Origin of the sequence: Bacillus coahuilensis m4-4, from assembly GCF_000171615.1 — a bacterium.
Taxonomy (GTDB): Bacteria; Bacillota; Bacilli; order Bacillales; family Bacillaceae_K; genus Bacillus_T; species Bacillus_T coahuilensis.
On sequence record NZ_ABFU01000055.1, the window covers coordinates 1 to 46,314 of the forward strand.

The 46,314-nt window shown below is 37.6% G+C and carries 45 protein-coding genes and 9 pseudogenes; 24 read left to right on the plus strand and 30 right to left on the minus strand.

Going from position 1 to position 46,314, the window contains the following annotated elements; genetic code table 11:
- Positions 1 to 35 precede the first annotated feature (35 nt).
- The 4 genes and pseudogenes from M44_RS13900 to pruA all read right to left on the minus strand — a co-directional run bounded on the left by M44_RS13900 (position 36) and on the right by pruA (position 5,827).
- Complete coding sequence (locus tag M44_RS13900; protein WP_010174514.1) at positions 36 to 1,451, minus strand: aldehyde dehydrogenase; 1,416 nt, start codon at positions 1,449 to 1,451, stop codon at positions 36 to 38.
- A gap of 187 nt (positions 1,452 to 1,638) precedes the next feature.
- Positions 1,639 to 2,883 carry a Glu/Leu/Phe/Val family dehydrogenase gene (locus M44_RS13905; protein WP_010174515.1) on the minus strand — a complete coding sequence of 415 codons (1,245 nt, stop codon included), beginning with the start codon at positions 2,881 to 2,883 and terminating at the stop codon, positions 1,639 to 1,641.
- Positions 2,884 to 2,985: 102 nt separating this feature from the next.
- Positions 2,986 to 4,182, minus strand: coding sequence for an ornithine--oxo-acid transaminase (locus M44_RS13910; protein WP_010174516.1), 1,197 nt, complete (start codon positions 4,180 to 4,182; stop codon positions 2,986 to 2,988).
- A gap of 101 nt (positions 4,183 to 4,283) precedes the next feature.
- Positions 4,284 to 5,827, minus strand: a pseudogene (pruA, locus tag M44_RS23375) (L-glutamate gamma-semialdehyde dehydrogenase).
- A 159-nt stretch (positions 5,828 to 5,986) separates the two neighbouring features.
- On the opposite strand from pruA, the gene M44_RS13920 reads away from it, so the two are divergent.
- On the plus strand, positions 5,987 to 7,291 hold the full coding sequence (locus M44_RS13920; protein WP_010174519.1) for a sigma 54-interacting transcriptional regulator: 1,305 nt from the start codon (positions 5,987 to 5,989) through the stop codon (positions 7,289 to 7,291).
- A 126-nt stretch (positions 7,292 to 7,417) separates the two neighbouring features.
- On the opposite strand, the pseudogene yugI reads toward M44_RS13920, so the two are convergent.
- From yugI to M44_RS13935, 3 genes and pseudogenes are all read right to left on the minus strand, one after another.
- Positions 7,418 to 7,826 (minus strand): annotated as a pseudogene (gene yugI, locus M44_RS23380) (S1 domain-containing post-transcriptional regulator GSP13).
- 122 nt (positions 7,827 to 7,948) lie between these two features.
- Positions 7,949 to 9,022 carry a hypothetical protein gene (locus M44_RS13930; RefSeq protein WP_010174521.1) on the minus strand — a complete coding sequence of 358 codons (1,074 nt, stop codon included), beginning with the start codon at positions 9,020 to 9,022 and terminating at the stop codon, positions 7,949 to 7,951.
- A gap of 4 nt (positions 9,023 to 9,026) precedes the next feature.
- The gene (locus M44_RS13935; RefSeq protein ID WP_010174522.1) at positions 9,027 to 10,082 is read right to left on the minus strand and encodes a hypothetical protein; all 1,056 of its coding nucleotides are present in this window, start codon (positions 10,080 to 10,082) and stop codon (positions 9,027 to 9,029) included.
- Positions 10,083 to 10,269: 187 nt separating this feature from the next.
- Between M44_RS13935 and M44_RS13940 the strand changes: the two genes are divergently transcribed.
- A complete protein-coding gene (locus tag M44_RS13940) occupies positions 10,270 to 10,617 on the plus strand; it encodes a helix-turn-helix domain-containing protein (RefSeq protein ID WP_010174523.1) in 348 nt (115 codons plus the stop codon).
- Positions 10,618 to 10,686: 69 nt separating this feature from the next.
- Here M44_RS13940 and M44_RS23385 read toward each other — a convergent pair.
- Both M44_RS23385 and M44_RS13950 read right to left on the minus strand, forming a co-directional pair.
- Positions 10,687 to 11,768 (minus strand): annotated as a pseudogene (locus tag M44_RS23385) (aminotransferase).
- A 90-nt stretch (positions 11,769 to 11,858) separates the two neighbouring features.
- Entirely contained in the window at positions 11,859 to 12,359 is a 501-nt protein-coding gene (locus tag M44_RS13950; protein WP_010174525.1) for an Lrp/AsnC family transcriptional regulator, read from the minus strand.
- 181 nt (positions 12,360 to 12,540) lie between these two features.
- Here M44_RS13950 and M44_RS13955 point away from each other — a divergent pair, with 181 nt between their 5' ends.
- Positions 12,541 to 13,368, plus strand: coding sequence for an alpha/beta fold hydrolase (locus tag M44_RS13955; protein WP_010174526.1), 828 nt, complete (start codon positions 12,541 to 12,543; stop codon positions 13,366 to 13,368).
- 37 nt (positions 13,369 to 13,405) lie between these two features.
- Here the strand turns inward: M44_RS13955 and M44_RS13960 are convergent, their stop codons facing one another.
- Positions 13,406 to 13,666 (minus strand): DUF1871 family protein, encoded by a 261-nt coding sequence (locus M44_RS13960; RefSeq protein ID WP_010174527.1) that lies wholly within the window; start codon positions 13,664 to 13,666, stop codon positions 13,406 to 13,408.
- Positions 13,667 to 13,769: 103 nt separating this feature from the next.
- On the opposite strand from M44_RS13960, the gene M44_RS13965 reads away from it, so the two are divergent.
- On the plus strand, positions 13,770 to 14,942 hold the full coding sequence (locus tag M44_RS13965; protein WP_010174528.1) for a MalY/PatB family protein: 1,173 nt from the start codon (positions 13,770 to 13,772) through the stop codon (positions 14,940 to 14,942).
- Between the two features lie 28 nt (positions 14,943 to 14,970).
- On the opposite strand, the pseudogene M44_RS23390 reads toward M44_RS13965, so the two are convergent.
- The 3 genes and pseudogenes from M44_RS23390 to M44_RS13980 form a co-directional block, all read right to left on the minus strand.
- A pseudogene (locus M44_RS23390) lies at positions 14,971 to 15,542 on the minus strand (superoxide dismutase family protein).
- Positions 15,543 to 15,643: 101 nt separating this feature from the next.
- Positions 15,644 to 15,850, minus strand: coding sequence for a VPLPA-CTERM sorting domain-containing protein (locus M44_RS13975; protein WP_010174529.1), 207 nt, complete (start codon positions 15,848 to 15,850; stop codon positions 15,644 to 15,646).
- A gap of 104 nt (positions 15,851 to 15,954) precedes the next feature.
- Positions 15,955 to 16,545: a peptidylprolyl isomerase gene (locus M44_RS13980; RefSeq protein WP_029326894.1), complete on the minus strand. Its 591-nt coding sequence runs from the start codon at positions 16,543 to 16,545 to the stop codon at positions 15,955 to 15,957.
- A 208-nt stretch (positions 16,546 to 16,753) separates the two neighbouring features.
- Between M44_RS13980 and kapB the strand changes: the two are divergent.
- Positions 16,754 to 17,145, plus strand: a pseudogene (gene kapB, locus M44_RS23395) (kinase-associated lipoprotein KapB).
- A gap of 32 nt (positions 17,146 to 17,177) precedes the next feature.
- Here the strand turns inward: kapB and kapD are convergent.
- On the minus strand, positions 17,178 to 17,795 hold the full coding sequence (gene kapD / locus M44_RS13990) for a 3'-5' exonuclease KapD (RefSeq protein ID WP_010174531.1): 618 nt from the start codon (positions 17,793 to 17,795) through the stop codon (positions 17,178 to 17,180).
- 183 nt (positions 17,796 to 17,978) lie between these two features.
- Between kapD and M44_RS13995 the strand changes: the two genes are divergently transcribed.
- Positions 17,979 to 19,826, plus strand: coding sequence for a transglycosylase domain-containing protein (locus M44_RS13995; protein ID WP_010174532.1), 1,848 nt, complete (start codon positions 17,979 to 17,981; stop codon positions 19,824 to 19,826).
- Positions 19,827 to 19,881: 55 nt separating this feature from the next.
- Here the strand turns inward: M44_RS13995 and M44_RS14000 are convergent.
- Both M44_RS14000 and M44_RS14005 read right to left on the minus strand, forming a co-directional pair.
- A pseudogene (locus tag M44_RS14000) lies at positions 19,882 to 20,324 on the minus strand (DUF5366 family protein).
- A gap of 188 nt (positions 20,325 to 20,512) precedes the next feature.
- On the minus strand, positions 20,513 to 20,746 hold the full coding sequence (locus M44_RS14005; RefSeq protein WP_010174534.1) for a hypothetical protein: 234 nt from the start codon (positions 20,744 to 20,746) through the stop codon (positions 20,513 to 20,515).
- A 279-nt stretch (positions 20,747 to 21,025) separates the two neighbouring features.
- On the opposite strand from M44_RS14005, the gene M44_RS14010 reads away from it, so the two are divergent.
- The 7 genes from M44_RS14010 to mnhG are packed head-to-tail and all read left to right on the plus strand — an operon-like array spanning position 21,026 to position 26,779.
- Positions 21,026 to 23,422, plus strand: a complete 2,397-nt coding sequence (locus M44_RS14010) for a Na+/H+ antiporter subunit A (RefSeq protein ID WP_010174535.1) — start codon at positions 21,026 to 21,028, stop codon at positions 23,420 to 23,422.
- A gap of 5 nt (positions 23,423 to 23,427) precedes the next feature.
- Positions 23,428 to 23,850, plus strand: a complete 423-nt coding sequence (locus tag M44_RS14015; RefSeq protein ID WP_029326895.1) for a Na(+)/H(+) antiporter subunit B — start codon at positions 23,428 to 23,430, stop codon at positions 23,848 to 23,850.
- Positions 23,850 to 24,191 carry a Na(+)/H(+) antiporter subunit C gene (locus M44_RS14020; protein ID WP_010174537.1) on the plus strand — a complete coding sequence of 114 codons (342 nt, stop codon included), beginning with the start codon at positions 23,850 to 23,852 and terminating at the stop codon, positions 24,189 to 24,191. The genes M44_RS14015 and M44_RS14020 overlap by 1 nt, the downstream gene beginning before the upstream one ends.
- Positions 24,184 to 25,665 (plus strand): Na+/H+ antiporter subunit D, encoded by a 1,482-nt coding sequence (locus M44_RS14025; protein ID WP_010174538.1) that lies wholly within the window; start codon positions 24,184 to 24,186, stop codon positions 25,663 to 25,665. Before M44_RS14020 ends, M44_RS14025 begins: the two co-directional genes overlap by 8 nt.
- A 4-nt stretch (positions 25,666 to 25,669) precedes the next feature.
- Entirely contained in the window at positions 25,670 to 26,146 is a 477-nt protein-coding gene (locus M44_RS14030) for a Na+/H+ antiporter subunit E (protein WP_010174539.1), read from the plus strand.
- Entirely contained in the window at positions 26,146 to 26,430 is a 285-nt protein-coding gene (locus M44_RS14035) for a Na(+)/H(+) antiporter subunit F1 (RefSeq protein WP_010174540.1), read from the plus strand. Before M44_RS14030 ends, M44_RS14035 begins: the two co-directional genes overlap by 1 nt.
- Complete coding sequence (gene mnhG, locus M44_RS14040; protein WP_010174541.1) at positions 26,414 to 26,779, plus strand: monovalent cation/H(+) antiporter subunit G; 366 nt, start codon at positions 26,414 to 26,416, stop codon at positions 26,777 to 26,779. Before M44_RS14035 ends, mnhG begins: the two co-directional genes overlap by 17 nt.
- 39 nt (positions 26,780 to 26,818) lie before the next feature.
- Here mnhG and M44_RS14045 read toward each other — a convergent pair whose 3' ends face one another.
- Complete coding sequence (locus M44_RS14045) at positions 26,819 to 27,181, minus strand: DUF2188 domain-containing protein (protein WP_010174542.1); 363 nt, start codon at positions 27,179 to 27,181, stop codon at positions 26,819 to 26,821.
- Between the two features lie 49 nt (positions 27,182 to 27,230).
- Entirely contained in the window at positions 27,231 to 27,611 is a 381-nt protein-coding gene (locus tag M44_RS14050) for a PaaI family thioesterase (RefSeq protein WP_010174543.1), read from the minus strand.
- A 137-nt stretch (positions 27,612 to 27,748) separates the two neighbouring features.
- Here M44_RS14050 and M44_RS14055 point away from each other — a divergent pair, with 137 nt between their 5' ends.
- Entirely contained in the window at positions 27,749 to 28,138 is a 390-nt protein-coding gene (locus tag M44_RS14055; RefSeq protein WP_010174544.1) for a YuzC family spore coat inner layer protein, read from the plus strand.
- A 45-nt stretch (positions 28,139 to 28,183) separates the two neighbouring features.
- Here the strand turns inward: M44_RS14055 and M44_RS14060 are convergent, their stop codons facing one another.
- From M44_RS14060 to M44_RS14070, 3 genes are all read right to left on the minus strand, one after another.
- Positions 28,184 to 28,384 (minus strand): hypothetical protein, encoded by a 201-nt coding sequence (locus M44_RS14060; protein ID WP_010174545.1) that lies wholly within the window; start codon positions 28,382 to 28,384, stop codon positions 28,184 to 28,186.
- Positions 28,385 to 28,731: 347 nt separating this feature from the next.
- On the minus strand, positions 28,732 to 30,051 hold the full coding sequence (locus tag M44_RS14065; protein WP_010174546.1) for a Na+/H+ antiporter family protein: 1,320 nt from the start codon (positions 30,049 to 30,051) through the stop codon (positions 28,732 to 28,734).
- 188 nt (positions 30,052 to 30,239) lie between these two features.
- A complete protein-coding gene (locus M44_RS14070) occupies positions 30,240 to 31,739 on the minus strand; it encodes a leucyl aminopeptidase (RefSeq protein ID WP_010174547.1) in 1,500 nt (499 codons plus the stop codon).
- A gap of 161 nt (positions 31,740 to 31,900) precedes the next feature.
- On the opposite strand from M44_RS14070, the pseudogene M44_RS23400 reads away from it, so the two are divergent.
- Positions 31,901 to 32,379, plus strand: a pseudogene (locus tag M44_RS23400) (divergent PAP2 family protein).
- Between the two features lie 29 nt (positions 32,380 to 32,408).
- Positions 32,409 to 33,200, plus strand: coding sequence for a cobalamin-binding protein (locus M44_RS14080; protein WP_337444119.1), 792 nt, complete (start codon positions 32,409 to 32,411; stop codon positions 33,198 to 33,200).
- A gap of 50 nt (positions 33,201 to 33,250) precedes the next feature.
- Here M44_RS14080 and M44_RS14085 read toward each other — a convergent pair whose 3' ends face one another.
- The 4 genes from M44_RS14085 to M44_RS14100 all read right to left on the minus strand — a co-directional run bounded on the left by M44_RS14085 (position 33,251) and on the right by M44_RS14100 (position 35,295).
- On the minus strand, positions 33,251 to 33,949 hold the full coding sequence (locus M44_RS14085) for a 3D domain-containing protein (RefSeq protein ID WP_010174550.1): 699 nt from the start codon (positions 33,947 to 33,949) through the stop codon (positions 33,251 to 33,253).
- A gap of 200 nt (positions 33,950 to 34,149) precedes the next feature.
- Positions 34,150 to 34,467, minus strand: a complete 318-nt coding sequence (locus M44_RS14090) for a YuiB family protein (RefSeq protein WP_010174551.1) — start codon at positions 34,465 to 34,467, stop codon at positions 34,150 to 34,152.
- Between the two features lie 75 nt (positions 34,468 to 34,542).
- Positions 34,543 to 34,671 carry a YuiA family protein gene (locus M44_RS30000; RefSeq protein WP_010174552.1) on the minus strand — a complete coding sequence of 43 codons (129 nt, stop codon included), beginning with the start codon at positions 34,669 to 34,671 and terminating at the stop codon, positions 34,543 to 34,545.
- 150 nt (positions 34,672 to 34,821) lie between these two features.
- Complete coding sequence (locus tag M44_RS14100) at positions 34,822 to 35,295, minus strand: NUDIX domain-containing protein (protein WP_040365458.1); 474 nt, start codon at positions 35,293 to 35,295, stop codon at positions 34,822 to 34,824.
- Between the two features lie 324 nt (positions 35,296 to 35,619).
- Here M44_RS14100 and M44_RS23405 point away from each other — a divergent pair.
- Positions 35,620 to 36,401: pseudogene (locus M44_RS23405) on the plus strand (TerC family protein).
- 44 nt (positions 36,402 to 36,445) lie between these two features.
- Here the strand turns inward: M44_RS23405 and M44_RS14110 are convergent.
- Positions 36,446 to 37,666, minus strand: a complete 1,221-nt coding sequence (locus M44_RS14110; protein ID WP_010174556.1) for an NAD(P)/FAD-dependent oxidoreductase — start codon at positions 37,664 to 37,666, stop codon at positions 36,446 to 36,448.
- Positions 37,667 to 37,984: 318 nt separating this feature from the next.
- Here M44_RS14110 and M44_RS14115 point away from each other — a divergent pair, with 318 nt between their 5' ends.
- Entirely contained in the window at positions 37,985 to 38,983 is a 999-nt protein-coding gene (locus M44_RS14115; RefSeq protein ID WP_010174557.1) for an NAD(P)/FAD-dependent oxidoreductase, read from the plus strand.
- 237 nt (positions 38,984 to 39,220) lie between these two features.
- A complete protein-coding gene (locus M44_RS14120) occupies positions 39,221 to 39,886 on the plus strand; it encodes an SDR family oxidoreductase (RefSeq protein WP_010174558.1) in 666 nt (221 codons plus the stop codon).
- On the opposite strand, the gene M44_RS14125 is transcribed toward M44_RS14120, so the two are convergent.
- Complete coding sequence (locus M44_RS14125; RefSeq protein ID WP_010174559.1) at positions 39,877 to 40,296, minus strand: DUF4395 domain-containing protein; 420 nt, start codon at positions 40,294 to 40,296, stop codon at positions 39,877 to 39,879. The two genes, M44_RS14120 and M44_RS14125, sit on opposite strands and share 10 nt — an antisense overlap.
- Positions 40,297 to 40,425: 129 nt before the next feature.
- A complete protein-coding gene (locus tag M44_RS14130) occupies positions 40,426 to 40,788 on the minus strand; it encodes a HesB/IscA family protein (protein WP_010174560.1) in 363 nt (120 codons plus the stop codon).
- Positions 40,789 to 40,954: 166 nt separating this feature from the next.
- On the opposite strand from M44_RS14130, the gene M44_RS14135 reads away from it, so the two are divergent.
- A complete protein-coding gene (locus M44_RS14135; RefSeq protein ID WP_010174561.1) occupies positions 40,955 to 41,650 on the plus strand; it encodes a DUF2225 domain-containing protein in 696 nt (231 codons plus the stop codon).
- A gap of 47 nt (positions 41,651 to 41,697) precedes the next feature.
- Here M44_RS14135 and M44_RS14140 read toward each other — a convergent pair whose 3' ends face one another.
- Positions 41,698 to 41,934, minus strand: coding sequence for a YuzB family protein (locus tag M44_RS14140; protein ID WP_010174562.1), 237 nt, complete (start codon positions 41,932 to 41,934; stop codon positions 41,698 to 41,700).
- A 261-nt stretch (positions 41,935 to 42,195) separates the two neighbouring features.
- On the opposite strand from M44_RS14140, the gene M44_RS14145 reads away from it, so the two are divergent.
- The 3 genes from M44_RS14145 (at position 42,196) to M44_RS14155 (ending at position 45,519) form a co-directional block, all read left to right on the plus strand.
- On the plus strand, positions 42,196 to 43,263 hold the full coding sequence (locus tag M44_RS14145) for an NAD(P)/FAD-dependent oxidoreductase (protein WP_010174563.1): 1,068 nt from the start codon (positions 42,196 to 42,198) through the stop codon (positions 43,261 to 43,263).
- 142 nt (positions 43,264 to 43,405) lie between these two features.
- Entirely contained in the window at positions 43,406 to 44,233 is an 828-nt protein-coding gene (locus M44_RS14150) for an STAS domain-containing protein (protein ID WP_010174564.1), read from the plus strand.
- Positions 44,234 to 44,379: 146 nt separating this feature from the next.
- Entirely contained in the window at positions 44,380 to 45,519 is a 1,140-nt protein-coding gene (locus tag M44_RS14155) for an HD-GYP domain-containing protein (RefSeq protein WP_010174565.1), read from the plus strand.
- Between the two features lie 34 nt (positions 45,520 to 45,553).
- Here M44_RS14155 and M44_RS14160 read toward each other — a convergent pair whose 3' ends face one another.
- Entirely contained in the window at positions 45,554 to 45,874 is a 321-nt protein-coding gene (locus M44_RS14160) for a YuzD family protein (protein WP_010174566.1), read from the minus strand.
- Between the two features lie 190 nt (positions 45,875 to 46,064).
- Here M44_RS14160 and M44_RS23410 point away from each other — a divergent pair.
- A pseudogene (locus M44_RS23410) lies at positions 46,065 to 46,274 on the plus strand (NifU family protein); the annotation flags it as partial.
- Positions 46,275 to 46,314 lie beyond the last annotated feature (40 nt).

Consider the following 46,314-nt stretch of genomic DNA (forward strand, 5'->3'; position numbering starts at 1 on the left):
GCCTCAAAAAAATCGTCTCTTAACGACCTTTTGAGTCACCCTCTACTTGTTAACCTAAAAGTTTTTTTATTTATTTTAAATCCATTTTTAGCACTAGGGTATCTGAATGAAAAATCAAAGCGATTTGTTTGTTTTAACACACTTTTATAATGTGAAAAGGTTGAGAAGCTACTTTCCCCATGATAGCTACCAATTCCACTCTCGCCCACTCCTCCGAAAGGTAAGTATGGAGTGGCGATATGCATAATTGTGTCATTAATACATCCTCCACCATAGGAAATATTGCCAACGATATTTTCTTCAACCTGTTCAGATTGTGTAAATAAGTATAGTGCCAACGGCTTCGGACGACTATTAACATGTTCTATCACTTCATCTAATTCATCATAGTTTAAAACAGGGAAAATGGGTCCAAAAATTTCTTCTTGCATGACAGGAGTCTCCCTATTGGAAGGCACTAATAGGGTTGGTTCAATACGATGATTTGCTTTATCTGTTTTCCCACCAAAAATGATTTCTCCATTATCTAAGTATGAGGTTAAACGATTAAAGTGTTTCTCGTTTACAATTTTTCCATACTTCTCACTGTTTAAAGGATCTTGACCATAGAATTCTTCTACTACCCGGCTATATTCACCTAAGAACTCATCTTTAATACTGGAGTGGATAAATAAATAATCTGGAGCGATACATGTTTGCCCAGCATTGGTTAACTTTCCAAAGGCAACACGCTTGGCAGCTAGCTTCAAATCAGCATCCTTATGAACAATACATGGACTTTTCCCTCCTAGTTCTAGGGTGACAGGTGTTAAGTGCTTAGAAGCTGCTTCCATGACAATCTTTCCTACCGGAACACTACCAGTAAAGAAAATATAATCAAACGGCTCTTTTAGTAGGTGCTGATTCGTTTCTATACCACCTTCCATGACATACAGGTAGGCAGGGTCAAAATGATTATTAATCATTTCAGCCATCACATGTGAAACAGCCGGCGTTAATTCGGAGGGCTTAATAATAGCCGTATTTCCCGCTGCAATACTGCCAATTAATGGAGATACAGTTAATTGAAATGGATAATTCCACGGGGCAATGATTAATGTTACACCATAGGGCTCTGCAATTTTATACCCTCTTGACCCAAAGTGTGTAAAGGGGGTCTTTACTTTTTTTGGTTTTGCCCAATCCTTTAAATGCTGAAGTGTAAATTTTATTTCCTCATAGATAATTCCTATTTCGGTCAAATAACCTTCTTGATTAGATTTATGAAGGTCTTGTTTTAAAGCATCTAATAATTGCTGTTCATTACGTTTAATGAGTTCTTTTAGTTTTTCTAAAGTCTCTATTCTAGTTTCAATGGGCTTAGTTGAACCTGTTTGGAAATATTTCTTCTGTGTAAGACGTGCTTGTTCTACGAAATCATGAGATTTTTCTTCGATAATTAGTTGAGTCATTTCTCTTCACCCTTTTCCACATCTTTCTTTCTATTTTAACCTATTTCAAATAGTTAAACCTAAAATGATATAATGTTTAAACGTTTAAACATTTAGTTGGATTATAAAAAAGCATCAATTCCTTGTCAATGATCACAACTAAAAAAGCACTACTCTTTTTTTAAAGAATAGTGCTTAATTTGACTACTTACACCCAGCCTCTGAAGCGAGAAGCCTCAGACATTTTACGTGCGCCAACCATATAGGCTGCTAAACGCATATTTACTTGTCTGTTGACACTAGTGTCATACACATTTGCAAATGCTTCTACTAGTTTAGCTCGTAGCTTGTCATTGACTTCTTCTTCTGTCCAGTAATACCCTTGGTTATTTTGTACCCATTCAAAATAGGATACTGTAACTCCTCCGGCGCTTGCTAAAACATCTGGTACAAGAAGAATTCCACGTTCTGATAAGATTTTTGTTGCTTCTACTGTTGTTGGACCGTTTGCTGCCTCTACAACAATCGTCGCTTTAATATTGTGGGCATTTGCTGCTGTAATCTGGTTAGACACTGCTGCTGGAACTAGAATGTCACAGTCTAATTCTAATAATTCTTGGTTAGAAAGTGTATTTTCAAATAATGTAGTTACGGTTCCAAAACTATCACGGCGATCAAGGAGATAATCTATATCTAAACCATCTGGGTCATGAAGTGCTCCGTGAGCATCAGAAATGGCGATAACCTTCGCGCCAGCATCATGCATAAACTTCGCCAGGTAGCTTCCTGCGTTACCGAAACCTTGTACGACTACACGTGCTCCTTCAATTTGGATTCCTTTTCGTTTCGCCGCTTCTTCTATACAGATGGTAACTCCTTGGGCTGTCGCTTTTTCACGCCCTTGAGACCCTCCTAGTACAAGTGGTTTTCCTGTGATGAAGCCTGGTGAATCATTTTCACGTAGACGGCTGTATTCGTCCATCATCCATGCCATAATTTGTGAGTTTGTATAGACATCTGGAGCTGGGATATCTTTTGTTGGACCTACGATTTGACTGATTGCACGAACATAGCCTCTACTTAATCGTTCAAGTTCACCCATGCTCATTGTACGTGGGTCACAAATGATACCACCCTTACCTCCACCATAAGGAAGGTCGACAATTCCACATTTCAAGCTCATCCACATAGATAATGCTTTTACTTCCTCTTCATCTACTTCCGGATGGAAACGAACCCCACCTTTAGTAGGTCCAACAGAATCGTTGTGCTGAGCTCTGTATCCAGTGAATACTTTTATCTTACCGTCATCCATTCGAATTGGAATACGTACTGTAAGCATACGGATTGGTTCTTTTAGTAGTTCAAACATTTCTTCGCTATATCCTAGCTTCGTTAATGCATCTTGAATAACGTGCTGAGTTGAAGTAAAAAGATTTAAATTTTCTCCCATTGTAATTCGCCTCTTTATTTTGTGATCTTAAACGTTAAATATTGTAACATACAAGATTACTGAACGCTTGAAATATTTCACTCATTTTGCAAATTTTACGAACTACTTTGTTAATACTTTTTGGATTCGTTCAATAGCCCAATCTAATTCTTCTTTACTAATAATCAGTGGTGGCGCAAACCTAATAACCGTGTCATGAGTTTCTTTACATAACAAGCCTTCTTCTTTTAGCTTTTCGCAATATGGTCTGGCCGCTTCATGAAGCTCAACGCCAATAAATAAGCCACGGCCTCTAACTTCTTTAATTATAGGATTGTCTATTTCGTTCAACTTACTCATAAAGTATTCACCAAACTCTAAGGAGTGCGCTGCAAGCTCTTCGTCTACTAATACATCTAGTGATGCAATAGATACAGCACAAGCCATAGGATTTCCGCCGAATGTAGAACCATGTGAGCCGGGGTTGAAAACGCTAAGAACTTCTTTATCAGCTACTACACAAGAAATTGGAAATACTCCTCCACCAAGAGCTTTTCCAAGAATATACATGTCAGGATTGACATCTTCCCATTCACACGCAAACATTTTACCAGAACGAGCAAGACCTGCTTGGATCTCATCGGCAATAAATAAAACGTTATGCTTTTTGCAGAGCTCAAACGCCGCTTTTAAAAACCCTTTAGAAGGGATTACAATTCCGGCTTCTCCTTGGATAGGTTCGATAATAAAGGCAGCAGTATTGGGGGTTATCGCTGATTCTAATGCTTCTAGGTTTCCATAAGGGATTAGACTGATTCCTGGTAGCATAGGACCGAATCCGCGCTTATATTCTTCCTCAGACGATAACGATACGGCTGTCATCGTACGTCCATGGAAGTTTCCTTCGCAGCCAATAATCTCAGCACGATCTTTTTCCACACCTTTCACGTCATAGGCCCAGCGTCTTGCTGCTTTAATCGCTGTCTCAACTGCTTCTGCACCTGTGTTCATTGGAAGTGCCATATCCTTCCCGGTAATTTGGCAGATTTTCTCATACCAAGGAGCTAGCATATCGTTATGAAAAGCACGAGATGTTAAGGTTACACGATCTGCTTGATCCTTAAGCGCTTGAATAATTTTAGGATGACGATGCCCTTGGTTGACAGCTGAATACGCACTTAGCATATCCATGTACTTGTTTCCTTCAGGGTCTTTTACCCATACGCCTTCTGCTTCTGAAATAACAATTGGAAGAGGATGATAGTTATTTGCACCATACTTTTCGGTTTGTTCAATAATAGTTTGGGTTGATTTTGTCATAGTGGTTCCTCCCTTTCTTTTTCCTACTATAACCAAGCTAAACATGTGATGATTTTAAAAAAGAGTCTCTCTCATTTCCTGAGAGAGACTCTCACTAGACTTTACAGCATTTCAGACGTTGTTTTTGCCTGCATATGAAGCGTTAAGTAGTCTGGTCCACCCGCTTTAGAGTCTGTTCCGCTCATATTGAATCCACCGAATGGTTGATATCCAACAATGGCTCCAGTACATCCACGGTTAAAGTATAGGTTTCCAACATGGAAGTCCTCACGTGCTTGCTCAATATGGTCACGGTTGTTCGTGATAACAGCACCTGTTAAGCCATATTCAGTATTATTAGCAATTTGAATAGCCTCATTAAAATCTTTTGCTTTCGTAAATCCAACAACTGGGCCAAAGATTTCTTCTTGCATGATGCGAGCCGTTGGTGAAAGGTCAGCAACGATTGTTGGTTGAATAAAGAAGCCTTTACTTGAATCTCCTTCTCCTCCAGCCACTACTTTCCCTTCTTCTCTACCGATTTCAACATAGCTCATAATTTTGTCAAAAGCATTCTGGTCAATCACTGGACCCATGAAGTGTTTATTTGGAGTTGGGTCACCAACTGTTAGTTCTTTCGTTAACTCTACGACTCTATTTAATACTTGATCGTATACTTCTTCAAGTACGACTGCACGTGAACATGCAGAGCATTTTTGACCTGAGAATCCAAAGGCAGATGCCACAATAGATTGTGCAGCTAATTCAAGGTCTGCATCACTATCTACCACAATCGTGTCTTTACCACCCATTTCAGCAATCACACGTTTTAACCAGATTTGGCCTTCATTCACTTTAGACGCACGCTCATAAATACGCGTTCCTACATCACGAGATCCTGTAAAGGAGATGAATCGAGTCTTCGGATGATCCACTAAATAGTCTCCTACTTCTGCTCCACTTCCTGGAACAAAGTTTAATACTCCTTTAGGTAATCCCGCATCTTCCATCACTTCTACAAACTTTGCAGCCACTACTGGAGTTGTAGATGCTGGTTTTAAAAGAACGGTATTTCCTGTAACGATTGCTGCAACCGTAGTACCTGCCATAATAGCAAACGGGAAATTCCAAGGTGAAATAATGATCCCTACTCCTAGTGGAATATATCCGTATTGATTGTACTCACCAGGGCGACTCTCTACTTTGTGACCATCTTTTAACTGGAGCATTTGACGTGCATAGTATTCCAAGAAGTCGATCGCTTCTGCTGTATCAGCGTCTGCTTCTCTCCATGGTTTACCCGCTTCTTTTGTTAAGAGAGCAGAAAACTCAAATTTGCGACGTCGGATGATTGCAGCTGCACGGAAAAGAATGTCCGCACGTGCTTCAGGTTTATATTTTCTCCATGTTTGGAAAGTTTCATATGCATAGTTCATTGCTTTCTCAGCAAGTTCTTGATTGGCTTTCGATACTCGACCTATAACCTCTTCTTTATTTGAAGGGTTTGTGGAGACGATTTTATCTTCAGTTGTAATCTTTTCTCCACCAATTACGAGGGGATAATCTTGACCAAGGTAGCTATTTACAAGCTCTAATCCTTCTTCATAAGCTTTTTGTTTTCTTCCTTTGTAAAATCAGTAAATGGTTCGTGTTTATAAGGAATCATCTATTCTCCTCCTCAAAATTATGTGAGTATTTTCGGAATTGCAAAAATTGTTTGCACTAAGAAAACCTTTACATATATAATAATGCAAAAGAATATTGCGATTTTCAAGAGTTTTTGTCTGTGTCAGTGAATAATTTTTTGCAGCAAGGGGGAATTCCGTTGAATCAGCTCTCTCAAATCCATTTGTATCAACAAATTCTAGACAATATTAACGTCGGCGTTCATGCTATTGATTCTTACGGAAAAACCATTCTGTATAACCGTCGAATGGCGGAAATTGAAGGAATGATCCAGGCAGAAGTAGTGGACAAAGACATTACAGAAGTATTTTCTTTTCTCGATGAAAGCACGCTTCTAAAGGCCCTTCAAACAAAGGAAGCCATACTTCACTACAAACAAACGTATTTTAATTCAAAAGGATTAGAAATAACCACCATAAATTCAACATACCCAGTTGAGGAAGATGGAAAAGTGATTGGCGTAGTTGAGATTGCAACCGATGTGACTAAGCTTGAAAATCTTGTTCGAGATCAGTGGTTCAAAAAAGAAGAAGCTGCTATATCCTTTCATTCCATCATCGGAAAAAGTTTATCTCTTCAAAAAATGGTTGAATATAGTAAAAGTGCAACAAAGTACGGTTTCCCTATTCTTATCATTGGGGAAAGGGGCACTGGTAAAGAGCTATTAGCCCAAACCATTCATCAGCAGAGTAATCGTAAAAAAGCAGGGTTTATAAGGATTAACCCTTTGGATATCCCTACTTTCACATTAGAAGAAATCTTACAAGAAAACTCCTCTCCCCTTATAGATGAAGCAAACGGAGGGACGGTCCTAATTGAAAACATTCATATGCTCACAAATCCATTACAAGAAATTTTGCTACAAAACTTAAAGAATCCATCACTCAATATTCAATTTATTGCTACTTTAACAGAGGACCCCATTGAAATGATTGGAAAAGGTGCACTGAGAAAAGACCTTTATTATGAGCTCAGTAGATACTGTATTTTTCTTCCGTCATTACGTGAGAGAAAAATCGATTTTGAAGAACTGATTCCTTATTTTATACAAAAGAACAATCACCTGTTTGGAACTAGAGTTGGAGGAATAGATGAGGAGGTTCATGAAATTTTTTTAGGGTACGAATGGCCAGGAAATGTTCGCGAATTAGAACATACGTTAGAAGAGTGCTTTCATTATGTAGGAGATCAAACGACCATTACATTTGAGCACCTTCCGCTTCCTTTTCGAGAAAAAGTATCGACAGAGCCCTCTCAGCCTATTCCAGAACAAGAATCAGAACCACTACATCTAGATCAATATTTGGCTATAAAAGAAAAGCAATATATTAAACAGGGTCTTGTAAAAAACGAATATAATATCACAAAGACCGCTAAAGAGCTGGGGATGAGTAGACAAAATTTACAGTATCGAATGAAAAAACACCATATTGACCGAAGATAACAGAGGATATCTTAAAGATTGAGCTACGGGTATTGATTCTTACGTGGCACTGCATAGGACTCTGTGGAGAATGGTGTCCAAAAAAGAAAAAAAGGCGTCTCCAATGAGCCGCCTTTTACACCACAATTATTTTTTGATTAGATCGTTGTTTTTAGACTGTTCAATCCACTCTTCTAGCTTGTCTTTTAGAGTGTTGAAGCCAGATGGAGCTTCTTCTGCTGCTTTAATGCTGCTTTGTCCTTGACGACGACGTTGTTTCTTTTCTTCTTTTTTCTCTTCTGCTGCTGGAGCTTCTTCCGTAGCACGGATTGACAGGCTGATTTTTTTTACCTTCAGCTTCTACTGCTAATACCTTAACAGATACTTCATCTCCAATTTTTAAATGCTCATTTACATCTTTAACAAACCCGTGAGTAATTTCAGAGATATGGACAAGACCTTGAGTCTCTTCATCTAGTGCTACAAATGCACCGTATGGTTGAATTCCTGTAACTTTTCCAGTTACTACGTTACCTACTTCATATTTTGTTGACATGGGAACAACTCCTAGTATATATATTTACTTTGATCTGTATACGCAATAAAAAATTATATCACAAGTTCGCAAATAAAGCAAAGTAGAATTTATTACTAGTAGTTTATCCTTTAACTTTTATCTCACTCAACGTTTTGATCCTCATAAAATACATCCGGATAGACCAACCAATTATCTTCATGAATTTCCATGTTCACACTTATATTTCTGTCTTCTCCGAACAGTTCAATCCCATTTATTCCAAGTGGTTCATAAGATAATGCTCTCACTTCATTATAATGATGAACCATTTCGTCTACATCTATTACTTTGTAATGATTTATGAAGTAATTATTATCTTGGCTATAAGCACTTTCCATTGATAACGCAAATATGGCGTCCAAATCATTTTCCTCATTTGCTTTTAAAAAAAGTCTAAAACTATCTATAAGGCTCAATCCCACCAGAGTCCTTTTATTATAATCGCCTTCTACAAATTGGTCATACAGTCTTCCTAACTCATCCGATAAAGGGAGTAGGTCTCCTTCGTATAGAATAATGGGTTGTTCTGGTATATCATTTTTTATTGTCTTCATTTCCATTAGAGTGTTCCAGTTATCAGGCTTTTGAAAATCCTGTTTTTGTAACTCATGATAGGCGGTTGCCATGGTACTTCCAATCGTTGAAAACGGATACCTTTCTTTTAGGTAATACATTTGCTGTCTTTTTTCAGATTTTATCGTACCATCATCTTGAAACGCTTCATTGGTATACAGCTCCATAAACTTTCTGTATAGGGATTCGTATTCTGCTTTGGTTGGTTCTACAAGAAGAGAATCTTTGGGTAGAGTTGCAAGAACTGTTTCCATATTTATCAAGGTATATCTTACATATTCATCATAATATTCATCTAGTTCAATGTAATCTTCTTCTATAGACCCCCACCCTAGAAAGTATGATATGTACTGCATATGTCCATCTGGAATGTACTGAAATAAATCTACACTATTTGAATGTCTATAAGCATCGAATATTATATCTGGGGTAGACTCTCCAGTTCCGTAAATATAATAGTTGTTTTGCGCCATACCGGCTACTAATTCGAAATGTTTATGTTCTTTGTCTATCAGTCCTTGCAGATATTCATCAATCATGTAATTAATATTCTCTCCGCTTCCTACTAATAGCTTCTTTTCTTTGAGCTCTGCCTTCACCATTTCTTTAGTAGCGCTTAAAGCTTTTTCTTAGTTTTATGACAAAAGCATCTGCATCTATTTCCGTGTCTGATTCTTTCAAGTCCTCCAATACCATTTGTGGCGTAGCAAGACCTTCGGTTATTTTAGCTTCCATATCATTAAATAGGTTTTCATTATTGTTCGGATCTTCTTCAGCGAGTTTAACCGCTTGAAATAATTCAAAGTCCAGTTCAGCCTTACTAGTTGATTGGTCTAGTGACCTAGATGAAACTCCTAAGCTGCTTCTAACTTCTTCTTTCCGCTCTTCATAAAATGATAATAATGAATTCAATGCTTTCTTTTCCTCTTTCGTTAAGTCTGCACTAAATGCCGTGCTCACAGAATTAGGAAGAAGAACCGCTCCAGTTAAACCTCCAAGCAAGATTCCTAAAGAAAAGACGGAAATAAGTACTCCTTTTTTTATGGGGACTTTTTGAGAAGAAGTGGAGTATTTTTCTTTTTCCATAGAATTCATTACTTCTGAAGTTGACTGAGTCGTAACAATACGGTTTACTATAGAATCGACATCATACGGTAAATCTAGCTTTTTATAGGCATCTTGTAGAAGAGAAAACCTATCTTTCCACTGGTTGTAATTCAGCTCTACCTTACTTGAGCTTTGGATTTTTTCAAATGCATGTTGTTGCAGTGAGACAATTTCGTCTGAAGTAATGCTTAACCATTCTTCTATTTCTTGGTTAGTAAGTGATTCAAATTCCGAAAGAACGACTACTTTTCGTTCCATTAACGGCAACTGAATGATGGTATTATGTAAGCTTTGATCTTCTTCAAAATATAATAAATCTTCGCTTTCTATATGGCTCTCATTTTCTGTTACAGATTGAATGAATCGTTTCTGTGTCGTTACTTTATCAAAACCTTCATCAAGGTAATTAAGCAACACCTTACTTATTTTATCGTTTAAAGCTAGTTTTGAAATTCCTAATTGAATAGCTAATCGTGCTAAAGATGGAGCAATACGAGAAATTTCGTCTTTTAGATTTTCCTCGTTTTCATATGAGCTTGCTGCATGTTCTTTCACTTACTCCTCCAACACCTTTCCCATTTATCACATAATTATTTGAATTTTCATCTTCTTTACTTTAACAAGGTTTTCCAACTAAAAAAAGAGGTTTTAAAGATTTTGCAAATATTCAAAGTTCCTTAGTAAGTTCTAATGAGAATCGTGATACACTATAGATAGAACAAGAGTTGGGGAGGAGTAGAATATGAACTACTTTGGAGAGCATTTAAAAATGCAGCGTGAATTGCATGGATTAAGTCAAGAGGAATTGGCTTTTAAAGCACGTCTCGGTAAAAGAACAATTGAAAAATATGAAAACGGGGAACAGATTCCTGATACTCAAACCATTTTAAAGCTTTCCACCGTGCTTGATATTCCTGCTTCTGAATTGATGGAACGGGAGATTCACCAAACAGGTGGTATAGATTCAGAAATTGAACAACTGGTCCAAGAAATAGGGATTAAAAAGGCTAAGCTAATTTTACGAAAAGCAAAAGAGTTTACTGAAGACGATTTTTTACGAGTGATGCAAATGGCTTACGATTTAAAATAACGGAAAAACAGAAGAATAAATAAAAAAAGTAGGTCACGGACGATTCTGTGACCTACTTTTTCATTCTGGTTATGAATAATTGTTCATAAATTTAGACATTCGGCGTATTGCTTCCTCTAGCTGCGTAATCGAAGAAGCATAGGAGCACCGAACGAAACCTTCGCCACTTTCTCCAAAACATTTCCAGGAACTACGGCTACACGCTCTTCTACTAATAGCTTTTCTGCAAACTCTGCTGAGCTCATACCGGTAGCTTTCACACTAGGGAAACTGTAAAAGGCACCACCAGGCTTATGGCAGGCTAAGCCAATTTCATTACAGGATTTCACAAAATAATTTCGTCTTTGTTCATAACTTTTTTTCATTGATAGAACATCTTGTGATCCTTCTCGCAGGGCTTCTAATGCTCCATATTGTGCTGCTGTGGATGCACACATAACAGAATATTGGTGAATTTTCAGCATTGCTTCTGTAAATTCTCTAGGTGCACATAAGAAGCCTAGTCTCCATCCCGTCATCGCAAACCCTTTTGAGAAACCATTAATGAATATCGTGCGTTCATACATGCCAGGTAGCGCAGGCACTGACTGATGTGTACCGTCGTATACGAGCTCAGAATAAATTTCATCTGAGATAACAAGTAAGTCATGCTCTTCAATAATAGGTAGTAGCTTCAGATAGTCTTCTTTTTCCATAACGGTACCAGTGGGATTATTAGGAGAACAAATAAGAATGGCTTTTGTTCGGTCCGTTATCGCTGCTCTTAAGTCCTCTGGTTGAAGCTTAAATTCCTCTTCCCCTTTTGTTTGAATACGAACCGCCTTACCACCGCATAGCTCTACTAACGGGGCATAAGACACAAAGCTTGGTTCAATAACGATAACCTCTTCACCTGGATTTACTATCGCTCGAAGCGCTATATCTAATGCTTGACTGGCACCGATTGTGACAATGATTTCGTTTTCGGGATTGTACTCCACGTCAAAATTACGTAAACAATACTTGGCTATTTCTTTACGAAGCTCAATCAAGCCAGCATTGGCAGTATAAGCAGTATATCCTCGTTCAAAGCTAACAATGGCCGCCTCACGTACCCTCCAAGATGTAGTGAAATCTGGTTCACCTACACCTAGAGATATGACATCTTCCATTCCGTTTGCTAAATCAAAGAACTTCCGAATTCCTGAAGGCGGAAGCTCTTTGACTACATGGGATAAATAGCTTTTTTTGGTCTTTAAGCATTACGGTGTCACCACCATCCTGTGGTCATCATCTCGATCTTCAAAAATGGTGCCATCATGCTTATACTTTTTTAATTGGAAATGAGTAGTAGTGGATAGTACAGAATCAAGCGTAGAAAGCCTATCCGATACAAATGATGCGACTTCATTCATTGATTTACCTTCCACTGTCACTGCCAAATCATACGAACCTGACATCAGATATAAGGATTGAACTTCAGGGTATTTATAAATTCTCTCGGCTATCTCATCGAACCCTACACCTCTTTTTGGCGTAACCTTTACTTCAATAATAGCTGTAACCCCGTTATGCTCCTTTACTTTTGACCAGTTGACTAATGCTGTATATTGAACGATGATATTCTCTTTTACAAACAGGTCTAGCTTTTCCTGTATCTCATCTTCTGGTACGTTCAGCATTTTAGCTAATGTGGAAACCGATAAATTGGCATCTTTTTCAATCAGTTGTAATAATTCAATATCTTTATGGGATAACTTCATTTTTAATCCTCCCCTTACAAAGGTAAATCAATCGTTCTTCATATGACTCTTATGAACATATTACACCCAATTATTTTACTATTCCATTTATTCATGAAAAATATTTACCAGAAGTTATTTCGAGGTGTAGATTTGTTGCATGAGGGTAAGATACAAGTACATAAAATTAGGAGTGATAATCATGATAAAACAGGATGTAGCGTTCCAGGTGAACGTAAATGGCATCGATGTCTATTATGAATATCATCAAAATCCTCAATCAGACAAAACATTCGTACTACTTCATGGTTTTTTGTCCTCTACATTTAGCTTTAGGAGACTGACGCCCCTTTTGAAGGAAGCCTATAATGTTTTAACCATTGACCTTCCTCCGTTTGGAAATAGCGGAAAATCTCATCAATTTATTTATTCGTATGAGAACATTAGTAAAACGGTTATTTCATTGTTAGACCACCTTAACATTCAACATATCGTGTTAGCTGGTCATTCAATGGGAGGACAGATAGCGCTGAACATTATGAAACTACGGCCCGACTTAGTTGCAAAGGGAGTACTTTTTTGTAGTTCTGCTTACTTAAAGCGGATTCGATGGCCAGTTGCCTTATTAAGTTATATTCCTTTTTTTCACCTGTATGTAAAGCTCTGGTTAACGAGATCTGGTGTGAAAAATAACCTAGAAAATGTAGTGCATGATATTGAATTGATTGATGATGAGATGATGTTCGGATACTTAAAGCCCTTTTTAAATGATGATATATTTAAAGCACTCACAAGGATGATTCGTGACCGAGAAGGAGATCTTTCAAGACAAGCACTTAGAAAAATAACTACACCTTGCCTTCTCATTTGGGGAGAACACGACAGAGTTGTGCCCATTAATGTAGGGGAAAGACTTAGTAAGGATTTACCAAATAATGATTTTGTTGTATTAGAAAAAACAGGACACCTCGTACCTGAGGAAAAACCAACGGAAGTATTACACTATATAAAAGATTTTCTAACTAAGTAAGATGGACAGTCCGAGGACTGTCCATTTTACTACTTTTTCACAGGGAACAGGAAGCTTGATTTTTTATATATAACAGCTTTTCTGCTATGACTTCACAATGAATGAATGGAATAAACTCTTCAAATGAGAACTCGTAAATATGCTGAATGGCTCCAGCTAAATGTTTGCTATCTTCTGTAGAATGTGTAGCTTGAATAACATCAGCTATTTCCGTATCGTAATGATTGGGACCAATTTTAAAGGGATCCCATTTCTTCAGGAGCAGAACTAACTGTGTATTCATTTCTGCAGTATTCATATCATCACCTAATTTTAGTAAGGAGTTTAGAAACACCTATTTATTAAAAGAAGCATTTAAATATTAACACAAAATTAACAATCGCGCATAGGGAGGATTACAGATGGAATATTTTAACGAACAAATTGATCGACTCAAAACAGATTCTGTTAAGTGGGATATGAATGAAATGGTATACGGTACAAATGACGTTTTACCTATGTGGGTAGCAGATATGGACTTTAAACCACCTACTGAAGTACAAACGAGCTTGCATGAGCGCATTAGACACGGTGTGTTCGGTTATACGTTTCCAAGCTCAGAAACAACAACCTCTGTCGTTAACTGGTTAAAAAGACGCTGGGACTGGACTATTGAGGAAGAAGCTATATTATATAATGCTGGAATTGTTCCTGCGTTAGCCCTTGCCATTCATGCTTTTACTAACAAAGGAGACCGAATCCTTATTCAGACTCCTGTCTATTTCCCCTTTTTTCAACTCATTGAAGAAAATGAGCGTATTGTTGTGGATAGTCCATTACATCTAGAAGATGGGCATTATTCCATTGACTTTGAAGACTTAGAAGAGCGAATAAAAAGTGGTGTCCGTTTATTCTTTTTATGTAGTCCTCATAACCCAGTAGGGAGAGTATGGACAAAAGAAGAGTTAATCAAAATAATCGAACTATGTAAAAAGTATCATGTTCTGATTGTCTCAGATGAAATTCATGGGGACCTAGTGTTCCCACCAAAAGAGCATATAACGATCTCTAAGCTAGATCCTGATTATGACCGGGTTGTCACTCTTTTAGCCCCCAGTAAGACGTTTAATATCGCCGGGTTACAGGCATCTGTTATCGTTGCTCCTAACCAACAAATAAGAGAAACCTTAGAAGCGACGAAACATCGATTGGGTCTATTTGGGATAAATGCTCTTGGATTAACCGCTCTAAAATCAGCTTATACACACGGTGATAAATGGTTAGACGATTTACTATGTTACCTTAAAGAAAACATTCTATATGTTAAAAATTTTTTAAAAGAAGAACTTCCTTCTGTTTCAGTTATTGAGTCAGATGGCACCTATTTACTTTGGTTAGATATTAGGATGCTACCTTATTCTGAAGAACAGATTCAAAAAAGTCTGATTGAAAACGGAAAGCTTGCCCTTGAACCTGGAAGTAAATATGGGAAAGAAGGGATTGGCTTCTTAAGGATGAATATTGGGTGTACAAAAAGAACCGTACAGGATGCTATGGAACGATTGAAAAAGGGCATCGATGCTTTACATAAATAAAAAACCAGGCGGTCTCTCCTGGTTTTCTCTATTCTTCTTTTTGATCAGGTGCTTCGGTTTCATTTTCAGTTACTTCTTTCATTGTCTGATTTTCTTTTGAAATAACCCCACACGCGATTCGAACGCCTGCATCTCCAGCCGGTTGACTCATACCATCATCCCCTGCTTCATGAATGATTAATGATGTACCTTGCTTAGTAAATAACGTGGTAGTCCCTTCACTTAATGTTACACTCGGCGCAAGAATTTCAACACTTGCCACCCCGTCTTCACCTACCACTAAGTTGGGCAAATCTCCTGCGTGAGCTCCTTCAGGATTTAACAATCCATGCTGCTTATCTTCGGGGTTATAGTGATCTCCAGCAGATGTAAAATCTGGTGGCTCACACTCCCCTTTTCATGAAAATGCATAGCATGCTCACCAGGAGGAAGACCTTCAAGGTCAATTGTCATATTCACACCCTCTGCTACTTCCTGTAGCAAAACCGTTCCATAACTATCTTGATCACTATTCATCATATCAATTTCAATCTTCTTTACATCAGGATACACACAGCCTGTGATAAAAAAGAGGGAAAAGATGGCTATCCACTTCTTCATACACTTGCCTCCAAAAAACAAAGTCTAACTTAGTATCGTCAAATTGGTCCACTTTCATACAAAAGACCTGAAGAAACATGTTCTTCAGGTCTTTACTTTCATTATTTTACCCTATCATTTTCTTCCTTTAGCTTATGCTCTAATTCTTTCGCTTCTTGCTCTTGCTTCTTTGAAATTTTCCCTACGAATCGGAACGTACCATACGCGGCTAAACCAAAAATTAACAACCAAATAGCAGCAGGTAAATACTCTGATTTATCTTCAGGAAAATACAAGAACAACCCTACTATATAGGAATAAAATAGCATCTATTCACCTTCTATTGTTCATTTTACTATCAGTATAGCAGTCGTACCCAAATAAAAAAAGAGTGAGTACTCCACCTACCAGAAAACTCACTCTTCATGATTATTTACTCTTCTGTGATTGTAATAGCTTCGATGGTAATATCATATACAGGCTTGTCTCCTGCTCCAACTTTAGAGCTCGCGATATCATCCACAACGTTCATCCCTTCAATGACTTGACCAAAAACAGTATGACGGCCATCAAGCCAAGGTGTACCACCTAAATCTTCGTACCCATCAATGGCTTCCTGTGGATATCCCGCCTCTTTCATTTGTTCAAGCATATCTTCGTCTACAGCAGGAGCCTGAACGATGAAGAATTGACTACCATTTGTATTCGGTCCAGAATTGGCCATCGAAAGAGCTCCTCTAAAATTATAAAGCTCTCGGGAAAATTCATCTTCGAATGATCCACCAAATGCACTTTCTCCACCCGTTCCGTTGCCTAACGGATCTCCTCCTTGGATCATGAAGCTATCAATAACACGGTGAAAAATAAGTCCGTTATAATATCCATTTTTACTTAGCGTAACGAAATTTTCTACTGCTTTTGGTGCTTGTTCAGGATAAAGCTCAATAACGATTGTCCCTTTATTGGTGGTCATTTCTGCTTTCATTATAGAAGTCTGGTCCTTCGTTAATTGTGGAAAATTCAATGGTTTTTCCTCCGATTCAGTTAATGTATTCTGTTTTTCTTCTTCAACTTTCATACTTTGCCCACATGCAGACAATACAAACAAAAGAATTGTCAACATGACCATTACCCATTTTTTCATATCGAACCCTCGCCATTTTTGTAGATTATGTACTATAGTATAATGGTATACGTCTCCATCATTATACTAAGAAAAGGGAGCGAGACAAATGGGAGAAGAACTAATTGTAACAGGTATCTATAAAACAGGAAAATATATTGGTAAAAAAGTAGGCGAAAGAGAAGCAACCTACACCGTAGAGGTTCTAAGTGTGATTAAGCATCCCATTCAAGGTGATCTTCATCATCCCAACCAAACGGATGAAGGATTTTTCCACGAGCGAAAAGCATTAGCCTATAGAGAAAAAGTGAATATACCTCAAAAATGGTGAAACCTTATGAAGGGGAAATTCCTCATTATCAAAGTAGCCTAAAACAGGCATTTTTCAAGCTAGAAGATTCTCTCAAAATGGATGATACTCCATTTAATATACGAAGCCTACAATGCTTGTATGAAATTAAAAAAGAGTATGAGTTGATGTATGGAATGGAGTTTGAATAAATAAAAAACGTCTCACATTTAGAGACGTTTTTTTATGCAAGCAGATTCATTAATTTTTTCATATCCACTCTGTCACCAATAGTAGGGGGAGTGGCTCTATTTAGATATTCCTTATCTTTTTCTACTAATTTATAAATATTATAGGTGGTCATTGCATCATCAAGCGCCTTATGGTGCTTGCCTACGCCATCTTTTCCGTATTCTTCCACCGCTTTCCATAATCCTGTTTGATTTCGATCTCCAAAGAAACGCTTGTACTCCAGAGATAAATCAACAAATTCTCCTTGAAATGGGAAAAGTAATCCAGCCTTCTCACAATTTTCTCTAAGAACCTTCATGTCCATATTACCCAAGTAATAATTCGATTTTTTCCTTTTTTTATTCAGCTTTTGCAGGTAATGAATAAACTCGATAAAAGAGATTCCACCGTCTACATCTTCTTGTTTGATTTTAAGGAATTTTTTACAACGAGGCGTCAACGTTTTGAACACTCTTGGCTGGACATAGGACGAAAACGATTCTATTATAGATCCATCCTCTTCCACCACCATTCCCACTTCTATAATTTCGGGAAAAAAGCCTCTCTGGCTCATCTTTCTGTCAGGCATAGAAAACTCGAAGTCTAAGAATATATGTTGATGAACATCCACCTTTCTTCCTCCTATTCTTAATTAATTCGCCACTTCCCTTAAAAGTACAATGTAATTATTTTCATTATATCATGTTAAACGCTTGAATTATGACAATTCACACAATAACTCCGAAAATTTCACCTTCCCGTAGACAAGTCTATCCAGTAAACTATAAGAAAAACGATAGCTTACGAGGTCATCATGAGAATTTATACAGGTACGTTTAGTTGTTTGGTTTTACTTGGATTATTCTCTCTTTTTCTCATCCAAACGGAAAAAGAGTGGAGAAGATTGCAAGCTACAAATGAATCCATTCAGTCTTCTGACCAAGTTCCATTTACGATTGAAAAAACTAGTTATTTAGTAGACCAAGATGGGAATGAGTATGCTACTTTAGGTGGAATCAAGCGACAGTATGTACATCTTAATAAAATACCAACGCTTCTTCACCACACATTTATCCTGTCTGAAGATCAATATTTTTACGAGCATATTGGTTTTGATGCCAGCGCCATACTTCGAGCATTTGTTCAAAACCAAGTTAGCTCTTCTATTCAACAAGGTGGTAGTACCATTACTCAGCAACTGGCTAGGAACGTCTATTTGTCCCACGAGCAAACATACGAAAGAAAGATTCAGGAATTGATCTATGCCAATGTGTTAGAAAAAAATTTATCCAAAGAAGAAATTTTAGAAATGTATATGAATGCGATTTATTTTAGTAATGGAATATACGGGGTTGAAACAGCCGCTACTTATTATTTTGGACGTTCCCTCCAAGAATTATCGGACGGAGAGCTACTACTATTAGCAGCAATTCCGAATAATCCTAGTCGCTATGATCCTATTCTGCATTTTGAAAGAGCAAAAGAAAGACAGGAACGATTAATTGATCAACTTGTCATCCATGGGTATTACACTCAAGAACAAGGGAATACAGTGAAAGAAGAAACAGTAGCTTTAACGATATCTACCCCAATAGAACGTTATCCAGATTATCGTGATCTAGTCTTAAATGAATTAGAAGAATTGTATAAACAACATATAGGTTACGAAAATCGTATGTTAGCGGCTGAGAATGAAGAACAAAAAACCCAATACCAAATTGTGTTCAAAGAAGCGTTTAATGCTTGGCTTCAAACTGGACTCGTCATAGAAACAGCATTAGATCCTGTATTACAACAGCAAACAACAGACTCGGTAACTTCTGTTTTAACCTTTGATTCAATTCAGGGATCGGCGGTTGTTATCGATAATTCGACTAGAAATATTGTGGCAATTAGCGGGGGAGTTGATTATTCATTAGGCTCATTTAATCGTGCCTTCCAAGCTTACAGACAACCGGGATCTGCTATCAAGCCATTACTAGTATATGCTCCTTATATAGAACGAACAGGCTTAAAGCTCCAACAGCTCGTAAACGCGGATAAGTATTGTGTAAACGGCTATTGCCCAAAAAACTATGGAGGCAGAGAATATGGGCAAGTGCCTTTAGAAACAGCCTTTATTCATTCATACAACACGCCTGCTGTTAGGTTACTAAACCAGCTTGGAATTGAAACTGCCTTTTCGTACTTAGAACCCTTTACATTTCAACACATAGTCAATGAGGATAAGACGCTAGCGGCGGCAGTCGGTGGGTTTACTCGCGGTATGAGTCCATTAGAATTGACAGGTGCGTATACAAGCTTTATTAACGGGAAGTACGTCTCTCCACGCAGTATTGTGAAAGTAATAGAGGAAAACGGTAATGTCATAACATGGAATGAGGATACGAAGCAGGTTTGGAAGCCGGATACGGTTAATAAGATTCGAAACTTATTAGCTTCTACAGCGAAGAAAGGGACTGGGCGCAAAGCTTATGCTCCTCTACCATATATGGGTGTGAAGACGGGTACCACTAATGATTATCACGATTATTGGATGATTGGTTTAACCGATACGAACACCATTGGAGTATGGGTGGGAAAAGATACACCGTCTAATCTGAAATACGCGGAGAGCACTCAGCCCGCTCAGCAAATTTGGAAGAGAATCGCAACAAATTAAAGGCATGGAGAACTTCATATTGGAAGTTCTCCATGCTTTTTTATAAGGACTCTTATTAAGATGGCACAAGGGATAAACTGGAAAGCACTCCATTATAAAGCTTCAATCCAATATATAGAAGTAATAATATAAGTGCACTATAGGATGATATGTTAAATAACATTACTCCCAATAACCTTCCAATATTTATTACAGCACCAACTTTATAAAAAACACAACAAGATAGATCAGTATCACGAGCACAGAAATCCCAACCATTCCCCATATCGAGAACGTTAAAAAAATGGATAAAAAGCCTCCTACTAAAAATATCCAGGACAATGGTTTTAATGACGTATAGAGGTTGAGTTCATCCCTACTATCCACAAAAAAGAGAAACGATAATCCATTAATGGTTTCGGCTATTAACTTAAATGCTGAGAGTAACATGAAAAAGAATGTCATACTAGAGGCAATTAACAAGACCGTTAGCTGAACTTCAGATACGAATTGACTCATCCCTTGATATAATCCAATTCCTCTTAAAATTCTTTAACTTTTCCAATGACATAAATAGAATAGGACAAACTAAATAAAAGAATAGAAAGAAGAGGCACATAACTTGTGACAAACGCATTTCTCATAACGAACTCCTCATGATGTACTTTCTTCTCACTATACTGTTTATCACCGAGGTTGAAAAGTGATTATGGAATAATTCGGATATATTCTCTTGGTTGAAATGGAAGTTCTTCTACGTCTTGAAACCATTCATTTACTTCGACTGTTGTCTCATTGTTTAGTGGAAGTATGGTACCTTCAAGAGCTTTTGTTTCTTGCTTTTGAATAAAATTCCGATCCTTCCTAGTTTCTTCTGCAATATAGGCTAAAGTAAGTAACAATGTGAATACTATCCCTGTATAGGTTATCTTTCTTTGCATGTACACCACCACCTATGGTTATTTTCACCGTTAGTAGGGTAGAACATACAAAAAATTTTAAAACAGAATTTACACGTTTCTTCTTATTTATTAAGCTGTAATGACATCAGCAGTTGGCTAAGTTTTTTCCATGCAACCAGAATTTTTTACGTTATAATTCATTTATGGTGACAGAGGACTAATAGGAGAATGTATTTTTTATTATAGGAAAAGCTGAAATTAGAGAATTCTACTATTGAAAATGAAATTTGTTACAAATTGATTTAAGGGGGTTTATCATTGACACTGTTACATCTTGCCATATTATCACCCTTATTGATGGCATTAATTGTTCCGCTCTTTTATAAGGTTGCAAAAAACGTACATACAGGATGGTTTGTCTTAATATTACCAGTCCTACTGTTTAGTTATTTTATTCAATTCCTATCCAGAACATCAAAAGGGGAAACAATTACAGCGACAGCCGAATGGATGCCGTCTTTTGGTATTAATTTTACCGCATACGTTGATGGGCTTAGCTTATTATTTGCCTTATTAATCACTGGAATCGGTTCCCTTGTCGTGCTGTATTCTATCTATTATTTAGATAAACACAAAGAATCATTGCACAACTTCTATGTATATTTACTCCTCTTCATGGGTGCCATGCTTGGGGTTGTCTTATCTGACAATTTACTTGTTATGTATACATTTTGGGAATTAACCTCCATTTCATCTTTCTTGTTGATTGCTTATTGGTATCACAGGGAACGCTCTCGATACGGTGCGCAAAAATCAATGCTTATTACCGTATTTGGTGGTCTTTCAATGTTAGGTGGAATCGTACTCTTGGGGATCATGGGCGATACATTTAGCATTCGAGAATTACTTGCACAACAAGACATCTTGGTGTCTCATGCTCTTTTTATACCTGCTTTACTCTTAATTTTATTAGGAGCCTTTACAAAATCAGCACAGTTCCCTTTTCATATATGGCTACCTGATGCGATGGAAGCACCAACTCCTGTTAGTGCTTACTTACACTCCGCAACAATGGTTAAAGCAGGAATTTACTTGGTAGCTAGGATGACTCCCATCTTCTCTGAATCGTTCCTATGGATTTGGTTAGTTGGAGGCATTGGTTTATTAACTCTTATGTGGGGTTCATTTAATGCGGTAAAGCAAACCGACTTAAAAGGAATACTTGCATTCTCAACCATTAGTCAGCTTGGATTAATCATGAGCTTGCTTGGCGTTGGAGCTGCCGCTAGATTCTATGATTACAACCAGTACTATGTAGCAGCGACTGTCGCAGCCATCTTTCACTTAGTGAATCATGCTACTTTTAAAGGAACTTTGTTCATGGTCGTTGGGATTGTAGATCACGAAACCGGTACTCGTGATATTAGAAAACTGGGTGGATTAATGTCTATGATGCCAATTACAGCTACGATTGCTTTAATTGGTTCATTCTCTATGGCAGGTCTACCTCCATTTAATGGATTCTTGAGTAAAGAAATGTTTTTCACCGGAATGATTCGAGTGATTGAGATGGATATTTTTAACCTCTCTACGTGGGGGATCCTATTCCCAATCATTGCTTGGGTAGCAAGTATCTTTACGTTCATTTATAGTATGATTTTATTCTTTAAAACATTTACCGGGAAATATCAGCCTGAAAAACTGGATAAAGAAGCTCACGAAGCACCATTTGGTATGTTATTGTCACCAATTATATTAGCTTCACTTGTTGTCATTTTTGGGTTCTTTCCAAATCTTCTCTCACAAAGCATTATTAAGCCAGCTGTCGAGGCTATAGTCCCAGCTATTAAAGAGTCTTCAACACTTAAAGTGAATATATATTTCTGGCACGGATTCACACCCGAACTATTTATGACGTTTGGTGTTATCCTACTCGGAACTCTTTTATATGTTTATTCGTCCAAATGGACACCTATTTATAGTAAGTTCCCTGAGAAGTTAAGCTTTAACACGGTATACGACCATGGTCTCATTTCAATGGAACGTGGTGCCTTCTCCATAACAAGAAGATACATGACTGGTTTTATTCGAACGTACTTGGTGTATATCTTCACATTCTTTATTGGGATTTTATCATTTACGATGATATCTCAAGGAGCCTTTACCATTGATACATCTGAATTAGCTCCAATAAGTGTGTATGAAGTTGTTTTAGCAGTCATTCTTGTTCTAGGAACCGTTACGATACTTTTTGCGAAATCAAGACTTACAGCGATTATTGCTCTTGGATCAGTAGGATATTCGGTCGCATTGTTCTTTGTATTGTTTAAAGCACCAGACTTGGCATTAACTCAACTTCTTATCGAAACGGTTTCAGTTGCCTTGTTCTTACTTTGCTTTTATCATTTACCAAGGCTAAGCCGACATGAAGAACGAACTAGCTTTAAGTTTGGAAACTTACTTATTTCAGCAGCGGTTGGGGTGCTAGTTACATTAATATCTATTGCTTCACACAGTCAAAAAATGTTTCCTTCCATCTCTGAATACTATGTAGAAAATTCTTATAAGCTCGCTGGAGGAAAAAATATGGTCAACGTTATACTTGTTGACTTCCGTGGATTTGATACGATGTTTGAAATATGTGTACTAGCGATTGCCGCTTTAGGTATATTTGCTATGATTCGTTTACGATTAACTAGGAGGAGTGAAGGATGAAGCATGTGAAACCGAACGATGTTGTGCTCCAAACCATTACAACGGTTGCCGCGTTCATCATTGTACTTTTCTCCATTCAGTTGTTCTTTGCAGGACACTATAATCCCGGAGGAGGATTTATTGGGGGTCTTTTGACTTCTGGGGCAATTGTTTTACTATTATTAGCATTTGATATTAAAACGGTTGCGACCATTTTTCCTTTTGACTATAAGATTATGACAGCTATTGGACTACTATTATCCGTTGGTACTGGAGCAGGGGCGTTATTATTTGATGTACCGTTTTTAACCCATGCTTATGAGTACTTTCATTTACCACTTTTAGGTGAACAATCGTTACACACAGCTGTTATCTTTGACACTGGAGTATATCTGGTCGTAATCGGAATAACGATGACCATTATTCAAACGATTGGAGAGAGCGAATAATGGAAATATTAATGAGTATTGTGATTGGAATCTTATTCATGAGTGCTGTCTACCTCATGTTATCAAAAAGCTTATTACGAATTATTATTGGTACTGGTCTATTAAGCCACGGAGCTCATTTGCTCTTAATTACGATGGGAGGCCTTAAGGACGGTGCTGCTCCTTTACTTGGTGAACATGCTAAGGATTATGTAGACCCACTTCCACAAGCCTTAATCTTAACAGCTATTGTTATTAGCTTTGGGGTGACTTCCTTTTTCTTAGTTCTCGCTTATCGTGCGTATCAAGAAATTGGAACAGATAATATGGACCAAATGAGAGGAACTGAAGGAAATGACTAACTTATTATTATTGCCGATCCTCATCCCTCTTTTGACCGCAATCGCCTTAATGTTGTTGCATAAAAGAATTGAAATACAGCGAATCGTCTCTGTTCTGTCCTTAATCGGCACAGTAATTGCAACGAGTATTTTATTAGCTAAGGTCAAAACAGACGGGATTCAAACGTTAAATTTAGGAAGCTGGGAAGCACCATATGGAATTACGCTAGTCTCCGATATGCTGTCTGTGCTTCTCGTATTAACCGCCACTGTGATTACCTTGTTTGTCATAATGTTCTCGTTTCATTCAATCGGAAGAGACCGTGAAACCTTCTACTATTATCCAATTGTCCAGTTCTTATTAGTAGGGATTAACGGGGCATTCACTACGGGAGATATCTTTAACCTCTTTGTATTCTTTGAAGTGATGCTCATGTCTTCCTATGTACTCCTTGTATTAGGTGGTACAAAAATTCAATTACGAGAATCTATCAAATATATATTAGTGAATATCATTTCATCTGCACTATTTGTTATTGCTGTTGGGTTCCTTTATTCTGTTGTAGGTACGCTAAATATGGCTCAAATTTCAGAAAGAATAGCCGAAAGTAATCAACCAGGAATTATCACCGTAATCGCCATGCTTTTTCTTGTCGTATTTGGGTTAAAAGGAGCGATATTCCCGTTATACTTCTGGCTTCCTGGTTCGTACTATGCACCACCAGCACCTATCCTAGCGCTTTTCGGTGCACTTCTTACGAAGGTTGGGGTATATAGTATTTTGCGAACATACTCACTATTTTTCTATCATGAAACTGGGTTTACCCATAGCGTTTTAATGATTTTATCCCTTCTCACAATAGTTGTTGGCGTCATTGGCGCAATTGCTTACTGGGATCTTAAGAAAATCATTATTTATAATGTAATCGTTGCTGTAGGTGTTATTCTATTTGGTGTCTCGGTGAATTCATCTACTTCCATAGAAGGTTCCATTTTTTATGTGTTGCATGACATGGTCATCAAAGCTGCCCTATTCTTACTAATTGGCATTATGATTAAAATTACGGGAACAAGCAATCTAAAACAAATGCGTGGACTAATTAAGCAGTTCCCGCTACTTGCATGGACTTTCTTTATTGCAGCTTTATCATTAGCTGGTATTCCTCCATTAAGTGGGTTTATTGGAAAACTGCTAATTGTTCAAGGTGGATTTGAAGAAGGGAATTATATAGGAGCTGGGATCATCCTACTTTCTAGCTTACTCGTTCTGTATAGTGTAATGAAAATTTTTATTAATGGCTTTTTTGGAAAGCCTACTGAATATAAGGCTGATCATATACCAGTAGGAAAACTCCTTATTCCTTCTATTGCTCTGGTTACAGTGGCTGTATTGTATGGATTTAATGCAGAACTTATTTATCCATATATCTCAGATGCGACGGAAACGATTGTTAATCCAGACATGTATATTGAAGCAGTTTTAAGGGGGGAGTAGCGTTATGGCTTTTCAAGTACTATTAAACTTTTTTCTAGCCTTTCTTTGGATGTTTCTAGCTGTATCCTTCACGCCTTCTAGTTTTATTGTGGGCTACCTACTAGGGTTGTTAATCATTATTGCGTTTAGACGCTTCTTTGCATCTAAATTATACGTATATAAGTTTTGGGCCGTGATGGTTTTACTACTTATATTTATTCGAGAGTTGTTATTGTCTAACATTTCTGTTTTAAAAACAATTTTACGCCCTAAGATTGACATTAAACCTGGAATATTTGCTTATCCAACCAAGTTGTCATCTGATTGGGAGATTACGATTCTCTCCAATCTCATTACGTTAACACCTGGGACATTAGTGGTGGATGTTTCAAATGATCATTCTATTCTCTATATCCACACGCTAGACATTGATGATGTGGATGAAGCAGTATCTAGTATCCGTGACACCTTTGAAAAGGCAATCATGGAGGTGACTCGCTAATGATTAACAGCATAGTAATTGTAGCACTTGGTATTATCTCCATTTCCATGTTGCTTTTAATCTATCGTGTCGTAAAAGGGCCAAGTGTACCGGACAGGGTTGTCGCACTTGACGCACTTGGTATCAATCTTGTCGGAGTGGTGGCGCTCATATCGATTGTATTTAACTCGTTTGCGTTTTTAGAGGTCATCTTATTAATCGGAATTCTTGCTTTTATTGGAACGATTGCTTTTGCAAAGTTTCTTGAGAAAGGAGTGATTATTGAACGTGACCGAGATTCTTAATATTGGACTGGATATACTGATTGCCTTATTTATTTTAGGTGGGGCATTACTTGCTTTAGTTGCGGCTTATGGGGTTTTACGATTACCAGATGTGTACACTCGAAATCATGCAGCTTCAAAGAGTGCCACACTTGGAATCATGTTGTTATTGTTTGGGACATTTCTTTACTTTTTAGAAGATGGTCACTTTAATTCAAGGCTCCTTCTAGGGATTGCCTTTATCTTTATTACCTCTCCTGTCGCGGGTCATCTCTTGTCTCGTGCTGCCTATAACTCTGGAGTAAAATTATGGGAAGGTAGTGTCCAGGACGATTTAGAAAATAAAGAAAAGCTTGAGCAAGGAAAATAATAATGAAAGAGGTGCCGGTATGATACCAGCACCTCTTTTTTATCCTTCATATAACGTATCTTCTACACTACCGTCTAACTTATAAATCGTTAGAACTCCACCTTTATCCTGTACATAAGGCTTTGCTTTTTGTACTAGTTCTTCTTTCGTTCCACTAGAAAGGATGACATGTTGATGACCTTCTTTCATCATCTTCCATTCCTCTTCTCTATACTGAATCACGTAATGGGCTTGTTCGTCACTGTTGGTATATTTTTCAGCTTGTGAAATAGCAATGGGAATGGCTCTACTCTCCTCATAACCTTCATTTAACAGCGCGTTGCCTATTTCAATGGCTTTCTTCCGAGTGTGTTCAGCTAGATTCTTCATTGAGGCTGGATAATCACTTTGGTTCCAAGGCATATTATCATCTCCTTAGCCCATCCATTCCCTCCCTTCCTTTAAAACAAACCTACTTTCTTTTTGCTACCACTGCCATAGTACAACGAGATAAGCAAATTAAGTTATCGTTTTCATCTGTAATTCGAATCTCCCAAACTTGTGTGGTTCGCCCTCTATGTTGTATCCTCCCTGTTGCTGTGACAATACCATCTCGTTTTGAACGAATGTGATTGGCATTAATCTCTAATCCAAACGTAATCTCCTGCTCCTCATCTATCAAATGCACAGCTCCTAAGCTGGCAACTGTTTCTGCTAAGGCTACAGAAGCCCCCCCGTGCAAAAAGCCTAATGGCTGCCTTGTACGTTCATCTACAGGCATCGTCATAATGACCTTTCCCTCTTCTAACTGCTTTAGTTCCATACCGAGATTATGTATTAACGTATGTTCCATATTCATTGTTCTTCCCCCTTTTTTTATTCCCAACACTTTCTCTTTCGAGATACGACTACTTGTTTCCTGCTGCGGTTTTGGTCTAACTCAAACTTCCCTATCATAGCCTTATACAAAACAATGAAAGTGGTGAAAGTATGTATCGATATCACCCATTTTATCCCCCTATACAAAGACCTGTATCGTCCAGAACCATGAGATACCCTTATCCAGTTCAAGTGCCCCACAGAGATTTCCCGCCAGTTGATCCAAATATCTTTATGAATTCTGCAAAGACGACATTACCTATCATGGAGGACGGGATCTTATTAATGAAAAAAATTTCCACTGATGTTCAGTTCGCCACCCATATAATGGATGCAGCTCAACAATCAGATAACCAAAAGGTGAAGAAGCTTGTCAACTCTATCGGTATGACAACTGAACCTAGCCTCAACTTTAATCCAGACGGTTTCTCAATTCATTTTATGGAATCAGATGGCTCAGCAGATTGTTGTAAAGTCGACTTGTCAGTAAGATGGCGTTAAATTATAATACCACGCAGGCCTTGGCTTGCGTGGTATTTGTTTTCATTAATAATATGGGTAGTAACCAGGATAGCCGTAGTAAGGATATGGTTGGTATAGAGGATAATTAGGTCGTGCGATAGCTCCTCCAACCAGTCCCCCTAATAAACCGGCAGCAAGTGGAGCGCCAAAGAAAAATCCACCACCAAATGGTCTTCTCCCTATTCCGTATGGTCTTCTGCCATAAGGTCGTCTGTAATCATACATCTATATTTCCTCCTCTTTGATTTGGGCATTCCATACATATTATGGAGGATACGGCAGGTTGGAGTGGGCATTAACTTAATTTTTGTTGGGAAATTGGAATGATTTTTTGATAAGGGGTTGAATGCTTGGTTCTTTGGTTGTTATTTTCTTACTTATGGAGCATGGTGCTTTTAAAGGATTCTTTTTTTGAGGATTTGAACTGGGCACCATCTTTACGGAAATGAATGCATCTCACTACTAAGTAAAGCTAGTAGTTCACTCTCAAACATCAACGTTTACGATAGTGCAATAACTGGTACATAATCCCCTATATAAAAAACCGTCCCATCCTCTGGAACGGTCCTCTATTATAATACTAATGCGGCAATCCACCCAAATACTACTAGTGGAATATTAAAATGAATAAATGTTGGCACACAAGTATCCCATATGTGATGGTGCTGGCCATCTGCATTTAATCCTGCCGTTGGACCAAGTGTACTATCTGAAGCTGGGGCTCCTGCATCACCGAGCGCACCTGCTGTTCCGATAATAGCAATGGTTGCCAATGGACTAAACCCTAGCGCCGCTGCTAGTGGAACAAAAATAGTGGCAATAATCGGGATGGTTGCAAAGGAAGATCCTATTCCCATTGTGATAAATAATCCGACAATTAGCATAAGTAAAGCCCCTAGGGTTTGGCTACTACCTATAAAAGATGAAGTTTGATCCACTAAAACGGCAACGTCTCCAGTCTCTTTTACAACATTTGAGAATCCATTTGCTGTAATCATGACAAACCCGATAAATGCCATCATTTTCATACCTTCTGTTAGTAGTTCATCGCTCCGGCTAAATTCAACTGCTTTTGTCATGTATAAAATAAGTAAGCCAGTCAGTGCAGCTAGAATCATCGAATCTGTTTCAATCTGAATAAAGAGAGAGACGATAATCGCAATACTAGAAGCGATAATATTCCATTTAGAAGGAACATCTTCTATACCCTCATCGCTCGTAAGATCAACTTGAATATACCTACGTTGCTTACGATACGAGATAAAAATGGCTGTCAAAAGACCGATGACCATTCCACCTACTGGAATTAACATGGCTTTTGGGACATCGCTCAATCGTATATCCATCCCTGCCGTAGCCATATTCTCAGCGATAATTTCATGAAACATTAAACCAAAACCATACGGTAGAAGAATATATGGAGCCGTAAGTCCAAATGTTATTACCGTAGCGATTAAACGACGATCTAAGCCTAGTTCATTCATAACTTTAAGTAAAGGTGGAATTAAAATAGGTATAAATGCAATATGAATTGGAACAACATTTTGAGACATAATGGATATAATTAAGATCACCAATAATAGTGCTACTTTAGATAAAACCTTTCGCTTAGACTCTCCTTCTTTTCCTACAAGCTTCACCATAATATTAACGAGTAAATTGGGAAACCCAGTACTTGAAATGGCGACAGCAAACCCTCCTAATAGCGCGTAGCTTAAAGCAATGGTTGCTCCTCCTCCAAGACCTTCTGTCAAAGCTTTCAGTGTACCTTCAAGGCCAAGCCCGCCACTTAGTCCTCCAGCTAAAGCTCCAACGACTAGAGCAATGACTACATTTATTCGTAACAAGCTTAAGACAAGCATAACTAGCACAGCAATAATAACAGCATTCATTTCTAACACCTCAAGTTCATTAATCGTGATGAATTCCTCTAACAAAATACTTTAGTTTGTTAAATTGGTAGAGTAATAAAATACGATTATTAATGTAACAGATGATCTTAAGTGCTGTCAACAAATTGTTTTTAAATTGTTTAAATAAGAAAAAAGCCGTTCCGAAGAACAACTTTTTTGTGATTACTTTATTCTTTTGGTTGGAATGTTTCTACGAATGCACCTAGTGTTCGAACCATCACTCCTGTAGCTCCATCTGGACCTAGATCATTTGGTGATTTAGCTACGGAAGTACCAGCAATATCTAAATGTACCCATGGTGTGCTTTCAACAAATTCTCCAATGAATGCACCCGCAAATAGAGCATGGCCATCTCGTCCAGGTGAATTATTCAAATCGGCTACTTTACTTTTTCGAACACGTCTTTTGTCTCCCTCGGTGTAGGGTAGGCGCCAAATGAATTCCCCTGCTTCATGAGATGACTCAAGGATTTGCTCAAATAAGTATTCATCATTTGTCATCGCACCCGTCTTGTCATATCCGAGTGCAACAATCACACCACCTGTAAGTGTTGCTACATCGATAATATAATTTGCTCCGTGGTGTTTTGCGTATGTGACAGCATCAGCTAGAGCTAATCGACCTTCTGCGTCTGTATTTAAAATTTCAATTGTTTTCCCATTCATAGAAGTAATCACATCATCAGGTTTAAATGCATGTCCACTAATCATATTGTCAGTTGAAGGGATGACAGCCACTACGTTTTGTTCAGGTTTTAATTCTCCAATAATCTCCATAGCCCCAAGTACAGAAGCTGCTCCGCCCATATCTGTTTTCATTCCTACTATACCGTCTTTTGGCTTAATGCTATAGCCACCCGTATCAAAGGTAATCCCCTTTCCTACAAGGCCAATCACATCATGCCAGTCGTCTTTTCCTTGATATTTTAACACAATCATTTTTGGTGGTTCTGTTGAACCTTGATTTACAGCTAGTAAAGCGCCCATTCCTAGTTCTTCCATTTGTTCCTTATCTAAAATTTCTGCTTCAAAATCATAGCGCTTTGCGAGTTCTAAGGCGTAATTTGCCATGCTAGTTGCCGTTAACATATTAGACGGCATATTCACAAGATTTCGAGCTGAATTGGTTGCTTGACCGTACACTTCTCCTACTTTTAGAGCAGATTGAATTTCTGCTGAATCTCCACTTGATGATACATGTACTTCCTCAATTGTTACTTCTGGTTCATTTGACTTCTCTTTATATCCATCAAATTGATAGGTAGAAAGAGTAAAGCCTTCAGAAAAGGCATGTGCTACATCTAGCGTTGTAAACTTCTCTGAAACAAAGCTATCTAGCTCTAATCCTACCTGAGATACTTTTAAGGATTTTAACTTTTTTGATGCACGTCCAAATGCTTCCCTTAACTCATCGAATGTTAAGTCCTTTTCACGTCCTAAACCAACAAATAACAGACGTTTTGCATTCAATTTTCCAAGTGTATGTAGCATAGAAATTTGTTTTTTATGAAATGAAATGTCTTTTGATTTAAGTAGCTCTGTTATGCCACCATCAAATTTTTCATCCACTTCTTTTAGGTACCCTTGAACTTCATTACGATGATACACACCGACAACCATCACTTCAAGATTCTCTTCTAATGATTTATGATTAATTGAAAATTTCATATAATAACCCCTCCTACTATTATTATAAAACAAGTCTAGTCTTTTATCATGTCATGTAGACTTTTCCTCTTTCCTGGTGAACGTTTTTCCATATGGTTATGTGGTATAATAAAGTAACTGATAAAGAGCGTTGATTCGTTCGTGAAAGGATGCAGCACATGATGAATGTATTAGAAAATTTTCCTCTTTTGGCTTCTTTAGCAGCCATTATTTTTTTGCCCAATTTGTTAAAGTTCCCATACAATTTATTGCTACTAGAAAAGTGGATTGGTCCCTTATTACATCAACAGGTGGAATGCCAAGCTCTCACAGTGCGGCTGTTACGGCCCTAGCAACTGGAGTAGCACTTGAAACAGGATTAGATTCTCCGGTATTCTCCGTTGCTGCAATTTTTGCAATTATTGTTATGTTTGATTCTACTGGTGTAAGACGACAAGCAGGAGAGCAAGCTATTGTGCTGAACAAGCTTGCAGGAGATTTCCAGCGATTTGTATCTGAAGCAAAAGGCTGGACTCATAAACCAGATAAAGAAAAGCAAAAGGAATTAAAAGAACTTCTCGGACATAAGCCTATTGAAGTATTTTTCGGTGGAATATCAGGAGTTATTCTCACTTTGGTCCTTCATTTCATTATCCATTAAAGGGGGTAATTCATATTCGTGTCCTATCAATCTGTCCTAGTAACACAGAATTAATGGTATTTATGGGGCTCTCTCACTTACTTGTTGGATTAGATGATGACTCTGACTGGCCATCCTCGATTCAGCACTTACCTCGCGTTGGGAGAGACTTAGGAATAGATATGGACAAAGTGGAAGCCCTATCTCCTGACTTAGTTGTCGCTTCTTTAAGCGTACCTGGAATGGAACGTAACATTGAACAGCTCATACAAAGAGGAATCCATCACATCGTATTGAATCCACAAAGTTTAAAGGACATTGCCGATGATCTTGTGGTTCTAGGAAAAACGATACATAATCTAAAAGCAGGAACTAGTACGGCAGAGGACTTCTTACATGACGTGAACCTACTTAAACAAGCATCAATGTCCGTCACTTCCCCACCTTCCATTTATTTTGAGTGGTGGCCAAAACCAGTTTTTTCTCCTGGAGGGATCAACTGGCTTACTGAAGTAAGCGAACTATCGGGTGCCTATAATATTTTTTCTCATCTCAATCAAGCAAGTATACAGACCGATTGGGAGGAGGTAAGGTCACACAATCCTGATGTTATTGCACTCGCTTGGGTAGGTGTACAACAAGAAAAAATGAACGCAGGGCTTGTTAAAAAACGTCCTAAATGGAACGAGATGAAAGCTGTTCGACAGGAAAAAATCTTATTACTAGAAGAAGAATTATACTGTCGACCTTCCCCTAGACTCATACAAGGAGCCTATAAGCTAGGGTGCCTCCTGCATCCAGAAATCTATACTCCGCTAAAAGATTCGTTAAAAACAGTATAAGAAGAGGGTGTCCCAAGAGTATAATCTTTTGGGAACACCCTCTTCTTTTCTTATTCTTCTCCAGTTTTCGTATACTGGGTCCTAAATACTTGCATTTCCTGGGCTTCGTTTAAAGCCTTTAATTCATCTTCTGATAATTTTCCATTCCCCCACTCAACGACATACACATCAACTGTTTGTTTTCCCCATTCATTGTACACTTCTTCAACCGTATCGTAGTATAAATCAATTTTATTTCCGACAATAGCGGACCCTTTATCTGCTACTACACCGTATCCGTAATTTGGGATGAAAAGAATGGTGCCTATTGGAAAAACAGTTAAATCTGCTGCAATCGTTGAATATAAATCTCGTTTCACTTTGACTCCTGAGTATGTAATTCCGTATTCCGGATGACCTTCCGTTTTTCCTGTTGACTCATATCCTGCAGTATACCCAGTCGCCACTACCTTAGTTTGTTGGTATTGTGACCAGTCCATTTCTTCGAGAGTCTGAGGTGGTCCAACCACCTTTTCACTAGATGAAATACTTGTTTTCGTTGGAGATAATGAGGCTAGCAGCTTTTTCACTAAAGAAACTTCTTTACTACTATGTGTCCTGTCATCTGTCTTCTCCACAGAAGCCTTAAAAAGCATATCTCTTAATGATGACGCCTCTACCCCAGAGATACTCTCTGCAGTTGTCGTTAGTGCTAATACTACTAAAATACACATCATACTTCGTTTTAATAACGTCTTTAAACTATTCATGGAATTTTACTCCTCCCAAGAATAGTACTTTCCCAAAAAAATAAAAAGTATTCATCCTAGTGTGGAAATTATCAAATTATTTCACAATTTAGGAGTTGTTGACGATTTTTCCCAGGACAGATTTTACCATTTTGTAAAAATTGGGCACTGTTATTCAACACACTCAAAACAAAAAGCATACCCAGAGGATATGCTTTTCATTAAAACATCTGATAACCTTGCTTACGTAATAATTTGATGACAATTCCAGATAATATAGCTCCAACGAGACCACTCGTCAGTACAGTGATATCTACCCACTTAAGGTGGAAGAATGCATCCTGTAAAGACGAGAATGCCACACTAGTATTTCTAAAGTAATCAATAAACTTGACTCCGTCTATAATAAAAATAACAACAATTGGATAAATAACTGCCATGACCCAAGTCATACGTAGTAACATATTTAACAGAAATCCTATACTAAAAAACAGTACAATAAATATTAAGATTGAAAGTACAAATTGAGCTATGTCCATTGCTTTGACACCTCCTAGAACACTAATTTTTAGTGTACTGAAAGAGGGCCATTTCGTCAACATACGAGATAGATTCTACTTAATTTCTTTGCCACTCCCTTGACAACATGGACATGTTTCAGAGCCACCTAATACAAGTTGGAAATAACCTTTACCATAACAGTATGAGCATCTCTTGTCCTTGTATGATGTACCACTTTTCATTTAGGATCTCCCTTTCTTTTCTTAATTTTCTGATAATATATCATTGTTTTTGAAAAGTGAAAAGGTTGATATTCATCTGAATCCCTTAATGTAAGCGCAAACAACTTGTTTTATGTTCCATTTTCTTTCAATTTCACCCTTTTATAAATATTAAAAAAATAAACGATAGCTTGTATATCCAAAGACATCTCCTGGATCGATTCCATCAATCTTACGCTGCAACACTCTCTTTGAACTCCTCATTTCTAAAAGCATAACAGATAGGTCTTGATGCTCGTCAAATTCTTCTGGATGAAGGAAGCGCGCATCCATTATCTCTTTTTTGGGAACCTGAATGTAAGCTGATAGAGGTTTCAATTGAAATACAACCATATTATCACTGATTTCTTCATTTATAATCCCAGTTCTCATTCCAATTAAGCCAATCGCTTCAGTTAAGATACCTGTTTCCTCTCTTACTTCTCGAATCGCAGCTTCATCGGCCGTCTCAGAACTCTCAACAAAACCTGCTGGAATGCTCCATTTACCCTTTAATCCACCATACGTTTTCTTAACAACTAGCCATTCTCCTTTCTCGTTAATGACTAAGCCAGCTACACACATCCAAACTTTCCTTCTCTTCATCCTGTCACCCTTTCCTTTCTTCTATCTTATGAAAAAATGGCAGTATGCAGCAAGCCAAATAAATGTTGACACTTTTCTGATATTCCTTTACTATTAACACATCAAGTAGAATACGTCTCCTAAAGGGGAGTAGCTTTTACAGCAAAGTCGTCATTTCAGAGCTTAATGCTCTCGGCTTTGTTGGCAACTAACTGTTGTTAGCAAGACCTTTACCGAATAGTGGTAAAGGTCTTTTTTGTATGCTAAAACGTTTCTACTTGGTCATTCTAATAGAAGGTACAATCATTTTACACACAGAAAAAAAGAATTGGGGGAAAATGAAGAATGGATGTTTCATTGTTATTAGAATACGGCTGGGTGTTACTTTTACTCGTGGCACTAGAAGGGTTACTTGCAGCAGATAATGCTCTAGTTCTTGCGATTATGGTTAAGCACTTGCCGGAAGAGGAACGGAAAAAGCACTTTTTTATGGATTAGCAGGTGCATTTGTATTCCGTTTTGCTTCGTTATTTGTGATTTCATTCCTAGTAGATGTTTGGCAGGTTCAAGCAATAGGAGCTCTATACTTACTATTTATCGCTCTTAATCACATACTGCGTAAGGTTGCCTTTAAAAAGAATCCAAATGAAGAAATCGAAGAAGATAAGCAAAAGAAAAAAGCTGGCTTTTGGGGTACTGTATTAAAAGTAGAATTAGCAGATATTGCCTTCGCTATTGATTCTATTTTAGCTGCGGTTGCACTTGCCCTAACTTTACCCAATACTCCTCTACCTGAAATTGGAGGGTTAGATGGAGGGAAATTCCTTGTCATTTTTGCTGGTGGATTAATTGGCTTAATTATCATGCGATTTGCGGCAAACCAGTTCGTTAGACTATTACATTCTAGACCTGGGTTAGAAATCGCTGCTTTTATGATTGTTGGATGGGTTGGGGTGAAGCTTGCTGTATACACGTTAGCCCACCCTGCACTGGGCGTGATTGAAGAAAGCTTCCCTAAATCTCCAGGTTGGAAAATCACCTTCTATGTGGTGTTATTATTAATTGCAGTAGGTGGTTGGTTTTTATCGAAAGAAAAAGAAGAGCCATCTTCTGATACTGTCATCTAATTTAAAAATGCCCGTCCACATTGTGTGGCGGGCAATTTTTTTTATTAAAAGAATTTAAATTTACCTTTTTTAAGAACTAAACCTAATCCACCGATTAAGAATAATGCACGGTTATCCACCATTTTTTTCATAAATGATGCCGCTGTACCCGTTAGCTTTCGACCAAATACAACACCGATTGCATCGTCTTCTCCTAATGAACATACAGTCCCTTTTAAATCTGGTGTGAATGTTTCAAGACCTTCTTGTTGTCCTTTTACAAGTGCTGTTAAGTTACGTGCAACCACTTCACCTTGCTGCATAGCAATTTGAGCCGTTGGTGGGTATGGACGATTAATTTCTTCGTTAATTATTAGAGAGCAGTCTCCGATAACGAAAACATTATCTAAACCAGGAGCACGTAGGTCATGGTTTACTTTTACACGAGCGCGCATGTTTTCAATCCCAGAAGTTTCAATTAATGAACTTCCACGAACACCCGCTGCCCATACGATCGTACCAGCTTTGATTTCTTCTACTTCTTCTTCCCCTTTACCAACGATAATGCTTGTCTCAGTTGCCTCTTTTATAGGTGTTCCGATACGGAATTCTACGCCTTTACTTTCAAGCTTAGATTTTGCATACTTCACAAGTTCTTCGTCAAATCCAGGAAGGATCATTGGTGCAGCTTCTACACAGATGACGTGTACTTTCTTAGGATCAATATCATACTCACGGCAAAGCTCAGGAACTCTGTTTCCAAGCTCTCCTAAAAATTCGATACCAGTAAAACCAGCACCACCAACGACAATCGTTAAGCGCTCTGGCTTCTTCTCATCTTCTGCAGCATACGTAGCAAATTGAAGATCAATATGCTCTCGGATACGACGAGATTGGTTAACGTTTGTGATCGTAAATGCATGTTCTTTAAGTCCTTGGATCCCAAATGTTTCACTATCAGCACCTAATGCCACAACTAAATAATCGTAAGGTACTTCGCCTGCATCTGTGATGATTTTATTGTTAGCTGATTGAATTTCCTCAACCGTAGCCACCATAAAGTTTACTTTACTACGATCAATCACACTAGCGATATCATAACGCACACGGTCGTGGTGTAATGTACCAGCAGAAGCTTCATGTAACCATGTTGTTTCATAATGGTAGTCGTGTTTGTTAATTAGTGTAATTTGTGCTTCGTCTTTTCCTAGTTGCTTTTGTAGGCGAGTCGCAGTCATTAACCCTGCATATCCTCCACCTAGAATAACGATACTTGGCTTTCTCATCTAAATCACATCCACTTTAAGTAGTATAGGTACGATGTTTGTATTGTTAGCTTCCACCGCAAAAGCTATTTTTATCAATAAAACTAATATGTGATAGTTTTCACGAATGTGGCTATACACAAATAAAAAATGTCATAAAATCTTAACATAATGCCCATATTACATATTATTCTTTTTAAAGTATATTTTCAAGATATATATAGGATATAAGTATCTTGAGAATTTTCCGACAAATTACAAGTGAATAATGAGAATTTTTTTCATTATTATGGTACAATAGAGCATACTTAAGTGTATTTTCATTAGGAGGGATTACGTTTGAAAGAGAATCAAAAAGTATATGACATTACGATAATCGGTGGTGGACCTACTGGCCTTTTCACTGCTTTTTATGGTGGAATGAGACAAGCAAGTGTCAAAATTATTGAAAGCTTACCTCAACTGGGCGGGCAATTATCTACTTTATACCCTGAAAAATACATATATGATGTTGCTGGATTCCCAAAAGTACGTGCTCAAGAACTTGTTAATAATCTTATTACGCAAATGGATCAGTTTGAAACAACAGTCTCATTAGAACAAGCTGTTGAATCTGTTGAAAAATTAGAAGATGGAACATTCAAATTAACGACGAATGAGGAAATCCATTATAGTAAAACCATCATTATTACGGCTGGTAACGGTGCATTCCAACCTCGTCGTCTTGACCTTCCAAATGCTTCTGAATTCGAGAAAACGAATTTACATTACTTTGTGAATGATTTAGAAGCTTTCAGAAGCAAGAAAGTCGTCATTTTTGGCGGTGGTGATTCAGCGGTTGACTGGGCATTAATGCTAGAACCTATTGCTGAAAAAGTAACACTCGTTCACCGCCGTGATAAGTTCCGTGCACACGAGCATAGCGTAGAACAGTTAATGAACTCTAAAGTAGAAGTGACTACTCCTTATGTTCCTACTGAATTAGTTTCAGACAATGGTCTTATCACTCAGGTAGAGCTCCAAGAGGTTAAAGGAGAGAACACGATTACATTAGATGTGGATGATGTGATTTGTAACTATGGATTTGTTTCTTCTTTAGGACCAATTAAAGACTGGGGACTAAACATTGAAAAGAATTCGATTGTCGTGAACTCTCGTATGGAAACAAATATTGAAGGAATTTATGCTGCTGGTGATATTTGTACGTATGATGGAAAAGTGAAATTAATTGCCGCTGGTTTTGGTGAAGCTCCTACTGCAGTGAATAATGCTAAAGCTTATATGGATCCAAAAGCACGTGTGCAACCACTTCATAGTACATCTCTTTTTGATAAGTAAGGGCTATAAGTAAAGGCTTAAAAATCGTGATCGTTCGATTTTTTAAGTTCTTTTTTATTTGCTACTAATTTATACATTCACATTTTCAAACACTTACTATATGGCTCTTCTGCTTCCTCTCCATCCTATTAAGAGCTGCTAGCTCACTATCTTACCTCTTCCATTCAGGTGATTACCACGTACTTAAAACGGGTATAAGTAAAAGGACTAAACTAAACAACAAAGGATGAGGACAATATGAACGTACTAGTAATTGGAGCAAATGGAACCACTGGCACCGAGGTAGTTCGTCTACTAGGTAAATCAGAAGATCACACCGTTTATAGTATGGTTCGAAAAGAAGAACAAATGGAAAAAATGAAAGATCTAGGGTCTTTCCCTATTTTAGGTGATTTAGAAGAGGATTTTGATTTTGCCTTTAAAGACATTGAGGCTGTAATATTTGCTGCAGGTTCAGGACCTCACACTGGTCCAGATAAAACAACAGCCGTTGACCAAAATGGTGCAATGAAAGCTGTAGATTATGCAAAAAATCACGACATTCAGCATTTTATTATGTTAAGCTCAATCGGAACAGATCATCCAGAAGAGGGACCAGACGAAATGCAGCATTATTTAAAGGCGAAGCAAAAGGCTGATCAGCATTTACTTGATAGTGGATTAAGTTATACAGTCATTCGTCCAGTTAGCCTAACAAATGATGAAGCAACTGGCTTAATAACAGCCGCAAAGCATTTAAAAGATAAGCGGAGCGAAATTTCCCGTAACGATGTGGCCGCAGCATTAGTTGCAGCAATTGATATGAAAGATGCTCATAATAAAATAGTAGAAATTAGTAAAGGCACCGATGAAATAAAAGAAGCTTTAAAAACGGACTTAAACGTAAAAAACGCTCACTCCTGAGCGTTTTTTACGTTGCGGTGGTATTGCCACATTTTATAACGATAGCGAATGGTGCAGCCAATACAATATCCAGCTAAAGCAAGAGTGCTAGCAAATACGACCATTAACCCAGATACCATCGACGCGGTTGACCATCCGATGAATGAAAAGAGGATAGTCATTCCTATCAGAATGGTGGCAATCCATTGATTAAAGATTTGCTGATCACGATCCTCTAACATGTATGCTGTAATAGGCTTCCTTAAAAAGTTTTTACCTAACATCATAATAGGATTTTTCTTCGTAGAAATAGTAATGATTCCTACTAAAAATGGTAGCCAAAGAATTAACGGTTGTAAAAATAATCCAACTATAACAGAAACAACGATAAAAAGTTGATTGGTTTGAACCAATGGTTTCGGAATACTCATGTTGATCCTACCTTTTTTAACACATATTATACATACCTTTTTACTCGGAATAAAGTCATTTGCTCTCCCCTAGCTTTTTCAAAAAAAAACCTAGATTACCTTTTAGTAATCAGGAAACATCCTACTTGTTTAACATTCCTCTGGCGTACCCGTCTTCGTTGCCGTTCTAAAGGAAGACCCACAACCGCATGCGGCGATGGCGTTCGGATTATCAATGGTAAAGCCTCCGCCCATTAAGGACTGCTTATAATCAATGGTTGTGCCATTTAAAATAGAAGCACTTTCTTTATCGACCAGGATATGAAGTCCAAATTGTTGTACCTCGACATCATCTTCTTTTTGTTCGTGATCAAATCCCATTCCATAGGAAAGACCACTGCATCCTCCACCATTAACAGAGACTCGAAGAAACGCACCTTCTTCTTCGTTTTGTTTCATCATATCTTTAATCTGAAAGGACGCTGCTTCAGTTATAATAACAACTTCACTCATTTCGTAACCTCCTATCAGGCAAATTCTTTTTCTTATTTATACAGTATACCTGTTAGCATCCATCACGACAAGAAATCCAACTTTAAAAAAGGTGCTAGCTAAATATACCCAATCCGCTATTTTTATAGTAATATATACACATGACAAAAGGAGGTAGAGAATCTACATGACAACATTAACACCATATTATGAGCAATCCACCACCTGTCCTCTCTGCCAGGAAACCTTTCAAACAACAAAAATAAGAACGAGATTTGTTCATTTTAGTGGTCGAGATGAGGACTTTTGCCCTAGATACACTGTATTAGAATATAATCCTTTACTTTATCATATTCACCATTGTCCAACGTGTCACTTTTCATTCTCTGAAGAGACGAGTTCTTATTTTTTTCCAACTAGCACAACGAAGATTCAAGAATTAATGAATAACCAAAATAAGGATTACTGTTCAACTCGTACATACGATCAAGCTATTGATCTGTTTCATCTAGCTATTGAGTGCGGAAAAATAAAAAGAGAAACCGACCTCGTAATTGGTGGCTACTATTTACGATTGGCATGGATATATCGCCTATTAAATCAGCCTGAGCAAGAACGCGTTGTTTTATTGAAAACGATTCAACACTATTGTGCAGCTTATCAAAAAGGCGAAAATAAGAGTACCAAAATGACAGATGTTAGACTTTTATACGTAATAGGAGAGATTTACAGAAGGCTAGAAATGTATAAAGAAGCCGTACAATACTTTTCTAAAGTGGTAGAGAAGAAACGAGAAACAAAAGACGTAAAATTAGTTGAAATGGCCAGGGATCAATGGTACTCAGCTCGACAAGCGTCTAAGATGCTTGCTACGAGTGTATAAAAACAGAGAGACTGAATGAACCAGTCTCTCTGTTTTTTTTATGAGGTTTAAAACATTGGATTTTCTTCCAGGAAGTTGTAAATATTATCCACCAGCTGTAAAGGGGTGTCCCCAGTTACCACTTCCCCATTGACAAGAGCAAAATGAGACATAGCACACTTTCCGCAATACCCTAAGCAGCCATATTCTACTATATCTAAATTTGGATCTTTTTCTAGCTTTTCCAGTGCCTCTTGACTACCACTTGCTAGATTACTTATACAAAATTCTATTATAGGTTTCATTGTATCACCTCAAAAAAGTTAACACTGTAATCCTATCCCTTTCTCTTCTAAACGTCAATGGTTCTGTTTCGTCTAATTGGTATAACATATTGTGAACTTTTTCCCTAGAATTTATTGTGAATTTGTAAATATTTCGATATACTTTTAATAATTAGAGCAATTATATTATATCATTTACGAAATGTTATCACACATTTCACCTATTAATATATTAATATACTATTTTTTAAAAGTCTTGAGTAAGTAAAAGGGGAAATTTTCATGAAACAACTAGTGTTATTAGGTGGTGGGTATGGGAATATGCGTGTCTTGCTACGTCTCTTGCCTAACCAACTTCCAGAAGATGTATCCATCACATTAATTGATCGAGTGCCTTACCATTGCTTAAAAACAGAATATTATGCTCTTGCTGCAGGAACGATATCTGACCAAGCGGTTCGTGTAACATTTCCTGAGCACCCAAGATTGTCGATTAAATACGGTGAGGTATGTGATATTCAAGTCGATTCCAAAACGATTCACTTAAATAACGGGGAGCAGGTTGAATATGATGACCTAATCATTGGATTAGGTTGTGAAGATAAATACCATGGGATTGAAGGGGCGAAAGAGAATACGTATAGTATTCAAAACATTGAAAAATCTCGTGCAACATATGAAGCTATTTCGAATTTACCTGCCGATTCCATAGTAGGTATAGTAGGAGCTGGACTTAGCGGAATTGAACTTGCAAGTGAATTACGAGAAAGTCGACCAGATCTAAATGTTAAGTTATTTGACAGAGGCTCACGTGTACTCTCAAGCTTCCCTGAACGACTAAGTAATTACATTGAAGAATGGTTTAAAGATAACGGAGTCGAGATTATTAATCATTCAAATATTACCTCAGTTGAGCCAAACGTATTGATCAACCACAACGAAAAGATATATTGCGATATTATTGTGTGGACGGCAGGAATTCAAGCAAATCAAGTAGTGAGAGAAATGAATGTAGAAACCGATCCATCTGGACGAGTTATTTTATCTAACTATCACAATCTACCAAATGATGAACACGTATATGTTGTTGGGGATTGCGCAAGCTTACCTCACGCACCGAGTGCACAACTCGCTGAAGGTCAAGCAGAGCAAATCGTTCAAGTCCTTTTAAAACGATGGAAACAGGAGCCTCTACCAGAAGAACTTCCTACCATTAAATTAAAAGGGATCCTCGGTTCATTAGGGAAAAAGCATGGATTTGGTTTAGTTAATGAAGTATCTCTAACAGGACGTATGGCACGACTTTTAAAGTCTGGCGTACTCTGGATGTATAAATATCATAATGGTTAACTCAAAAAAGAAAGGGCCACCCTTTCTTTTTCTATTTAAAAACCTCAACATCGCATTCATACCATAAGTATGAGATGATGAGGACAGAGTATTCTTCATGTATTAAATTTAACTATACCTAGGTGAAAGGGGTTCTCCCGGAATGCCAGAAAATCTATACCAGTATTTTATAGACCAAACATGGAAGCTTACCGAAAATTGGTATGATTCTTTAGATAAAGGAGAAACAAAAGGGGTTTATTCTTCAACGGATCCATTCGTTATTGAAATAATTAAACAACAAAACTATGAGTTTCACAAACGATTTAGTAGAGTATTTATTGATGATGAGCTAGATTTTGAACGGAATTTTGAAGATTGGATTATTGAAATTGCTGAAGACGAGCAGCATTTAAATACCCCCATACACCATATTTTAAAGGAGTTCTTTAGAACTCAAGAGCAATATTTAGATTTATTCTATACATATATTCGTGAATATCCTAAACGTTATTCAAAAGATGAAGAAAACCGATTTCTCCATTTAATCACAGACACGTATGCAAAAGTTATAACCTGGTTTACTAGAGAACATTTCACCTATTCAGAGAGAAAACTACAGGCTCAACAAGAACTTATTCATGAACTCAGTACGCCAATAATTAAGTTAAATCACAATACAGCTATCCTGCCTCTGATTGGAGACATTGATACGACAAGAAGTAAAAGATTAGTAGAGCATACATTAGAACAATGTGCGAGGAAGAAAATCAGCCATCTCTTTATTGACCTATCCGGAGTGATGATTGTTGATACAATGGTTGCGGCACAACTATTTCAAGTCATTGAGAGCTTAAGATTAATCGGGGTTCAGTCAACCCTTTCTGGTATCCGCCCTGAGATTGCTCAAACGGCTGTTCAGTTGGGGATTGATTTTACCCAAGTGACGATCTCCTCTACGTTAGAACACGCAATTAACCTAAACATCTAAACCCTAGAACCCTTCTAGGGTTTTTAGTATGAAAATGATTCTAAATTCCTAGTTATCCACAAAATCATTTCTATCTAAGCGTCCCCATTTTCGATTATAATAGGTATAGAGACACGGACGGTCGATATGAAGGAGGGCATCTTAGCATGAGGCTTATAGAGAATAGCACATTAAAGACAGGAATGATTCTAGGCAAGCCTGTTATGAATGAAAAGGGACAGGTTTTGATTCAATCTGGGGTAAAAATCACCGATAGAATGGTCCAAAAACTACAAGATTTACGTATCACCTACTTATATATTGATGATGAAGAGTCAAAGGGAATAGAACCAAACTATCCAATTTCAGAAGAAACGAAACAGGAAGCGATCACGAGTATTCAAACTGCATTTGAAGATGTATCTGAAAAAGATGTTGTCTCAAGTACACTTTTATTAGATCGGTTAGGGCGAGGATTTAAAAGTACGGTAAAACAAATTTTCAAAGATATTAGTCAACACCATGAAGCGATTTCCTTGTTATCGAACGCCATCGGTCATGATCGTTACACGTTTTATCATTCATTAAATGTCACCATCTACTCTATTGCCATTGCAAAAGAGCTAGGATTAAAAGAGGAAGAGATCGTAACAGTTGGGCTTGGCGCTTTACTACATGATATCGGAAAGACTAAAGTGCCAGAATCCATTTTAAATAAACCTGGAAAATTAACGCCAGAAGAATATAGTGAAATGAAGAAACATTCCCAGTTCGGTTTTGAAATTTTAAGAAAATGTCATGAAATTTCTTTAGTTAGCGCTCATATTGCCTATCAGCATCATGAAAGATTAGATGGTTCAGGATATCCAAGAGGTGTAAAGAATAAGGATATTCATTTATTCGCTAAAATTATTGCTGTGGCTGATGTTTTCGATGCAGTCACCTCTAACCGCATTTATTCTCAAGCTATCCTTCCTCATGAAGGAATGGAACTCATATTCGCTGGAGCCGAGACACAATTTGACCTCAATGTCATTCGAGCCTTTCGAAAAACGGTCGCCATTTATCCTTCTGGACTGACTGTTACACTAAATGACGGAAGAAGAGGTATTGTTGCTAAGCAAAATAACATTAACTCTGAACGCCCCATTATCCGTATTATTGAAGAACAAGGAAAGAAATTAAACATTCCTTATTCGATTGATCTTAATAAAAATCTTACAGCCACCATCGTCGAAACCTCTACTACACTTGCTGGCAAACAAGAAAAGCTTGAGAATAATACTTCTTATTATACTGGAACATAAAAGGTGCTAAACGATTGGTTTTGCACCTTTTGCGTTACTCAGCTATGTAGCCATATTCTTCAAATTTAGAAACCACGTTCTTTAGTTTAGGATTACCTTCCCCAATTATTTCACCATCTAGCACCACTACAGGATAGAACAAATCTTCATGAATCACTCTTTCTGCAAATTGTTTGATATGTTCTGTTTGTGGCGGATTATGTATGTCTACATATTCTATATTAAATGGTTGGTTTGGAAATTTTCTCGATAAAGCAGCCAAAAGCCACTCATGTGTTTCTTTTGCAGATGGTAAATTGACACAGCTTGCACATAATTGTTCAGCTCCGTAAATATAGAGTACCGCATGCTTCATCACTATTCCCCATTTCGACTAATTTGTTTCTCTCTTTTTTATTTTATCAAATATTCTCAAAAACGGAACGGATAAACATGCCAATTGAAAATATAGACGGAAGAATAGATTTTTTTCTCAATAATTATTATAATAAAGAGTAGTATCGAAAGGAGTTAATGAGCATGACAGATCAAGAGATGGTAAGCCGGTTAAAGAAGTATTAGATAAGTTACGCCCATTCCTATTACGTGATGGTGGGGATTGCGAGCTCGTGGATATTGAAGATGGAGTGGTGAAATTACGCTTATTAGGAGCGTGTGGCAGCTGCCCAAGTTCTACAATTACGCTAAAAGCTGGAATTGAACGCGCATTATTAGAAGAAGTACCTGGAGTTGTAGAAGTAGAGCAAGTTTTCTAATGTTGTGTTGAAACCGAAAAGGAGCCATTCGGCTCCTCAG

Bases quoted from the DNA above. Each gene is read 5' to 3' on its own strand.
- M44_RS14150 (WP_010174564.1), top strand. From the start codon at position 43,406: ATGCCAGAAAATCTATACCAGTATTTTATAGACCAAACATGGAAGCTT.
- M44_RS13940 (WP_010174523.1), top strand. From the start codon at position 10,270: ATGAACTACTTTGGAGAGCATTTAAAAATGCAGCGTGAATTGCATGGA.
- M44_RS14130 (WP_010174560.1), bottom strand. From the start codon at position 40,788: ATGAGTGAAGTTGTTATTATAACTGAAGCAGCGTCCTTTCAGATTAAA.
- M44_RS13955 (WP_010174526.1), top strand. From the start codon at position 12,541: ATGATAAAACAGGATGTAGCGTTCCAGGTGAACGTAAATGGCATCGAT.
- M44_RS13950 (WP_010174525.1), bottom strand. From the start codon at position 12,359: ATGAAGTTATCCCATAAAGATATTGAATTATTACAACTGATTGAAAAA.
- M44_RS13905 (WP_010174515.1), bottom strand. From the start codon at position 2,883: ATGGGAGAAAATTTAAATCTTTTTACTTCAACTCAGCACGTTATTCAA.
- M44_RS14035 (WP_010174540.1), top strand. From the start codon at position 26,146: ATGATTAACAGCATAGTAATTGTAGCACTTGGTATTATCTCCATTTCC.
- M44_RS14025 (WP_010174538.1), top strand. From the start codon at position 24,184: ATGACTAACTTATTATTATTGCCGATCCTCATCCCTCTTTTGACCGCA.
- M44_RS14145 (WP_010174563.1), top strand. From the start codon at position 42,196: ATGAAACAACTAGTGTTATTAGGTGGTGGGTATGGGAATATGCGTGTC.
- M44_RS14020 (WP_010174537.1), top strand. From the start codon at position 23,850: ATGGAAATATTAATGAGTATTGTGATTGGAATCTTATTCATGAGTGCT.
- M44_RS14140 (WP_010174562.1), bottom strand. From the start codon at position 41,934: ATGAAACCTATAATAGAATTTTGTATAAGTAATCTAGCAAGTGGTAGT.
- M44_RS13975 (WP_010174529.1), bottom strand. From the start codon at position 15,850: ATGCTATTTTATTCCTATATAGTAGGGTTGTTCTTGTATTTTCCTGAA.
- M44_RS14155 (WP_010174565.1), top strand. From the start codon at position 44,380: ATGAGGCTTATAGAGAATAGCACATTAAAGACAGGAATGATTCTAGGC.
- M44_RS14055 (WP_010174544.1), top strand. From the start codon at position 27,749: ATGTATCGATATCACCCATTTTATCCCCCTATACAAAGACCTGTATCG.
- M44_RS14060 (WP_010174545.1), bottom strand. From the start codon at position 28,384: ATGTATGATTACAGACGACCTTATGGCAGAAGACCATACGGAATAGGG.
- M44_RS14065 (WP_010174546.1), bottom strand. From the start codon at position 30,051: ATGAATGCTGTTATTATTGCTGTGCTAGTTATGCTTGTCTTAAGCTTG.
- M44_RS14005 (WP_010174534.1), bottom strand. From the start codon at position 20,746: ATGCAAAGAAAGATAACCTATACAGGGATAGTATTCACATTGTTACTT.
- M44_RS13930 (WP_010174521.1), bottom strand. From the start codon at position 9,022: ATGGTGAAGGCAGAGCTCAAAGAAAAGAAGCTATTAGTAGGAAGCGGA.
- M44_RS13965 (WP_010174528.1), top strand. From the start codon at position 13,770: ATGGAATATTTTAACGAACAAATTGATCGACTCAAAACAGATTCTGTT.
- M44_RS14100 (WP_040365458.1), bottom strand. From the start codon at position 35,295: ATGAAGAGAAGGAAAGTTTGGATGTGTGTAGCTGGCTTAGTCATTAAC.
- M44_RS13900 (WP_010174514.1), bottom strand. From the start codon at position 1,451: ATGACTCAACTAATTATCGAAGAAAAATCTCATGATTTCGTAGAACAA.
- M44_RS14120 (WP_010174558.1), top strand. From the start codon at position 39,221: ATGAACGTACTAGTAATTGGAGCAAATGGAACCACTGGCACCGAGGTA.
- M44_RS14135 (WP_010174561.1), top strand. From the start codon at position 40,955: ATGACAACATTAACACCATATTATGAGCAATCCACCACCTGTCCTCTC.
- M44_RS14085 (WP_010174550.1), bottom strand. From the start codon at position 33,949: ATGAATAGTTTAAAGACGTTATTAAAACGAAGTATGATGTGTATTTTA.
- M44_RS14070 (WP_010174547.1), bottom strand. From the start codon at position 31,739: ATGAAATTTTCAATTAATCATAAATCATTAGAAGAGAATCTTGAAGTG.
- M44_RS14045 (WP_010174542.1), bottom strand. From the start codon at position 27,181: ATGCCTTGGAACCAAAGTGATTATCCAGCCTCAATGAAGAATCTAGCT.
- M44_RS13995 (WP_010174532.1), top strand. From the start codon at position 17,979: ATGAGAATTTATACAGGTACGTTTAGTTGTTTGGTTTTACTTGGATTA.
- M44_RS14110 (WP_010174556.1), bottom strand. From the start codon at position 37,666: ATGAGAAAGCCAAGTATCGTTATTCTAGGTGGAGGATATGCAGGGTTA.
- M44_RS14090 (WP_010174551.1), bottom strand. From the start codon at position 34,467: ATGGACATAGCTCAATTTGTACTTTCAATCTTAATATTTATTGTACTG.
- M44_RS13960 (WP_010174527.1), bottom strand. From the start codon at position 13,666: ATGAATACTGCAGAAATGAATACACAGTTAGTTCTGCTCCTGAAGAAA.
- M44_RS13910 (WP_010174516.1), bottom strand. From the start codon at position 4,182: ATGACAAAATCAACCCAAACTATTATTGAACAAACCGAAAAGTATGGT.
- M44_RS14050 (WP_010174543.1), bottom strand. From the start codon at position 27,611: ATGGAACATACGTTAATACATAATCTCGGTATGGAACTAAAGCAGTTA.
- M44_RS30000 (WP_010174552.1), bottom strand. From the start codon at position 34,671: ATGAAAAGTGGTACATCATACAAGGACAAGAGATGCTCATACTGTTAT.
- M44_RS14125 (WP_010174559.1), bottom strand. From the start codon at position 40,296: ATGAGTATTCCGAAACCATTGGTTCAAACCAATCAACTTTTTATCGTT.
- M44_RS14160 (WP_010174566.1), bottom strand. From the start codon at position 45,874: ATGAAGCATGCGGTACTCTATATTTACGGAGCTGAACAATTATGTGCA.
- M44_RS14030 (WP_010174539.1), top strand. From the start codon at position 25,670: ATGGCTTTTCAAGTACTATTAAACTTTTTTCTAGCCTTTCTTTGGATG.